Annotated in this window: 21 protein-coding genes and 1 tRNA gene (2 of these 22 only partly in view); 18 read left to right on the top strand and 4 right to left on the bottom strand. The window is 60.4% G+C overall.

The window, feature by feature from the left end; genetic code table 11:
• The 4 genes in view from DES53_RS12155 to tsaB are tightly spaced (at most 15 nt apart) and all read left to right on the top strand, a layout consistent with a single transcriptional unit that may run on beyond the window.
• A protein-coding gene (locus DES53_RS12155; RefSeq protein ID WP_113958526.1) for a CPBP family intramembrane glutamic endopeptidase crosses the window boundary here: on the top strand, positions 1-71 show its 3' end. 772 nt of this gene lie to the left of the window's left edge; the window shows 71 of its 843 coding nt (coding positions 773-843); its start codon lies beyond the left edge, outside the window; its stop codon occupies positions 69-71.
• 10 nt (positions 72-81) lie between these two features.
• Positions 82-984, top strand: a complete 903-nt coding sequence (locus tag DES53_RS12150; RefSeq protein WP_113958525.1) for a thiamine-phosphate kinase — start codon at positions 82-84, stop codon at positions 982-984.
• Positions 981-1,391, top strand: a complete 411-nt coding sequence (gene tsaE, locus DES53_RS12145; RefSeq protein ID WP_113958524.1) for a tRNA (adenosine(37)-N6)-threonylcarbamoyltransferase complex ATPase subunit type 1 TsaE — start codon at positions 981-983, stop codon at positions 1,389-1,391. The genes DES53_RS12150 and tsaE overlap by 4 nt, the downstream gene beginning before the upstream one ends.
• A gap of 15 nt (positions 1,392-1,406) precedes the next feature.
• Complete coding sequence (gene tsaB, locus DES53_RS12140) at positions 1,407-2,054, top strand: tRNA (adenosine(37)-N6)-threonylcarbamoyltransferase complex dimerization subunit type 1 TsaB (RefSeq protein WP_113958523.1); 648 nt, start codon at positions 1,407-1,409, stop codon at positions 2,052-2,054.
• 177 nt (positions 2,055-2,231) lie between these two features.
• Here the strand turns inward: tsaB and DES53_RS12135 are convergent, their stop codons facing one another.
• Complete coding sequence (locus DES53_RS12135; protein ID WP_113958522.1) at positions 2,232-2,789, bottom strand: hypothetical protein; 558 nt, start codon at positions 2,787-2,789, stop codon at positions 2,232-2,234.
• Positions 2,790-2,810: 21 nt separating this feature from the next.
• Positions 2,811-3,725, bottom strand: coding sequence for a nucleotidyltransferase family protein (locus DES53_RS12130; RefSeq protein WP_113958521.1), 915 nt, complete (start codon positions 3,723-3,725; stop codon positions 2,811-2,813).
• A 128-nt stretch (positions 3,726-3,853) separates the two neighbouring features.
• Here DES53_RS12130 and thiE point away from each other — a divergent pair, with 128 nt between their 5' ends.
• Positions 3,854-4,498 carry a thiamine phosphate synthase gene (gene thiE / locus DES53_RS12125; RefSeq protein WP_113958520.1) on the top strand — a complete coding sequence of 215 codons (645 nt, stop codon included), beginning with the start codon at positions 3,854-3,856 and terminating at the stop codon, positions 4,496-4,498.
• Between the two features lie 38 nt (positions 4,499-4,536).
• Here thiE and DES53_RS12120 read toward each other — a convergent pair whose 3' ends face one another.
• The gene (locus DES53_RS12120) at positions 4,537-5,610 is read right to left on the bottom strand and encodes a phage holin family protein (protein ID WP_113958519.1); all 1,074 of its coding nucleotides are present in this window, start codon (positions 5,608-5,610) and stop codon (positions 4,537-4,539) included.
• A gap of 25 nt (positions 5,611-5,635) precedes the next feature.
• Positions 5,636-6,877, bottom strand: coding sequence for an OmpA family protein (locus DES53_RS12115; RefSeq protein WP_113958518.1), 1,242 nt, complete (start codon positions 6,875-6,877; stop codon positions 5,636-5,638).
• A 252-nt stretch (positions 6,878-7,129) separates the two neighbouring features.
• On the opposite strand from DES53_RS12115, the gene DES53_RS12110 reads away from it, so the two are divergent.
• The 13 genes from DES53_RS12110 to DES53_RS12040 all read left to right on the top strand — a co-directional run.
• Positions 7,130-8,050, top strand: coding sequence for a PfkB family carbohydrate kinase (locus DES53_RS12110; protein ID WP_113958517.1), 921 nt, complete (start codon positions 7,130-7,132; stop codon positions 8,048-8,050).
• Positions 8,051-8,066: 16 nt separating this feature from the next.
• On the top strand, positions 8,067-9,773 hold the full coding sequence (locus DES53_RS12105) for an ABC transporter ATP-binding protein (RefSeq protein ID WP_113958516.1): 1,707 nt from the start codon (positions 8,067-8,069) through the stop codon (positions 9,771-9,773).
• Between the two features lie 118 nt (positions 9,774-9,891).
• On the top strand, positions 9,892-11,349 hold the full coding sequence (gene purN, locus DES53_RS33480; RefSeq protein ID WP_245958151.1) for a phosphoribosylglycinamide formyltransferase: 1,458 nt from the start codon (positions 9,892-9,894) through the stop codon (positions 11,347-11,349).
• A gap of 189 nt (positions 11,350-11,538) precedes the next feature.
• Entirely contained in the window at positions 11,539-13,545 is a 2,007-nt protein-coding gene (locus DES53_RS12085; protein ID WP_113958515.1) for an ATP-dependent helicase, read from the top strand.
• A 104-nt stretch (positions 13,546-13,649) separates the two neighbouring features.
• Positions 13,650-14,012, top strand: coding sequence for a HesB/IscA family protein (locus DES53_RS12080; RefSeq protein ID WP_113958514.1), 363 nt, complete (start codon positions 13,650-13,652; stop codon positions 14,010-14,012).
• A 93-nt stretch (positions 14,013-14,105) separates the two neighbouring features.
• Positions 14,106-14,180 (top strand) — tRNA-Lys (locus DES53_RS12075).
• Positions 14,181-14,428: 248 nt separating this feature from the next.
• Entirely contained in the window at positions 14,429-16,081 is a 1,653-nt protein-coding gene (locus tag DES53_RS12070; protein ID WP_170157051.1) for a beta-galactosidase, read from the top strand.
• A gap of 324 nt (positions 16,082-16,405) precedes the next feature.
• Positions 16,406-17,926: a TolC family protein gene (locus DES53_RS12065; RefSeq protein WP_170157050.1), complete on the top strand. Its 1,521-nt coding sequence runs from the start codon at positions 16,406-16,408 to the stop codon at positions 17,924-17,926.
• Positions 17,927-17,979: 53 nt separating this feature from the next.
• On the top strand, positions 17,980-18,759 hold the full coding sequence (locus DES53_RS12060; protein ID WP_170157049.1) for an efflux RND transporter periplasmic adaptor subunit: 780 nt from the start codon (positions 17,980-17,982) through the stop codon (positions 18,757-18,759).
• Positions 18,760-18,796: 37 nt separating this feature from the next.
• Complete coding sequence (locus DES53_RS12055; protein WP_113958510.1) at positions 18,797-20,620, top strand: GAF domain-containing protein; 1,824 nt, start codon at positions 18,797-18,799, stop codon at positions 20,618-20,620.
• Between the two features lie 20 nt (positions 20,621-20,640).
• Complete coding sequence (locus tag DES53_RS12050) at positions 20,641-22,788, top strand: peptidase M50 (protein WP_113958509.1); 2,148 nt, start codon at positions 20,641-20,643, stop codon at positions 22,786-22,788.
• Positions 22,789-22,837: 49 nt separating this feature from the next.
• Positions 22,838-24,859 (top strand): preprotein translocase subunit SecA, encoded by a 2,022-nt coding sequence (locus tag DES53_RS12045; RefSeq protein ID WP_113958508.1) that lies wholly within the window; start codon positions 22,838-22,840, stop codon positions 24,857-24,859.
• A gap of 124 nt (positions 24,860-24,983) precedes the next feature.
• Positions 24,984-57,671, top strand: the 5' portion of a protein-coding gene (locus DES53_RS12040) for a hypothetical protein (protein WP_113958507.1). 249 nt of this gene lie beyond the right edge of the window; the window shows 32,688 of its 32,937 coding nt (coding positions 1-32,688); its start codon is at positions 24,984-24,986; the stop codon falls past the right edge of the window.

Below are 57,671 nucleotides of genomic sequence, written 5' to 3'. Positions count from 1 at the left end.
CCGTCTTCATGCACATGTTTTTTAATGCCTGGAACATTTTCCTGATGGCTGCGGCTGCTGCCTTTTCCTGAGATTCCAACCATGTCGACTGTTTCCGAGATTGGAGAGAACCGCCTGGTGCAACTGCTCACTGAGAAGTTGCCGGGGCGTGAGGACGTGGTGAAAGGCGTGGGTGACGATTGTGCTGTGGTACTACCCGCGCCGCGTGGGTGGCTTCAACTGCTGAAGACGGATTGTGTGGTGGAAGGTGTGCATTTCCTCCGTGAGCACGCTCCCGAGCAGGTGGGGTGGAAAGCCATGGCTCGTGTGGTGAGCGACATCGCCTCCATGGCCGGAGAGCCCCAGCATGCGCTCGTCACGCTGGTGCTCCCGCCCGACACGCAGGTGTCATGGGTGGAGCGGCTCTATGATGGTCTGCAGCGTTGCGCGAACCTCTTCAACATCGCTCTCGTGGGTGGAGAGACCTCGTCAGGAAATCAACTGGTGATCTCCGTGAGCCTCGCCGGGAGGGTGAAAACCACGCGCTGCGCCCGCCGTGACGGTGCGAGAGAAGGCGATGCCATCATGGTCACGGGAAAGCTCGGTGGTTCGCAAGGGGGGCACCATCTCACCTTCATCCCGCGTCTCTCGGAGGCTGACTGGCTGGCGGACAATGCCCGGCTGCATGCGATGATGGACATCAGTGATGGCCTCGCCAAGGACCTGCCGCGCATGGCGTTGGCCAGTGGGGTGGAGTTCGTGCTGGAGGAAAGTTCCCTCCCTGTGCATCTTGGTTGCACGCGTGAACAGGCATGGAGCGACGGGGAGGACTATGAGTTGCTGCTTGCCGTGCCGCTGAGAGCCGCCCGACGGCTTGAGAGCGCATGGAGCCGGAAGTTTCCTGAAACGCCGATGACCTGCATCGGCAGGTTTGTCCCGGTAGGTCACGGGGTGAAGCCCTCTTTTGCCGGGCATGGCTGGGATCATTTTGGACCGGCAAGATGACAGCGCGGCTCGCACAGGTGGAAGACACGGTGGCTTGGGGGCGAGAACTGGCATCGACCTTGAAATCCGGGGAAATCGTTGCGCTCGTGGGCAACCTCGGTGCCGGCAAGACGCATGCCACCAAGGGCATCGTGGCCGGGCTTGGGAGCGATGCGGAGGTGAGCAGCCCCACGTTTACCCTGGTGCATGAATACGAAGGCGGCAGGCTTCCGGCATTCCACTTCGATTTCTACAGGCTCGATGCCGCGCAGGAAGTGCTGAACATCGCGTGGGATGACTATCTGGATGGTGGTGGCGTGGTCATCGTGGAATGGGCCGACCGCTTTCCGGAACTGATCCCTGATGGGGCCCGGTGGTTTCATTTTGAAATCCTGCCTGACGGCGCGCGGCAGGTGGTGGAAAGGTGATGCTTGAGCCTTGCCATGCCTGACTGTGTTCTTGCCATCGAAACCTCCACCCCTCGCGGCAGCGTGGCGGTGGTGAAAGGTGACGCGACTGTGGTGTACGAGCACAGCTTCTCGTCCGAACGTTCGCACAACTCGCAGCTCTTTGAGCCCTTGCGGGAAGCACTGGAGAAGTGCGGAGACGACTTGCGCGCGATTGTCGTGGGGACTGGTCCGGCGTCTTATACCGGTGTGCGCATCGGCATTGCTGCGGCGCAAGGTGTGGCCATGTCTCGTGGCGTTCCGTTGATTGGGTTGCCTTCGGTGCTGGCACCGGAGGTGGATGGTGGGGTGGGTGACAGGTTTGTCGTGTGTGGCGATGCGCGGCGTGGGAAGTATTTCGTGGCGGAGGTGCGTGGTGATGAACTGGTGGGCGAAGTGGTCACCATGGATGCAGATGCTTTCCGCGAGAAGCATGCGGCACGAGGAATGGATACACCCTGGTACACCTATGATGGCAAGGTGCCGCTTGGGCTGGAGGATGTGATGTGTGTCATGCCCTCGGCGATTGGACTCGCGGAGATTGCTGCGGGGATGGTGGAGGATGAGATTGCCGAACTGGCGAAACGGGCGCTGGAGCCTGTCTATCTTGCGGAGGCGTATGTGACGCAGCCGAAAAGAAAGTAGTCCGCCGAGCCTTCGGCGGTCAGGGCGGCGGTGGGGGGGATGTGAGCCGACATCTTTGACGAATGCGGAAAGTAAGTGGCGGGTAGGAAAACCCGCCAGCCACTGTCCGGTCAGGAGACCCGACTTCCTGCAACTGACCGCCGAGGCTCGGCGGACTACTTTCTGCTTCGCCTCGCCTCACACTGCGTGCGAGGGCGCCTTCCAAAAGATCTCTTCGGAGGACTCCTCTACTTTCACAAAGAACGGTCCTCGCAGCGACTCGATAAATTTGTTGAGGCACTCGGGTGAATCTAGTTCCAAGCGAACATGGTGCATGTTGCCTTCTCGCTTTCTGGAAGCGCCGTGCACATAAGGCGCGCTGAGATAGTCCACAAAGCTGAAGGCGAAGTACGCGGCCTCATCCGACATCCATATCAGCTTCAGGAAGCACTCGAAACGCGATGAAGCACCCAGCTCTTCCTCCGCATCGCTTGTTTCTGCCTTAAGGCCGTCCCATCTGCCGTCATTGAAGCTGATGAGATAACTAGGACCAAAGACGTTCAACTCCTTCATCCGCTCCCTGAGTTGGTCACCGAAATCCGGTGCCGCATCATCCATGCGGGAGAGCACCCCAAAGAGCGCGAGCGCGCTCATGTTGTTCGCACACTCGCGGATAAGGCTATCCGTATCGATGTCATACACCACGCCGTCCCGGTAGAGAACGCGCATGAGCTTCTCTACCGTGGGGCTGGGCATGGTGTGGCAATCGTTGACGTCTTAACCCCACAGAGGCGCAGGGTATTCTCCGGCGTCCGTGAGTTTCTTGATGCTGGCGACGACGATTTCCTTGTCCTCGGGATAGGTCACGCCGAACCAGGAGCTGGAGGTCTGCAGCACTTCCACTTCCGCGGTGCCCTGCTTGATGAAGAGGTCCACTTCCTTGGGCACGTAGCACTCGGACTTCTGGCTGGTGCCATCCTTCTTGAGGAAGTTTACAAACGCCTCGCGAAGCTGCGGGAAGACATCCGGGGTGAAGCCCCAGAAGTTCATGCTCACGAGTTCGTGCCCGGTGAGTTCGATGTGGTTGTCCGGGTCTTCCTCGTTGCGGGCGCCGGAGGGAGTCTTCACGATCTTGGTCATCTCCGTCACGGAGGTGAGTTTGCCTTCGTGGCTGGTGCACACGCCGCGGGCCACGCTGCCGTGCTCGGAGAGGGTATTCTTGAGTTGGAAGCCAACGAGCGAGTAGCGCTTGCGTCCATCCACGGGATGAAGCGTGGGCAGGTTTGCGGCGAGCTTGGCAAAGGCGTCACGACCATAGAAGTCGTCCGCATTGATCATGGCGAAGGGTTCCTTCACCTGCGCTTCGGCGGCGAGCACGGCATGCGTGGTGCCCCAGGGTTTCACGCGGCCCTCAGGGACGCTGAATCCTTCCGGTAGGTCCGTGATGGACTGGAAGGCGTACTCCACCGGCACGCGCTTGTCGAAGCGGCTGCCAACCTTCGTCTTGAACTCCTCTTCAAAATCGCGGCGGATGACGAAGACCACCTTGCCGAAGCCCGCGCGCACGGCGTCGAACACGGAATAGTCCAGCACGGTTTCGCCGTTGGGACCCATGGGGTCGAGCTGCTTGAGACCGCCATAGCGACTGCCCATGCCGGCAGCGAGGATGAGGAGGGTGGGTTTCGTGGACATTGGAACGTGGACTAAACGTGAGAACGCAAAATGCGGTCGTGAGACTCCGCACACAGGGCATGCCGGTCAACAGGAAACCTCGCAAGAGCGTTGACCACTGGCCGTGTCCCGTGGAAGCGTTGCCCCCTATGCGTCGCATCGAGGACTGTCACCTGTATGGCATCGTGGATCTGGGGTATGTCGAGCCCCGAAAGGTGCCGGAAATGACCCATGCCCTCGTCGAGGGGGGGGTGGACGTGCTGCAGCTTCGCGCCAAGAAGCTCATTGCCGGAGAGGTGGAGCGCCTTGCGCGGGAAATGCTGCCCATCACCCGCCTGGCAGGCGTGCCGCTGGTGATCAACGATCACCCGGCTGTGGCCGCCAGCGTGGGCAGCGAAGGCATTCATGTGGGACAGGATGATCTCAGCGTGGCGGAGACTCGTGCGTTGGTGGGGTCGGCTTGCTTTGTGGGGAAGTCCACGCATAGCGTGGCGCAGGCCCGCGCTGCGATGGACGAGGGCGCTGACTACATCGGCTTCGGACCGCTCTATGCCACTGGCACGAAGCCCGACTACGTGCCCATTGGCCTGGAGAACATCAAGGAAGTGTACTCCTTTGCCACCTGCCCGGCGTTTTGCATCGGTGGCGTGAATTGGGAGCGTCTTCCGGAGATACTCGCCGCAGGAGCGCAACGCGTGGTGGTGGTGTCCGCGTTCCTTTGCGCTCCCGATGTGCGCGCCGCGGTGCGTCAGGTGAAGCAGGCTCTGGAGGCCAGTCGAACGGTGGGTGGGTAGATCTTTTTTCCGCGTGAGCGCTGGCATCGCTACGATGCTCACGCATCTGTCTCGGCAGCGGGCACGAAGGGAAGCGGCTCCATGTCGAGTGGTGGCAGGGGAGGATGCGGTGGAGCTTCCACGCGGCTGCGAATCAGCGATGTCAGGGCACTCCGTTGGGAAATGCCGCTGCCATCAGGTGTGGGGGTCCCTGAGGATTGAGTCCAGAGCGTAAATGCCTGGCCGCGTGGAGAGGCAGGGCGTTCATCCGGGAAAGTCACGATGACACGTCGCTCAGCCGGCCGTGGGTAGCTTGCCACACTGCGCACTGCAGTGGCCGTGGCTGCGATCAGGGCATCGCGAGAGGGAGGCAAAGCAGACAAGGCAGCCGGCGCCGGTTCTGATTCCGGCTCAGGGAGTGGAAGCGTAAGGGGCGGGACGAAGTCGGTGCACGTCCACAGGGTGAAGGCTGCACTGGGCGGCCAAGCGAGACGAACATGCGCGGGCTGGAAATCGTCCGTGGTCCACAAGGTAAAAGCAGAGCTGGGCGGAAAGAGCTGCGGCGCGGTGGGAGCTGGTGTGGGTTCCCAGCCCTCCTCTGTCCACAGCGAGAATGCCTGGCTCGGGGGAAAGACGAGAGGCGGGACATCGAGCTCCCGTTCTGGAGGGGTAGGGAAGAGCAAGGGGGCCGTGAATCCGGTGTCTTCCGGTGCGGGCGATTCCGCAGGAGTATTGGACAGGACCTCGGCGATGCACACCACCTTCGGAGTGGCAGGCTCGGTCCAGATGGTGAAGGCGCGGCTGGCGGGTGGCGCTGAGGTCTCACCCGGCTCCTCCGCAGGTGGTAGGTCAGGTTCTGAAAGCTCCAACGTAGAAGCGTTGCCCTGAGTGCGGGGCGACTGCCCGGCGATGCGCCGCTTGAGCTGTGCGGCCTCATTCTTCAGGGACTCGATGGTGGCTTCAGCAACCCGATAGCGCCGCTTGTAACCCCGCCACAGCAGGCCTCCGAACCAGAGACCCAGGATGAAGAACACCAGCCCCACGATGCTGATGAAGAGACCGCTGGTGACGAAGAAATAAGTCGTCGCGTCCAGGCTTTGGAGCAGTTCGGAAAGGGATGAGTTGGAGCCCATGATTGGCGGCGGTTGCTGGCAGACTTCACTTCACCAGCAGCTCGACTCGAGCCACGGGTTCTTCGGCAGAGGAAACGGGTTCAAAGACACCTGCCTCCAGACAGGCGGCGGGTACGCCACGCGATACCAATTCGCTGACGATGGACTCCGCGCGACTCCGCGCAGCATCAGCAGTCTCATTTGCCAGCGGTGCTGCACCGGCAATGACACGCACCTCAGCACCCGCATCCCGAATCGTGGCGGCTGCGTCATCGAGCATGGCCGCCTGGGTAGGGGCGGCCGTGACGGCGCCGTTCTCAAACTGAATCACCGCTTTCGAGAGCGACTTCTGTACACCCTTCACCTTGTCCGCGGCTAGGCGCGACTGCGGTTTGTACGAAGGGAAGTGATACAGGGAGGGGAACACCTGAAAGCCGGCGATGATGGTGATCCGCTCCGGGAAGCGATTGAGCGACGTCATCCAGCGGTCACGCATGGAAGGCGTGGCATAGCCACGAATGAGCAGTTCTTGTCCCCTGGCTTCGATGCTCTGCGCGCCGGGAGACGTGAGGAAGACGGAGAGCAAGGGGGGTAGCGCTTCCTCATCGGCAAAGGCGGCTGCAGTGACGTACGGCCCCGCGCGGAGTTCACTGAAGTCCAGAGGCGTGGTGCCACCGCCCAAGGGCACTGCCAGCACGATGGCCTGCCGAAGTTTCATCGTCGGCAGATCGCCGCTGATTCGAAAGGTATCATTCCCCCGCGTGACCTTCAGGCTGGCTTTGGCCCGGAGAACGCCCTGAAGCTGGGTCAGCAGAGCGGGCAGTTCCTGTGCAGAGGAGATGGATTGCGGAATCACGTGCGGGAGGACCTGCACACCCGAGTCCTCGACTTCCAAGCCGGGCCTCAGCTCCTGAATCCAGGAACTGATCTCAGCGAGCTCTGCGGTGCGGTGCAGCCAGCCGGTCAAGGTGAGCCGTGACCCGGCGAGCGTGCCAGTGATCCCGGGGCGGATTTGGAGGTGATTGTCTTCTTCCCGACAGCGCAGGCCCGGGACGGCGTCTACAGCCGCTCGTGCCTCCTCCCGTTGCGATGGCTGATCCACGGTCCCGCGCAGGGAGACGTCGACATAGTTGAGCTCCGCTTTCACTCCGGAGAACGCAGGCCTGGAGAGCGCTGCCGCCACCTGAGTGGCAAGCTTTGGCTGCAGACGGTCCAGGAACTCCTGCCGGAACAGGAGGGCGAGCACTGGAAGCGCAAGGAGCAGGATGATGGTGTAGAGAAACCTCATGCCGGGACGCGGTCTGAATAATTACGTAGCCAAACGGCCGGAATTCAAGGGCGGGGAGGTCCAAAGTGTTTTTGAGCTTCGGGCGGAAGTGGACCGTTCCCTGAGGTCGGCTGAACCTGAGCTGCTTCGCTCTGGCCAAAGCCTGCAATCTGGGCATCCCTGTCTGGACTCACTTTCAGTTGCAGAGACGGTGGATGGGGTGAAACACTCCCGCCCCTCCCATCCGGGAACCGAATCCAGAACCTTTACTCCATGTCCCTACTCATTTCCGGCTCCATTGGCATCGACAACATCAAGACCCCCACCGCCTCTGAAGACGGCCTGCTGGGTGGCTCCGCCGCATATGCTGCGCTGGCGGCCGGCCTGTTTGTGAAGCCGGTGCACCTGGTGGGCATTGTGGGCGCGGACTTCCCGAAGGCTCACCTCGACATGCTGACCGGCAAGGGCATCGAGCTCGGCAGTGTGGAGCGCAGCGCCGGCGAGAGCTTCACCTGGAGCGGCGAGTACCATGCGGACATGAACACCCGCGACACCTTGAAGGTGGGCATCAACGTGCTGGAACACTGGCAGCCCAAGCTTTCCGCAGAGGCAGCCGGAGTGAAGTTTGCCATGCTGGGGAACATGAGCCCGGACAACCAGCTGCAGACGCTGGAGCAGTGCAAGGCAGTGGAGTTCGTCGCGGCAGACACGATGGACCTTTGGATCAACATCGCCAATGATCGCCTGCATGACGTGATGAAGAAGCTCGACCTCCTGGTTATCAACGACGGCGAGGCGAAGCAATTCACCGGCACCTCCAACTTGATCGAGGCCGGACGCCGCCTGCAGCAAAAGGGGCCCAAGTATGTGGTCGTGAAGCGTGGTGAGCACGGCAGCTTCCTCTTCGGCAATGGTCCGGAGGAGTTTTTCGCCTGCTCGGCCTATCCGTTGAGCAGCGTGTTTGATCCGACGGGCGCCGGCGACAGCTTCCTCGGCGGCATGATCGGCTGGCTCGCCTCGCAGAGCAAGAGCAAGCCCACCTTTGAGGAACTCAAGGTCGCCGTGGCCCACGGCAGCGTGGTGGCCAGCTTCACTTGTGAGGCCTTCAGCACCCAGCGCCTGGAGCGCGTGGATGGAGCCGACGTGAAAAAGAGACTCGAAGAATTGAAGGCCTATACCGCGTTCGCGGCGTAACACTTTGTTACGCTGAATGAAGGTCATCCTCCGTGTCTTTGGCTACGTCCGCCGGTATCCCGGCATGGCGATGGCGCAGCTTACCTGCGCGATCCTGGGCACGGTGTTGGTGCTGGTGTTTCCGAATCTCGCGCAGCGCATCGTGGATGGCCAGGTGCCGCGCGAGCACATCGGCACGGCGATTCTGATCGGTCTGGGTGCGTTCTTCGCCCAGGACTTTCTGAACGCGATGCGCATCCAGCTCAACAACACCTTCGAGCAGCTCGTCATCTACGATCTGCGGAGTGAGATGTACGAGCGCCTGCAGCGCCTGCCACTGCGCTGGTTCGACAACCGGCCCACCGGCGACATCATGACGACGGTGAGTGAGGACATTCCCGCGGTGGAACGTGTGCTCATCGATGGCATTGAGCAGGGAGTCATCGCCATTCTGCAGATTGCCATCGTGGCGGTGTACATGTTCAACGTGAACACCACCCTTGCGTGGGCCACGTGCGCACCGGTGCCGTTCATCGCCTTCGGAGCACTCGCCTACACGCTGACCTCCAAAGAGCGGGCTCGCAAGGTGCGCAAAGCCAGCAGTGCCATGAACTCGCTGCTGCACGACAACGTGGCGGGCATGCGGCAGATCAAGGCCTATGCCATGGAGAAGGAGGAGCACACTCGCTTCAACCTGGCGAGTGATGCCCTGCGCCGGGCCACCCTCCACATCATGCGGGTGTGGTCCGTGTACCGGCCAACCATGAACTTCATGACGAACCTGGGCTACATCCTCGTGGTCTGGGTGGGTGCGACTGCGCTGTACCGTGGTGAAATCTCCGCCGGCGAGATCCTCTCCTTCATCATCCTGTTGCGGATGTTCTATGAACCTATCGGGCAAATCCACTCGCTGAACCAGCTCTTTGTGGGTGGACGAAGTGCGGGCGAGCGGGTGTTCGACATCCTGGATGCGGAGGAGGAAAAGGACAATGACACCGGCCGGAAGCTCGACAGCATTGAGGGCCACATCGTCTATGACCGGGTGCACTTCAGCTATGGGAGTGTGCCCACCGTGAATGAGGTGTCTCTGGAGGCGCAGCCGGGCCAGACCATTGCCTTGGTGGGTCCTACGGGCGCTGGGAAAAGCACGCTTATCAACCTGCTCACCCGTTTTTATGAGTACGACTCCGGCTGCATCTACCTGGACGGCGTGCCGGTGCGGGACCTGAACAAGGCCTGGCTCCGGGCAAACACCGGCTACGTCACGCAGGAGAGCTTCCTGTTTAACGGCACGGTGCGGGAGAATCTGCTCATTGGACGCCGTGAGGCCACTGACGAGGAACTCTGGACGGCGCTGGAGAACGCGAACGCCAGACACTTCGTGGAAGCCCTGCCGGACGGTCTGGGCACCAAGGTGGGTGAGCGCGGTATCAAGCTCAGTGTGGGGGAAAAACAACGCGTGTCCATTGCCCGCGCCCTGTTGCGGAATCCCAGGATTCTGCTGCTGGATGAGGCCACCGCCAGCGTGGATACCGAGACCGAACGGCAGATCCAGCAGGCGCTGGATGCCCTGATGAAGAACCGCACCAGCTTCGTGATTGCCCACCGTCTGAGCACGGTACGGCACGCCGACCGCATCTACGTACTGGAGAAGGGGACGGTCGTGGAGCACGGCACGCACGACGAACTCATGGCAAAAAACGGTTTGTATGCCGGCCTGTGCCGGACGAGTTTGATGGCCTAGGCGGACGCGGGATCTGCGATACCTGAGGAATATTTTTGTTGCCACGGGGCTCCGTCTCCGTTCGCTTAGTGAGTCAGCCCATTTCGGGAAATCCCGCGCTTCCATTTTCATCAGCCCCATGTCCCAAGATTCCTGGATCACCACCGCGGAAGCCGTCCGCGACTTTCGAGATCAGCTCGATGCGGAGGGAAGGAAACTGGTCTTCACCAACGGATGCTTCGATCTCCTGCATGCCGGTCATGTGCGCTACCTGAGGCAGGCTCGCGCATTGGGGGATGGCCTGGTGGTGGCGCTGAATTCTGACGCCTCGGTACGTGCGTTGAAGGGGGAGGCACGGCCGATCAACCACCAGGAAGATCGCGCGGAAATCCTCATGGCTCTCCAGAGCGTGAATGGCGTGGTGATCTTTGATGATCCCCGCGTGACGAAGCTCATCGAGATCATTCGCCCGCATGTGTATGCCAAGGGTGGAGACTATACCCTGGAGACGCTCGACGCCGGTGAGCGCGAAGCTCTCATCAAGGCAGGATCCACCATCTGCCTGCTGCCGCTTGTGCCGGGTAGATCCACCACGAACACCATCGGGCGCATGCGTGCCGGTGAGGATGCTCCTGTGCCTGCTCCTCCCAAAAACACACCGCCCGTGGCTGCCGCTGCGGATGATGCGCCTGTTCCCGTTTCAGTTCCGCTTCCAGCGGCTGCATCCGTTCCTGCCCCCGAGCTTGAGCCAACGGCTCCCGAGCCCGCGGCAGCCGCTGTCGCCGTTTTGCAGGAGCCCGGAAAGGTCGTCACACAGAGCATTCCGCTTCCACTTTCTGAAATCAGGAAGACGAATACCCAGAGCATTCCGCCGGTGGAGCCGCGCAAGCCTGCCACGGTGACGCAGGGCATTCCCAGAGTCATCACGACTACCATTGCACCTCGGGAGGAGACGCTCTCCATCCAATCCCGGGCGACGGGCGCGGTGCCTCTCTCGCCGAGAGTTTTGCCCCTCCGCATTGGCGTGTTGGGGAGTGGTCAGGGAACCAACTTCGAGGCCATCCAGCGTGCCATTGATGACGGCCGCCTGAATGCGGAAATCGCCGTGGTGATTTCGGATGTGGAGGGCTCACGTCTTCTCGCCAAGGCGCGTGAGTCAGGCCTGTCTCGTGTGTTTGTAGATCCCGGTCCGAATGCCAGGGTGCTTCCGATCGAGGCGCAGGAGGAAATCTACGAGCAGCTCAAGGCACACGAGGTGCAGGTGGTGGTCCTCACCGGCTTCATGCGGGTGATTAAAGATCCACTTCTCTCCGGGTACAAGGATCGCATCGTGAACATCCATCCTTCATTGCTTCCCAAGTTCAAAGGCAAGGCTGCCTGGGTGCAGGCGTTGGAAGAAGGGGAAGTGGAAACCGGCTGCACCGTGCATCTCGTAAATGCAGAAGTGGATGGTGGAAGAGTCCTGGCGCAGGCCAAGGTGCCGATCCACATCGGTGATACGGCGGACGATGTCTTCTACCGCATCCAGGCAGAAGAACATCTGCTGCTGCCGGAAGTGCTGAACAACTGGCGCGAGAGCGGGCTGCCGGTGGGTTGAGTGTCCACGGGATGGCGGAGGACAGGAATGCTGGAAGGGTGGGCTGGTGAGCCCATTCCTCGCGGTGAACATGATGCGTTGTTCACAGGGATTCCGGTGAATTACTTTCTTGAGGCAATCACTTGTTTTGAAGCGTCGATCAGCGTATGAGCACGCCCGTTTTCCGGGACTGTGGATCGCTGAATTTCGATGTCGTTTTCCTTCGCTCTTCTCAACCTCCAGCAACGTGATGCTGTCCAGACCATTCATGGTCCCGTCTTGATTCTCGCCGGGGCTGGCACCGGCAAAACGCGTGTGATTACCATGCGCATCGCCAACATGGTGGACCAGGGCATTTCGCCTGAGAACATCGTGTCCGTGACCTTCACGAACAAGGCCGCGAGTGAAATGCGAGAGCGCATCACCGAAATCCTCGGCAAGGAAAAGGCGAAGAAGCTGACGCTGGGCACATTCCATGCCTTCTGCATGCGCTTGCTCCGGCAGCACGCTGAAGCCCTGGGTTACAAGAACAATTTCACCATCTACAGCCAGGGTGAACAGATCAGCCTGGTGAAGAAGATTCTCGCGCGCCTGCTGGTGAAGGAGGAGAACTACGACCCCAGCATGGCGCTCAGCCGCATCAGCAAGGCGAAGAATGCCGGTGAGAGCCTGGGTGATCCCATGCAGACGGTGGATGGCGCCTTGCAGCAGCTCTATACCGACGAGTTGCGTGCGATGAACGCGATGGACTTCGATGACCTTCTGCTCAATGGCGTGAAGCTGCTGGAGGATCATCCGGAAGTGCGCGAGGCCGTGCAGGGCAAACTGCGCTACGTGATGGTGGATGAATTCCAGGACACCAACACGCTGCAGATGCGTCTCCTGCGTGCGCTGGTGCCGCCTCCCCACAACATCTGCGTGGTGGGTGATGATGACCAGAGTATCTACGGATGGCGTGGCGCGGATATCACCAACATCAACGAGTACGAGTCCTTCTTCCCTGATCCGAAGATCATCAAGCTGGAGGAGAACTACCGCAGTACCACGCCCATTCTGCACACGGCAAACAGCCTCATTCGCAACAACGTAGGGCGTCGCGACAAGTCCCTCTGGAGCCGCAATGCCGGCCAGGATCCCGTTCGTCTCGTGGTGACGGAAGATGAAAAGGAAGAAGCCGCGCTCATTGCTGATGAGATGACGGACGCGCAGACCAAGGGTGAGAAGTGGGATGACATGGCGGTGCTCTTCCGCACGAATGAGCAGAGCCGCGTGCTGGAAGGTGAATTCCGCAAACGCAAGATTCCCTACCGCATCATCGGTGCCCGCAGCTTCTTTGATCGTCGTGAGGTGAAGGATATTCTGGCCTACCTCACGGTGCTGGCGAATCCGGACGATGACGTGAGCTTGCAGCGCATTCTAAATACGCCCACGCGCGGCATCGGTGCTGCTACGGCGGAGTTGGCTCGCGAGCATTCCATCAAGAAGCGGACGAGTGTCTTCGCCGCGCTGAAGGATCCGGAGTTTTTGGAGAACATCTCGCAGCGCCTGCAGGTGGTGATCAATGGCTTCGTCGAGACCATGGAAAGCTTCCGCGGCCAGGCCCACCAACCGCTGCAACCGCTGCAACCGCTGGCGGAAAAGTTTATCGCGGAGATCCGGTACATGGAGTACCTGGAGAAGCAGGCAAAGACGCCGGAAGATTTTGAGACGTGGAAGAACGGTGTGAAGATGCTCATGCAGTCACTCACCGGCTATGACGAGCGCGCGAAGGGCGAAGGTCTGCAGGGGTTCCTCGATGAGACGAGCCTCAACGACGATCGTGAGGAGAAGGAGGACATCACCAAGAAAACGGGTGTGTGCTTGATCACCCTGCACGCCTCCAAGGGGCTGGAGTTCCCCTATGTGTGGCTCCCCGGCATGGAGGAGGGCATCCTTCCACACAAGCGGTCCATTGATGAGAATCGCAAGGACGAGGAGCGCCGCCTCTTCTACGTGGGCATCACCCGTGCCATGCGCAAGCTGACCATCAGCCACTGCCGTTACCGTGTGAAGTGGGGCCAGAAGCAGACCTGCATGGCCAGCAGCTTCCTTCAGGAACTGGATCGCCAGTACGTGGAGGAGTTCGACCACGCCGCTTACATGAATGAGGATCTGGACAAGGACGACGCCACCGATTTCATGGCTGCGATGCGTCGGCAATTGATGAGCGAGGCGTAGGGGTATATGGTTGAGCTTCGAGTTCGTGATTCTTAGTTCCTGGTTGCCATTTTTGCATCTTGGGACAGGGGGGATAGGGCTTGAGATTCCAGAACCGTTTTTGAATGAGTGAACCCACCTACAAGCTGGGCAATGAGAAGCTGATCAAAGTGCTTCCCGGCGCCTCGAACCGCCTCCTGGGCCTGCTGAAGAAGCAGGGCCGGGCCGAGCATGGCGCATTGCGTATTGCCGTGGTGGGAGGGGGCTGCTCGGGGCTCCAGTACAAGATGGATCTCGTGGATGGCCCGGCCAACCGGGACATCATGGTCGTCTCCAACGAAGTTCGCGTGGTCATTGATCCCAAGAGCGCCCTGTTCGTCTCCGGCAGCGAACTGGACTACAGCGACGATCTCCAGAGCGAGGGTTTCAAGGTGAAGAATCCGAACGCCATTGTGACGTGCTCTTGTGGGGAAAGCTTCGCCGCGTAAGACGGAGAAGAAAAAGAGCCCAGAAAGTGAAATTCTGGTCTCATTCAGCTTGCATTTTTGGCAGGTTCAGGCAGGTTCTCAACCCTCGCACATGGGTTTGTAGCTCAGTGGTAGAGCAGGAGACTCTTAATCTCTTGGTCGTGGGTTCGACCCCCACCGAACCCACCATGTTTTTCAGCGATGCCAAGAAGGCCGCTGACTGTTGCGAAGGCTGAGGTCAACTCGGCTGGCTTGTGATCACGAGCCTTGAGCTCCACAGAGCGGAGCAGCAGAGTTGCATTGCCGGCACCGGCTTCGCTATGCTTCGTGAAAACGGAACCGCGATGATTCTTTCCTCCTGCTTTCTCCGTGGCGCATTGGCTGCTATCCTTGTCATTAACTCGGCGCCCGGAGCACTTTTGTGCGCAGAAGAGGCATTGGACCCCACCGCCCTCGGTCCCTTTGGCATTGGGAGCTGCCACATCAACAATCGCTCGGTGCAGGACGCGGAGCGGTGGGTGCCGCAGATGCAGGCGATTGGGTTGAAGTACTACCGGGCACTGCCCACGGGGTGGTCGCAGGTGGAACCGGAGGAGGGAAGGTGGGATTGGAAGGCTCTGGATGCCCAGCTACAGTATCTCAACGAGCATGGCTTCGTGGTGGGTGGGCTGCTCAACGGCGGCGTGAAGTGGAACACGCTGGACAAACCTGGCACCCTGCCAGTCAACAATCTGCCGGCGTGGTCAAGATATGTTGCCGCGCTCGTGGGGCATTCGAAGGAACGCGTGAAGCGTTGGGAGGTGTGGAATGAGCCGCCAAATGGCACCGGTCGCGACCAAACGCCGGCGGACTACGCAAAGCTCGTGGTGGCCACTTACAAGGCGGCAAAGTCGGCGGACTCCGAGAGCTTGATTGGCATCGCCGCGAAATCAGTGCACGTGAACTACCTCGATCAAGCCATCCAGGCGGGAGCAAAGGATCACTTCGACTACATCACTCTGCATCCCTATGAAGTGCTGAATGGCATCGCGGACAATGCCGGTACCGAAGCCGTCTTCATGAACATCGTGCCCACGGTGCGCAAGATGCTTGCTGTCCGGAACCCGGAGAAGATGCATGTACCCATCGTATTCACGGAGCTGGGATGTGATGTGAAGAAAGGCGCGGACGTGCAGGCCCACGCTTTGGTGAAAGCGTACACCATGGGCATCGCGCAAGGGGTGGCGTGCATCCAGTGGTTCGAGGGCATGGATGGAGACAGTGGCCCGTTGGGACTGCTGGATCGCAAAGGTGTCGAGCGTCCCTCCTACACAGCCATGGGGCAGATGATCCGTCATCTTGGCCAGCATCCGGAGTACCTTGGCTGGGTGATCTACCAGGAGAAACACTATGGCTTCGTGTTTCAGGGGGCGAAGGGTACGGTGCTGGTGACTTGGGCCCGCCAGGCAAACGCGGCGGACCTTCAGTTTGGCAAGGAACTGGAGGTGGTGGATCCGCTGACGGGCCAAATCACGCGTGCGGACAAGCTCAGCTTGTCTGTGGCACCTGTGCTCGTGCTGGATGTACCGGAGGCGACTCTCAAAGAAGCACGAGAAAGCAAGGGGAAGCCGCTCCCCTGGGGCGGTGACTACGCCGAAGCCCGGTCCGTATCCATCACCATGGATGGTGAGGGGCGGCCTATCGAAAAGGGATTGCATACCTTCTCGGGAGAATCCGTCGCCGGGGCGGTTGTGGCCTACGGCGGCTCGGCGCGTGCCGGCAATGTTCCCGGAGGAAACATCTTCATCGTCGATCCGCAGTTCTTGTCCTACACCACCACGCCCATTGAGATCACCGCGGTCGTGCGCCGCAATGAGGCGAATGACAACGCGGGATTCAAGCTCGTGTATGAGTCCACCCGTGGACTGAAAACTGCCAAGGCAGGTTGGTATACCGTTCCAGACAACAAGGAGTGGCACACCGTGCGCTGGAAGATCGACGATGCGCAGTTTGTGAACTACTGGGGCTACAACTTTGCCCTCGAGTCGGACGGCAACCAGTACAACAAATACTACCTCCAGTCCGTGACGGTCACCAAGGTGGCCAAGTGACGCGGGCACATCACTGAGAAACACGGATCTCTGGTAAAACAAAAAGGCGTACTTCACCAAAAGTGCGGGTGCATTTGCCTACCATTGCTTGATCCAGGTGACATTCTCACCTTTCAACCAAATTGCAGAGAAAACGTCCTCGACTTTTTGCACGAGGGCCTGCTAAGTAGAAGGACGGTTGACCGTTCTAGATAATCTGTACATATGAAACAGTCTTGTGTTTCAGTGAGGCCTTCTTTCTATCATTTCTCCATCCCGCACGCAGTAGTCGCTGTGGCAATTATGTTTGGTGTGGAAGTTCATGCTGAGCCTGCCGTCGAGCACATGACGCTGAAACAGGTGGTGGCATTGGCCTTGGAGAACAATCACGACATCGCCGTACAGAATCTGAACAAGGTCATTGAGCTGGAGCGCGCGAACATTGCCCGGGCGACATTCGATCCAAAGTTGGAGGGCGCCTATGCCTATCAGTTCATCGACACTCCGCAGAACGCGCAGGACTACGTGGCCACGGGTGGTGGTGCCGCCACGCCTGAGGTCATCGCTTCGCAGACGGGTCTCTCGACGCCATTCCTGACGGAGCCGTCGATTTTTGAGCAGCGCAATCACGTGGCAAAACTTGCCGTGGTGCAGAAGGTCCCGTGGGGCACCACCCTCGAACTGGGCAGCAGTCTTCGCGTGCTGGACAACACGCTGAATCGCAACATGCCGCCCGGGCTCTTCAATCCGGAGTACGAAACGTTTTCCGGTCTGACGTTGACCCAACCCCTTTTGAAGGACTTTGGCTCCACGGCGAACCTGGCCGAGTTGAGGATTGCCAAATCTAACATGCGCGTGGCGGATTTGGAGTGGCGCTCCCGGACGGCTGCCACGGTAGGAAATGCCATGAAGCTCTACTACGATGTCATCTTTACGTACGAGAACATGGCGGTGCAACGTGACTCCATCGAACTGGCGCAGAAGCTGTACAGTGATAACAAGAAGCGGAGCGAGCAGGGTGTGATTCAGCCAAATGACGTACTCGCCGCGGAGGCCGCTGTGTATGAGCGCAAGGACGGAGCATTGCTCGCAGAGACCCAGTACATCGAGCGCCAGAATACTCTGCAGGTTCTTTTCAAGAAGGGTACGGATGCCGCGAAGAGCTTGAGAATCCGTCCTGCCGATCGACTGAAGGACTCGGTAGAAGTTTCCTCCCGCGAAGAGTTGCTGGGCAAGGCGTCTGCGGCCCGGTATGACATCCTCCAGGCGATGGAGATTGTGGACCAGCGCCGGCACCAGACCTTGCTTGCGGAAAATCAATCCCGTCCGCGCCTGGACCTCATCGCCAGCGCCGGGGTGCATGGTCTCGCTGGCGGCACCGGTCGATCCTATGACAGGGCGTTGGATGGACAAGGTCCAGAGTGGACGGTGGGCGTGACATTCTCCGTGCCGCTGGGCTTCAAGCGCAACCGTTCGCAGGCCCGCCTCGCGGCGCACCAGGAGACACAGGCGATTATTGATGTGGATCGGGTGAAGGCCCAAATCTCCCTGGAACTGGATACGGTGTTGAGCCGCATCGAAATGGATCGTCAACGTCTGGTCTCCGCTCGCAAGAGCCGCGAGGTCGCCTTCCAGACCATGGAGGGTGAAGTGAAGAAACTCGCCGAGGGCGTGTCCACGAGCTATCAGGTGCTGCAGTATCAGGAGGAGTATTCCCAGACTCGCAGCCGCGAACTGGCTGCCCTCGCGGACCTCAACAAGGATCAAGTGGATCTCTGGCTGGTGACGGGCCAGATGTTGGAGAAGCAGGGCATTGTCGTGGAAAGCGATGACAAAGAGGCGCGTGCCGTGCCGTCCCAGAAATAAGCCAGTCGAGTCCGTAACACATGCCTGAGATTCCCCTGCCAGTTCGCCCAATCATGCAGCGGCCACGGAGCCGGGGTGTGCTGGCGCTGCTGGTGGTCGCGACCTGTTGCATGGCGCCTTTCGGAGACGCAGCAGATGCGCCCGCACTCAGCGAGGGTGTCGTGAAACCCTTTCGTGCTGTGACCATCAGCGCTTCCATCCGCGAAATCATCCGCAAGATCCAGGTGGAAGAAGGGGACCGAATCAAGGAGGGGCAGCCTCTGGTCAATCTTCAATCGGAGAAGCAGCAGCTCGCCGTGGAACGGTACGAGCAGATGATCAGCAAGGCGCAGTTCGACTACAATGCAGCCAAGCGTCTCTTTGATCAAAATGTCTCGAGTCGCGATGATGCCCTCGCGAAAGAGGTGGAGCTGAAACGTCTCCAGGCAGAGCTGAGCATTGCGAAAGCGGAACTCGCGGAGCGCGAGATCCTCTCCCCGCTCACCGGCGTGGTCGTGCGGAAGTTCAAGGAGTCGGGCGAGTCCATCAGTGAGAACGACCCCATCCTGCAAGTGATGACCACGGATCAGGTGCTGCTTCTCTTCCACCTGGAGGCATCGCAACTTCCGGCCATCAGTCTGGGCCAGGAATTCGCTGTGCAGTTTCCCGAGATGCCAAACGTGAAGAGTTTGAAGGCGAAGGTCAATTTCATCGACCCTGAAGTCGATGCCCGCAGTGGGCTCTTCCGCGTGAGGTTGTTGCTGGATAACAAGGAGGGCACCATCCGTCCCGGCCTGCGAGTGCAGGCGGCGTTTCCCCCACCGCCGGGAAAGACGGCCCCGGCCCAGTCGTGACGGTGCTTGCCTTGGCGGTTGATTCTATCTGGCCTTCATGAAATCCGAACTCACGGAGACTGCTCCCACTTCCGGTTATGAATCCCTGGCGGAGTTTGCCGGTGAACCGGGGATTTTCTGGGGCCGTCTCTGTGAATACACCCGGTCGCGTCTGCAGGCGGAATCGATCTGCCTGCTGGTGGGTGGAGGAGCGGGAAGTGAATTTCGCGTGCTGGCCCAGTCGCCACCGGGTGCGGCCAAGCGCATCGCGCAGTCGGGATTGACCGGCGAATTGTGCAACGCCACGTCATCCGAGTTCAGTTCCCTCCCGGGATTGCTGGGACGGAAGTACCAGGCACTCGCGTTTCCCGCCCGCGAAGGACTGCCTCCGCTCTGGATGGTCGCCGAAATACAGGCGGACGAAGCTGAGGAATCGCTGAGAGAACTCGTCTCCAAGGAAGCACGGGCGCTGGCGGATCAATATCAGAGCCGGCGGCATGCACAGCGCAGTGAAGAGAAGCTGCTCAACCTTTCCCAGGTCATGGACTTGGGACTGGCGCTTGGCGAGAGCAACCATTTCCAGGAAGCGAGTCTGCGCTTGTGCAACGAACTCGCCGCACCCATGCGGGCCTCACGTGTGTCGCTGGCCTGGTTGGAAGGGCAGGATCTCAAGCTGTGTGCCACCAGCCATGGCGGACGCATTTCCGCCGGTTCGCAGGAAGCACTCGCACTCCAGCAGGTGATGGAGGAAGCTTCGGACCAGGACAATGAAGTGTGCTGGCCCGAGCTGTCAGGCACCTCTGTGGTGAGCCGGGAGCATCGGAAGTTCTCCACCGCACGCGAGGGCGTGTCGGTCACCTCAGTGCCGCTGCGTCATCAGCAGGAGGTGCGCGGTGTTGTGTGCCTGGAGCGTGCGGTCGAAGAAGGGGCGTGGGAACATGGAGAGCTGGAGCGCGTGCGCCTGCTCTCAGATCTGGTTGCGCCGCGATTGGAGAATCTGCATTCACGTACTGGCTGGATTGGCAAGCGCTCGTGGCGTGCATTGCGCCGCAAGGCGGCCGGCTGGCTTGGTCCGGACCACACGGGTATGAAGCTGGCGGTGGTATGCACCTGCGTGACCTTCCTCGCGCTCGCGTTGATCCGCGTGGACTACAAGGTCAAGGCGCCCTTCATCCTGAAGACGGATGCCGCCTCGTTGATTGCCGCGCCATTCCCCGGGTACATTGAAGAGGCCTCCTTTCATGTCGGCGACATGGTGAAGAAGGGTGATGTACTGGTGCGCCTCGACAAGAAGGAACTCCTGCTGGAAGAGGCGGACACGGTCGCCCTGCGTAACAAGAGTGAGCGCGAAGTCCGCAGCAACCAGGGCGAAGGCAAGTTGGCCCAGATGCTCGTGGCGCAATCAGAAATGCAGCAGGCCGACGCGAAGCTGGCTGTCATCCGCCGCAGGCTGCAGCTCACGGAAATCACCGCACCTTTTGATGGCGTGATTGTAGAGGGAGATCTTCGCGAGCGGCTTTCTTCTCCGGTGCAGAGCGGCGAGTTGCTGCTGAAGGTGGTGCAAATCAAAGACCTCTTCGGTCAACTCCAGGTGGATGAACGCGACATCTCCTACCTCTCTGCAGGTTTGGAGGGTGACCTCGCATTTGCCAGCCGGCCGGGAGAGCACTACTCGGTGAAGGTGGATCGCTTTGAACCGGTGGCTGAAGTGCGACCAGAAGGAACCGTGTTTGTGTTGCGTGCCCAGGTGCTCGGTGAACCCCAGGCGTGGTGGCGCCCGGGCATGAGTGGTCTGTGCAAGATCTCGACGGAGAAGCGATCCCTGCTCTGGATCGGTACTCACCGCCTGGTGGAGGCACTGCGTCTCTGGCTCTGGGTCTAGTTTGACGGATGTAGCCTCACATGAATCGTCCGCCCACTTTCGACGAATCCTGGCACCGCGTGGAGGATCGCCGCGTATGCCTGCGGCCGGGTGTGGAAATCTTTCCCCAGCGTTTTCGTGGGATGCGGTGGTACGTGGTGCAGGACTCGTTGGGGAATCGCTTTTTCCGCATCCGGCCGCCGGCCTACCGCTTCATCTGCGAGCTGGAGCGTTCGCGTACGGTGGGTGAAGCATGGGAGCGCAGCCTCAAGATCGCGCCGGAGGAGGCGCCAGGTCAGGGTGAGGTGGTGCAGCTTCTCTCACAACTTCATCAAGCCGGGCTGCTGCGTAGCGATCTGGAGGGGGATGTCGCCGCCTTGTTCGAGGCGCAACGGAAGGAGCAAAGCCGACAGGTCGCCACGCAGTGGGCGAATCTCTTTTTCCTCCGCATTCCGCTTATCAATCCGGACCGATTTCTCCAGCGCACCCTGCCTGCGGTGGGGTGGCTGATTGGCAAGGTGGGGTTGGTGCTTTGGAGCGCGCTGCTGGTGCTGGGAGTGAAGGCGATTGTGGAGAACTGGGGGCAGTTCCGTGCTGAGAGTGGAGGTCTGCTGGGCGCGTCGAATCTTCCCTGGTTGTATGCCTCCATCATCGTGATCAAGGGGCTCCACGAGTTTGGCCACGGATACTTCTGCCGGAAGTTTGGTGGCGAGGTGCCGCAGATGGGCATCATGCTGCTTCTCTTCAATCCGCTGCCCTATGTCGATGCGTCCTCGAGTTGGGCGTTTCGGGAGAAGGGCAAGCGGGCGCTGGTGGGGGCGGCGGGCATGATCGTGGAGGTTATCCTGGCTTCGCTGGCAGCGATCATCTGGGCGAATACCGGAGAAGGGTTGGTGCATGCTCTCGCCTATAACGTCATCATCATCGCGTCTGTCGGAACGCTGCTCTTCAACCTGAACCCGCTCTTGAGGTTCGATGGGTACCATATCCTTTCCGATCTCCTGGAGGTACCGAATCTCCAGGCTCGCGCCTCACGGACGACGCTGTATCTGGTGGAGCGTTATCTCTTCCGCGTGCCGAATGCGGTCAATCCGGCTGAGTCTCGTACAGAGACATTCTGGCTGGCCTTCTATTTTGTCGCGTCCTTTATCTACAGGATCCTGCTGTTGGCGGGCATCCTGTTGCTCGTTTCGAAATGGTTCTTCATCGTCGGTATCCTGCTGGCGATTGGCTTCTCGATCCTCTGGCTCGTGATGCCGGTCTTCAAGGCCATCCAGTACCTGCTGACCAGTCCGCGGTTGGAGGGCAGGCGCCAGTTGGCCGTGGGACTATGTGCCATTCTACTCGTCACCATTATCGGCGTCATCGCCTGGGTGCCGCTGCCTAGCCACTTTCGTGCGGACGGGGTCATTCGCTCGGATCCCTTTGCACGGGTCTATGCTGGTAGTGCCGGTGATTTGGTCGAGGTCATGGTCCCCTCGGGTACCATGGTCACCCAAGGGCAGCCCTTGGTGAAGATGGTCAGTTTTGATCTGGATCAGGAAATTGAACTGCTCCGGCTGGACCTCAAGCGGCTGCAAACGATGAAGCGCGAGGCACTGGAGGCTGACCCTGTTCGCAGGCTGAGCCTTGAGGAGTACCATCAGGCCCTGCTCGTCCGTCAGCACAAGCTCGCTGAGCAGAAGGAGTCTCTGCTGGTCCGGGCGCCGGTGGCAGGCAGGTGGATTTCGCCAGAGCTGGCCACTGTGCTGGGGGCGACACTGCAACGCGGCACCGAACTCGGCGTGGTGCAGGGTGAGGGAAAATTCTACATGGCTGCCGTGGTCCGTCAGGCAGAGGTCGCGCGCTTGTTTGGCGGAAACATCCGTGAAACGGGTGTGAAGGTCCGCGGCCAGGAGGAGAGGACGTTGGGAGTTTCGGACCTGCAAGCCATCCCAGCGGACCATCCCGCATCGAGGCAGGATCGGCAACGTCAGGGGGGGCAAGGTGCGGGCGGAGCAAATGGGGCCCCGGGCGCACTGAGCTCGGAGCCGTTTTTCGAAGTGCGTGCGTTTCTGGTTCCCCAGTCCGGCACGATCCTGGTGCATGGCCAGCAGGGAGTAGCCCGTCTGGATTTGCCGTGGGAGCCGCTCCTTTCCCAGTGGGTGCGGAGTCTGCGCCAGCTCTTCCAGCGCAACTACCGGGTGTGATTCACGATGGTGTGCTTTCCGCTTTCCTGTCCGCCCGACTTCCCCTGCCATGCCGACGCCCACCGACCGACAGCGCACCGTCCATGAGAGACGGCGCGCTCCGCGACCCCGGGGTCTGGACGCGGTGAGCCATCACATTCTGGGATGGTTTAAGCGGGCCCCCCGGCACCTGAAGAAGATCAAGGCGTCCGCGGAGCGCATGGACCAGCTTCGCCAGCAATATGCTGAACTGAAGGACGGCACCCTGAATGAACGGCTCGTGGAGATGCGCCAGCGCCGCAGGGCGAATCCATCGGACGTGGATGAGACTTTGGAAGAAGGGCTGGCTCTGCTGGCGGTGGTGGCACACCGGGAGCTGGGCCTGTCACCGTATGGGGTGCAACTCATGACCTCCGCCGCGCTGGCGCGTGGATTTTTGACCGAGGTGGAGACAGGGGAGGGGAAGACTCTCGCCCTAGCCCTGACGGCAGCCTACCAGGCTTGGACAGGGCGGCCCTGCCACGTGATCACCGCGAATGACTACCTCGCGGGCCGCGATGCCGAGCAGCTCGAGGCTTTCTATATCAGGGCGGGTCTGTCCGTGGGGCGCGTGCTTGGAGACACGACGGATCCTGATCGACGTCGCGCGTACGGTCGGGCCGTCACCTACACCACCGCCAAGGAGGCTGCGGCAGACTATCTTCGGGATCGGCTGCGGATGCAGGGGCTGGAGGAATCTGGAGCCCGATTGGCGCTGGCCCAGATGACCGGGGCCGGACGTGCCCCGCAGGGGGAGCCGGTGCAGCGCGGGCTGTATTTCGCCCTCATCGATGAGGCGGATAACGCTCTCATCGACGAGGCTGTCACTCCGCTCATCATCAGTCGTGCCCTTCCTGCCGGGCAGCTTGAGAATGCCTGTGCGGCGGCTTGGAAGGTTGCGGAGAGGATGGTTTCGGGGGTGGACTATGAGGTGAATCGGGTGCGCAAGGGCATCGAAATTGAGCTCGAGGAGTTGGAGAAGTTTGCCATGGAATATGAGGTCCCAGAGGCCCTCCTCTGGGCTAGTCCCTCCCGCCGTGCGGAGCTCTTGAGGCTGGCCTTGGAGGCCCGGGAGTTTTTCAAGAAGGACGTACAGTATGTGGTCGAGGAGGGGAAGGTCGTCATCGTGGATGAGGCCACTGGACGCCCCATGCCCATGCGCACCTGGCGCCAAGGACTGCATCAAATGATGGAGGCCAAGGAGGGCGTGCCCCTTTCGGGTGCGAGCGAAACCATGGCGCGAGTCTCCTTCCAGAGTTTCTTCTGCAAGTATGAAAACCTCGCCGGCGCATCGGGTACGGTGAAGGAGGTGGCGGCGGAGATCTGGCGCACTTATGGCCTGCCCACGCTCACCATTCCCCGCCACTTACCGTCCCAAAGGCAGAGCTTGGGCTGGCATTTCTACCCCAGTCGCGACGCCAAAAACCAAGCGATTGCGATTGAAACGAAGGCCCGGCATGCCCGGGGGCAGCCGATTTTGATTGGTCTGAGGAGCGTGGAAACCAGTGAGTCCTTGGCTGAGCATCTCGTTGGGGAGGGGCTGAATTGTCATATTCTCAATGCCCGGCGGCATAAGGAGGAGGCCATGACTGTCATGCAGGCGGGCCACCGCTCCCGCATCACCATCGCCACAAACATGGCCGGTCGAGGCACCGACATTCGACTGGAAGCAGGGGTGGCAGATCTTGGTGGACTCCATGTGATCGCTTCTGAGCCGCACGAGAGTGCGCGGGTGGATCGGCAGCTTTTTGGGCGTGCTGCCCGCCAGGGAGATCCCGGGTCCGTGCTCGCGATCTACAGTGGGGAAGACCCGCTTTTCGTGCGTTTTCTGCCGTCCGTTTTGCGGCGTTTCTGGGTTTGGACCATGGCCCGAAGGGGCGTCCCCGGAAGCTCCGGGATGGGTAGTTTCCTGGGAAAAGTCATGCTCCGTTGGGCCCAGTATCGTGCCCAATCTCTGGCTTCCAAAAGCCGCCGTCAGGTCATGCTGGCCGAGGCGGAAATCGGCAGAGGACTGGGATTTGCCAAGGGCGGCGCCCGCCAAAAGGCATCATGAAACTCCCTAGGTATTGCTTTATTTATCGAAATTCTCGAAAAACCGTTTGTGTTTAGTCTGTTCCAAAATTTAGTACTTTGGTTTATGTAGCCACGTTGTGGCCTCATGCCTCCTCTCCCGGTTCATGGAGCGCACCAAAAAATCACGCACGCCAACCTACGCCACTCGGCCCATGCGGCTGAAGGGGGAGTACGTGGGCGCGTATCTTTTGGAGATTCTGGAGCCTCGCATCCTGCTCTCTGCCGGTCCGGTAGACGCGGTGGTGCCGTTGACGGATGCACCCCAAACAGTGCAGGAGCAGCCCCAACAAGATCCCTACCAGCAGACCGAAATGGCGCTCTGGCAGGCACCCGAAACGGACTCGCAATCCTCGCAGGATTCCGCCGAAACGGACTACATGTTTGGTGATACCCAACCGCTGGAGGACCCCACGGAACCCCTCGAAACCGGGGTGTTGCCACAGCTCCCCGAGGCCCAAACGCCTGTGACCCTGCCTTCCGAAACGGAGACTCCCGTGACGGATTCGGCTGACGACCTCCACGAAGAGGACGAATTTTCTCTCAACCCTGAGAGCAACGAAGACGCCGAAACTCCCGCTCCTGCGGCTTCCGAAGAGGGTGCGGGCGGCGAAACGACGAGCATTTTTGAGGAGCAACCTGCTCCGATTTTGGGCGCGGATCTCGAGCAGCCCATCCTCCCCACGACGGTTGAAAATGACCCGACGGGCGGTGCCGAGCAGCAGCACGTTCTAGCTGACTCGAGCCAGGAGTCGACGCCCACAACTGCCCCGACTCCGGCGGATACAATTTCACAGGAAGGGACCACTGGAGACATCTCCAATCCCACCCCTGAGCAAATGGTCGAGACCCTGCATGCTGCCCACGGCCCTCCGGCTGGCGCCAATCTCCCCTCTGCTGTTCTTGACTCAAATTCAACGTATTCCGGCTATGCAGCTTACCTAACGGCTGACAATAGGCTCGGCATTTTCGTATCCGGAGACGTCGATCTCTGGAGTTTCCGCCCGGATTACCTCAAATCCCAAGGCGTTACAGGCCTGATTTTCCACGGCAGCGATGCCACGGATGACACCCTTACGATCGACATGACGCGCGGTGATGTGCCGCTCTCGGTCGAGTTTCATGGTGGGGTTGGCGGGTTCGATTCCCTAATCCTCAATGGAGCCACTGGTGGCAGTTACACCCCTGGCCAAGTTTACGGGGATGGAGTCATCCAGTCCGGTAACACCCAGGTCTCCTTCACCGGCCTTGAGCCCGTTTATGTGAATGGCGCCTCGGTCACGGGTACTACCCCCGGAGGATTAACTGTCGCAAATCCGAGTTTCACTTTTGTGACGCCGGGCGGAGTGGATGTCATCACGATCGACCGTGTCGGATCGGACGTCGGACCTGACCAGCTTCGCATCGCGGGCACGAGCGGTGGTGCCGCTTTCGAGTATATCGTCTTCAAGAATATCCAGACGGTCACCATCAACACCGGTACCAACGATGTCGCCGGATCCTGGAATGACCGGGTGACGATTGATGCCCCCCTGTCTGCCACCGGGCTACAGAATCTGATCATCAACACCGGCGCCGGTGATGACATCGTCGACCTCAAGAAACTGGCGGCGGACAATGGAGTGACGGTCACCCTCGATCTGGGAACCGGAACCAACACCGTCATCGGACCTGAACTCGGCGGTGCCTGGACGCTGACCGGAGTGGGAGCCGGCAATCTGAAGGTCACTCCTAGTGCGGCTGGTGTAGTGAATTTTACCAATGTTCAAAACATCACAACCGGGACTGGATCGGACAACTCATTCTTGTTCCGTGACGGTGCCCGCTTGGCTGGTACCCTCACCGGCAATCCTGAAAACGCCGACGCGGTCGTGGTGGAAGTGCAAGCAGTGGCTGGGCTCCAGTCGGTGGTCTTCAATGTCACTCCCGATACCTCAAATGGGTCGGTCACGGTCGGTGGGACGACGGTGGTCAACTATGTTGGCATCCGCAATCCGTCCAACCTCCAGATTCTCGGTACGACCAGTTCTGATACCATGCGCCTCAAGCGAGGCAGCGCGGCGGACACGGTGGTGCTGGAAAGCCCATCCACCTTTGGCGCCATCACCGTCCAGGGGCTGGCCGACTCCCTGACCATCCGGGGGGGGAATGGTAACGACGAACTCACCGTCGACCCCCAGCTCCTCAATGCGGACACGGGATTCCTCTTTGATGGCCAGGACGGCACCGACTCCCTGATCATGGCCGCGGGCACGGTGGTGGCGGGCCTCACGGATGGGACCAGCTACATCGTCATCCCGCACGCCACGGATTCGAAGAAGCTCCAGCTCGCCCTGACGTCCTCTCCCGCCACGCCGGTGGACCTCACCAATATTGCCAACGGCTCAGAGCACTACCTCCTGCTGGGTTCAGCCAAGTCGTTTGTCGTTCCTCCAGCCGGTCTCCTGGAAGACACCCTGGTCTTCGCCACGGCCCATGGATTCACCACCGGTCAGGCAGTCCTCTATAATAGCGGAGCCAACCGGAGCATCGGACCGCTGGTCAGTGGCGCGGTCTATTATGTAGTGGCCACGTCCGCGACTACCCTGCAACTCGCGCTGACCTATGAGTATGCGATGCGCGCCACGCCGGATACGGTCAGGCTGACCGACGGAGGCCTGAGCCTGCCGAGCACGACGCACACCCTGCAGCGTGCTCTTGTTTTCGATCCGGTCCTGGGTGTGGATCTGGCTGGCAACACCATCACTACCCGCGATGCTCACGGGATCACGTTGAGCGGCGGTCCGACTACAGTACAGTACCGTGCCGGTGCGAAATTCGATCTCGCTCAATATATAGCCTCCACGACTGACAGCGGCATCGTGAGCCGGGATGACATGGGCGTGCAGTACATCCGTGTGGAGTCGGTGGAGGACCGCTCCCAGGCAAATGAGCGGGTCGTTCGCCTGCCACAGGCCGACAACGTGGCGGTGGTGTCCAAGGCGAGCGGTAACATTCAGGTGACCAGTTCGAACTCCAAATTCACTACCGTCAGGGTGGTCGAACCGCTTAACTACCTCGGCATCGAACTGATTGGCGGTAGCAACACTGTCATCGTGCAGATGTTCACGCCCGATGGCGCTTTGGGCTTCACCATTGATGGAAGCCCCGCGGGCATTGCCGAGGTGCCGGATGTGGTGGGCATCCCGAACATCAATCGCCTGGAAGTGCAAACCACCATCGGTGCTGCCGCGCAGACCTTTGTCTTTAGCAAGGACGTCGTGGACAACACGAAGGGCAGCTTCACCTTCAATGGCACGACCTTCCTCTCCTATAGAGGGATCGAGGATGCCCCGCATTTGTATGTCAATGGTACCACCGGGGTGGATGCCATCACGATCACCACACCTTCCAGCAACATCCAAATCGCCACCTCGGGTCTTGGAACCGTTTCCGCCTCGATGGCCGGTGGGTCCCTCACGGTGGATGGCGCGGGCGGAAATGATACCTTTACTTTGAATGGTGGCGTCAACGTCACCACGCCGCTCATCCTTTTGGGCGGAGCCCAGACGGATACTCTCTCCATCAATGGGACCTACAGTGAGCTCACTTACGGCGGGTTCGAAACGGTGACAGACAGTGCCACGGTGGCCATCCGCACCTTCCTGGCAACGGACAACGATGACACCATCACCTTGCGTCCGGGTACTGGCCAGCGTCTGGAACTCGTGCTCGGTCCGCAGACCATCACCTTCAGTGAGCCAACCACACGCCTGCGCATCCTGGCCGGTGGTGGTACGGATGAGATTACGGTGGACCTCGCCGCTCGTGCAGGTGGCTCGAACAATGACTTCACCGCGGTGCTTGAGTTGGATGGGGGCTCCGGCACCGACTTGGTCACCGTCAGCGGGGGCAACTTCGCTTCCCTCCAGTTGAGCAACTTCGAGACGATTGAAGATTCCTCGACGACGGCATCGTACGTTCTCAAGGCTCCCAATGTCGACAATCAAATCCGCCTGTCCCGTGATACTCCCGGGAAGTTGAAGATTGAGAGCCTGAACGGCAGCTTCAGCACGATTGTCATCAACGACCCCACCGTCATCCTCTCCCTGTTTGGCGGAGACGGGGACGATACCTTCACTGTTGTGGGGACGCTGACAATGGCCGCGAGCCTTCTTATTGTAGGCGGCAAGGGACGCGACTCGATTTCGTTTAATGACGACCTGTATCTTCCGGGCAAAATCCTGACCGCCGATGCTGAAACCATCTCGGTCGCTGCGAACAAGACGATCTCCACGCGACAGGTGGTGAGCGACCATCTGAATGGCGCCTCCACGGGAGCATCGGGTGGCATCTTCTTCATTCCCACCACCACTGAGCCGGGCCGGCCCAACGGCCGGCGTGAGAATCATATCGAGACCATTACCATCAATACGGGAGCCCGTTTGCTGGCGCATGGGTCGACAAGCTTTGCTGCGGGAGACATCCAGCTCCGGGCCGGCACTCTTGGCTATGCGGACGACTGGACGATCAAGATCGTCAACGCCGAGGCGAAGGTGATCATCAACTCGGCGACCATCAAGGGCGGCAATGTGGTGATTGAGGCAGTGGCCCGCGCCACCCAACGCACCAGCTTCCTGCCGGAGAGTATGGAGAACATTCCTGCGCCGCTCGTAGGAACGCTGCTTGGAGGTGCACTCGGCCTGCCTGCGGCGGCCTCCGTCTCCACCGCCACGGCCACGGTGGAAATCAATGGCACCACCTCCATTGTCGCCGATGATCTCAAGGTGCTGGCTCGCGCGCACACGCAGGCTTCCGCGATGGTGTTCGTGGCGGGTCTGGGGGTGGTCTATCTCGAGTCCAGCCCGAAGGCGAACCTCACGGTGCAGAATGGCGTGACCATCACCACCAAGGGAGATGCGTCATTCACCACGGATTCCACCAGCCTCCTCACCGGCACTGCCGTGGTGCTGAAGCTCAGCCGGAGTGATGGGTTCCCGGTGAATGTGGCTCTGGCCATCGCTGACTCCAGCGCGGAATCCAAGACGCATCTGCAGAAGGGCTCGACCATCAATGCCGGTGGAAATGTCTCCGTGATCGCCGAGACCGTCTGGAACCACGCGCTTACCGCGACGGCTGGCTCCTTCCGCAACGGCGTAGTTGGCATCGCGGTCACGGTCTCCCTGTTCGACAGCAAGGCCGATGCCTGGGTGGATGGAACGGTGATCGCAAATGGCGACATCAAGGTAGCCGCCGAATCCCGTGTCTTCACCTTCTCCAAGGATGTCGATAAGTCCAAGGCCGCGGGAGGCTGGAACTCTGCAAACTATGGACGCAACCTGTTTGTCTCCAGCGGTGCCGCGGGCAGCGGTGGCATCGCGAATGCCATCATCAAGGGCGTGTGGGCAGTTTCCGCTCCCGTTCGTGCCATCCGCAACCTGTGGATTGCCAAGCTGAAGGCGTCCCTCGGCACGATGGACAAGACGAATGGCATCGCGGGATCCATCACCTATGGAGAGCAGACGCACACCACCTCGGCGCGCATCGGTGACTCCGCCACTTCCACGGCGACCGCAGGCGACCACGCGGTGGTGAAATCCATTGCCGGTAATATCCTTGTCAGCGCACATACCATCGACACCCCCCAGACCTCCGCCATCGCCGGTGTCGATTATTCGAATGCGCCGGATGAAGTGAAGAAGAAGGGCCTCGCCATCGGCATCACCGTCGCCGACCTGACTTACGATTCCCAGGCCTACATTGGCAAGTATGCCGAAGTGGATGCGGCCAAGGTGCTCTCCATTTATTCGAAAACCAGCCTGCCCTATGACATCAAGTGGGCAGATGTGGGGCAGAGCTCGGACAATGGGCCAGGACTGATTGGTCCTGTGATTGGGTCCATCGTCTCCAAGGTGAATCCGAACGGCGGCATTCAGAACGGATTCTTTACTTCGTGGGGACAGGCAAGTGCCATCTCGCAGGACATCGCCATTGCTGCTGGGATCAACTACTTCGAGATCAATCCCTCCGCCCACGCCTTCATTGATCAGTTTGCGAAGGTCAATCAACTGACTTCCATCGATGGCACCAATGCTGTCGTGCGTGGAGACCAGGAGGTGCTGGTGCAGGCGGTGTCCGAGGTGCAGACTGTCAACCTGGTTGGGAACATCAGCTACCTTGGTCTGCCATTCATTCCCGGCACCGCATTCTATGGGCTCAAGTCCGGCAATGCCATAGGCGCCGCGGTTCTCATCCTCAATTACAACACCACGACCACCGCGCAGATTCGCACGGGGGTGATGCTGAAGGCAAAGACTCTGTACGTGTCCGCCTCGAGCAGCTCTGGTGCGATCAACTTTGCGCAGTCCGGCGGCTCCGCGAGCAAGTTCGGTGGCGTGGGTGTGTCTGCGGTGATCACCGTCGACCATCTCACGGTGGCCAGCATCGACGATGGTGCGGTCATTACGGTGCTGAGCGGACCCACGACTCTTCGCGGAGCAAACGGAGTGGCCCTGACGGACAGCGGGAATCAACCCATTACCGTGGCAGAGTCTCTCAGTGTGCTCGCCTCGGATGACGTGCGCATCGTGAATATTGCTGGTGGCTTCCTCCGCTCCCAGAGCGTGGGTGTGGGCGCCTCCATACCGATTGCCATCGTCAATCGCACAACCAAGGCGTACATCGGCAACGACCCGGATGACGCGAGCGCCACCGATGACAGCGGGAACATCAATTCCGGTGGGTCGATTGCCGTGAAGGCGACCAGTTCGGGCTACAGCGCCAACGTTGGCATCGCAGGAACCTACAGCACGAGCACGCCGGTGGATCCGTCGGATCCGAATGCGAAATTCACGGGTGGCGCAGGCGAGTTCGGCATTGGTATTTCGGGTGACTTCACCATGAATGACTTCACGGACAACACCTATGCGTTTGTCCGCAAGGCAGTGATCTCCTCCGGTGCGGGGCTGTCCATCGTGGCCACCAATTCCACCCAGCTCATGGCATTGGCCGGTGCGGTGGCCATTTCCGCGAACGACCCGATGGCCAATGCTCCGGGTGCACTGGCGGGCTCGGTCGCGTACAACCTGGCTGACAATGAAACCAAGGCCTACATTGAAGCATCGAGCATCACCCTGTCTGGCAATCTGCTGGTGAAGGCAGAATTGCCCTCGCTGGAATTCGGCACGGGTGATGTCAAACCCACTTACATCGCGCTGGCCGCGGGTCTCGGCGTGGTCCTGGCCAACAACCTGTCCGGTACCAGTTTCAATGTCACCGGCTCGGTGGCCTACAATGACATCGAGAATGACACCCGGGCATTCGTGAAGGGATCGACGGTCACAACAACGGGTTCGGCCACGGTAACGGCGCTGAATGACTCCATGATCGTGGGTGTTGGCGGCACGCTTGGATACGGTGGCCGTGTTGGTATCGGAGCGGCTGTTGCCATCAATGAAGTCGCCGGTGTGACCGAGGCCTATCTCGAGGACACGGATCTCTCCGCGACCTCCCTGACGGTATCGTCTTCCACCGTGGGTGAGATCATCGCCGTCGCGGCTGCCGTGGCGTACAGCGGGGCGACCCCCAAGCCGCCGGGCGGCTTCCAGTTGGAGATTTCCGTTACCAGGAACACTATCGGAGTTGCCACACGCTCCTATATCTTGGGTAATAAGACGGTCGGCGGCTCAGTGACGGCTACCTCAGGAGACATTTCGCTTACGGTGAATGACACCTCCTCGATCTACTCGGGCTCGGGCGCGATAAGTATCACCAGTGGATCTTCTATTGCGGCGGGTGCGGCGTTTGCCTTCAACACCATCACCAATTCTTCCCGTTCGTCCATCAGCGGGTCCAAGGTCACGGCTTCCGCGGGCAAGGTGACGCTCAGCGCCAGTTCCCGTCCGGAGATCATCGGCATCGCCCTTGGCGTGGCGGCATCCACCGGCCAGCCGTTTTTCACTGGAGCAGGCTCCGTCGCGGCGAACGAGATCGTGACCTCGGTGGAAAGCTACATCGCCAGCTCCTCCACCGTCACTGCGAGCGGTAACATCTCCCTGCTGGCTGAGGACAAATCGGAGGTGGATGCCTTCACCGGTGGCTTCTCCATGTCGTCTTCGGGGCGCGGCGCTGCCGCCGCTTCCGTCAGCTACAATCGCGTCACCAACGGCCTCACGGCTTACATCGGTGGCTCAACCGTGACTTCCAGCGGTGGCCATGTGACGGTGAAGGCGGTGTCCACCCCGCTCATGATTGCCATCGGTGCGGCTGGAGCCGGCACCTCCGGAGGCACCTCCATCAACGGCGCGGGTGCCATCTCGGTGAACTCGATCGCGAATGCGGTGGATGCGCACATCTATAACTCCACGGTCACAGCGACGCTGGGGGATGTGATTGTGACCGCATCGGAGTCGGCCACCATGTATGTCGTGGCTTTGTCTGGCGGCATCGCCGGGGGCACGGGAGCAGGCATTGGAGCCACGATCGCCTACAATTATGTGGGAGGCACCATCCAGGATCAGATGGCAGGTGGCACCTCCCCGGATCCCAATGTCATCTCCTTCCTTGATGGCCCGGCCAGCATGCCGACGCCCTCAGCCGGAAATGCGGATACCACGCTCAAGAGCGCGGTCACCGCCTACATCGACTCTTCCACCGTGACTGCGGGTGGCCGTGTGCAGGTGCTCGCTGGGTATCAGGATCCTGCCACGCTGGATGATCTCGGCCCGCTGGAAGTGGAGAACATTGTCTTCGCACCCGGCTCGCAGGCCAGCTTCTTCTCGGACAGCATCCGGTTCAGCACGCCGCATGGCTTCACCACTGGTCAGGAAGTCGCCTACCAGCAGAGTGCCACTCCCATCAGCGGGCTTACGACGTACACGACCTACTTTGTCATCGTCCTTGATGCCAACACCATCATGCTGGCCACCTCCCTGGCCAATGCGCAGGCTGGTATCGCCATCCAGTTGGCGAACAAGGGCACAGGAGCGAACCACCGATTCTTCGCGGTGGATGCCAGCACCCGGGTTCAGTTCAACCCAGGGGATGTGACGGTTACGGAGACCAACAAGACCAACCTGGGCAAGGCGCATGGCTTCAACACCGGCGACTATGTGGTGTATCACAGTGGAGAGAATGCGGCGGACAACCTGACGGGCCTTGTGGATGGCAGGGTGTACTATGTCACCAAGATCGATGACAACGTCCTCAGGCTCTCCACCATCGCCAATCCGGCCACCTTCATCGTGGTGTCAGGCGGCGTGGGCACGGGACACAGCCTGACACGTCTGCAAACCACCTTCCTCGCAGTTGACTCAGCAGGCACTGCGATCACGGTCCACAACAACAATGCCAGCACCATCAACCTGGGCAGTGACCATGGACTCGAGACAGGTGATGCGGTCATCTATAAGAATGGTGGTGGCACGAGCATCGGGGGGCTGGTGGACGGCCAGACCTACTATGTCATCAAGGTTGGCACCGATCGCATTCGCCTGGCCGCAATTCGCGCGGATGCCCTGCTGACGACGCCGAAGTACGTCGAACTGCTCAACGCAGGCACGGGCTCGACGCACCGCTTCATTGTGAAACCGAGAGAAGTGGCGGCTAATGGTGAGTTGCTTCCGCTGCCGGTGCCGATTGGCGCGCAGATCGTGGCAGTCACCGTGGGAGGTGGTGGTGGCACGAAGGTGAGCGGATCGGGCTCTGTCGCACTGAGCTTCATCCGCATGAGCGTGGATGCTCACATCAAGGACATCACCGGCACAAAGTCGATCGTCGCAGGTGGAGGCATCAGTGTCCTTGCGGAAGACACCTCCCATATCGACATGGGCACCGGCGCCCTCTCGCTCAGCGGGACCGGCGGCACGGCCATTGGCGCCTCTGTCGGTGTGGCGGACATTCGCAACGTCATCAAGGCGGGCATCGAGAATGCCAAAGTGCAATCCCTCACGGGAGCCGTGACGGTGAGCGCGACAGAAAAGGCCCGCATCATCAATGTGGTGGCCGGCGGTGCGGGAGCCAGTGGAGCCAGCGGCATCGCGGCGGGCGGCTCCATCGCGGTGAACATCATCAAGAATGTCGTCGAGGCTTACATCAAGGCCGCCTCGGATGTGGAAGCCGATACCAGCGTCACGGTGTCGGCGTTTGACATGAGCTCGGCCGCCACCCTTGCCGGCTTTGTTTCCGTCAGCTTCGGCGGCAAGGGCGGTGTGGGTCTGTCCTTTGCGGTGAATGACATCGGCACCAGCATCAAGGCGTACATTGACAACTCGATGGTATTCGCAGGCACCGACCTGAGTGTGGAGGCGAAGTTTGCCAAGCCCTCCACCCTGCCTCCTGGGCTTGATGCGCAGATTTCTGCCATGGCCGTGAGCGGCGGTGGCGCTTCGGACATCGCGGGCGCCGGTTCCGTTTCGCTGAACTGGATCCACAACATCGTCGAGGCCCGCATCGCCAATATCGGCAACCTGAACCTCGTCACCACACGTTACAACGGCGTCGAAATTTTTGCGGGTGGCAAGCTCAGCGTGATGGCGAGTGATTCCTCCACCATCAACACCATCACGGGTTCCGTCGCAATTTCCGGTCTCGGAGCCACTGCGGTCTCGGGTGCGATTGGAGCCTCGGTGTCCTACACGTACATCGGGAACGACCCGTACAATGACACATCGACTCTTGGCAATGTGGTGCGCGCCGCCATTGAAAACATCACTGGCGTCATCACCACCGGCCAGACGGAAGTCACCGCCACCAGCAGTGCCAGCGTTCTGAATGTCAGCGTAGGTGGTGCCGCAGCGGGGAACTTTGCCCTTGGCGCATCGGTGGCCATCAATCGCATCCGCGTCACGACGGAGGCCTATATCAGCGGCTCCGGCACCGCTACGCTCAATGCCACCAGCGCCACGAGCCCTGCGGTCAAGGTCACCGCCACGAACGGCTCTTCCATCAGGGCCTTCTCCGGTGGATTCGGTTTGGCCATCAACTTGAAGAAACCGGCTGGCGCGGCCTTCGGCGTTTCGGTCTCAGACAACGGCATCAACTCCACCACCACCGCCTACATTGATGGCATGAGCGTGGTGGCGAATGGCGGCATCCATGTGGCGGCCACAAACACGGGCAACAGCATCTGGGCACTTGCTTTGGGAGCTTCAGTTGCTGTGTCGAGCCCGTCGGGCGGCACTTCCATCAGCGTGGCGGCGACGGGGGCCATCACGTTGAACACCATCAACGGCAATGTCACCGCCTCCATCAAGAACCGCCGTCGTGCCCTGGTGGGTGATGCAGCTCCCATTCGCAGCACTGGCGGCTCCATCGTCGTCAGCGGTAGTGACACTTCCGAAATCATCGCGCGGGCCGTAGGCGCCTCCGTCGCAGTTGCCACGGGTGGCAGCCTGTCAGGAAGTGTGGCCATCGGCGTCTCGATGGCGCGGAACAACATCAATAGCAATGTCACTGCGAACATCGTCAATGCGGATGTGAGTTCCTTCGGAGGCGCCTCCGTGACCGCCGTGGTGGATCGCTCGGTCACGGCGCTGTCCGTGGCGGCCTCGGTTTCGATTGCGGCCGGTTCCAGCACGGCAGTGGCGCTCAGCGGAGCGGGCGCGGAGTCCATCAACGTGCTGCTGGGCAATGCCAACGCCTACCTCGACAACAGCACCCTCAATACCGGTGGCAATGTCGCGCTTTCGGCCACGGACGACTCCGACATCGAGGCGCTGGTGATTGCGGTAGCGGGTGGGGCGATGTCCATCGGTGCGGCGGTATCGAAAAACTTCATCGGTTATGATTCGGACGGAGACCGTGTGGGCAACCAGGTGCGCGCCTACGGCCTGAACTCTTCCATCATCACGACAGGCAGCCTCACGGTGTCTGCTGTCGCGAATGCGGATATTGAGGCGCGGGTGGGTGCAGGCGCCATTGGCATCTCTGCGGGACCCGGCGGTGCGGCGGCTCTGAGCGGCTCTGGTGTGCACACGGAAAACAAGGTGGCACTGCTCGCACACGCCTTTGCAGATGGTGTGGCACAGACCTCGTCCTCGCTGGTGAATGGCATCAGTGCTTCCAGCATCGAGTACAAGGCGGAAGACACCTCCAAGATCTTCGCCGAGGCGGGCGCTGTCTCGATTGCCGCCGCCGTTGCCAACAAGGGCGCGGACGTCTCGATTGCCATCGGTGTGGCGCTGGCCCGCAACACCATCAGCAGCGAAGCGCTGGCCTACATCAAGAACGCCGGTGGCAACGGTGTGGTCACCACGAATTCCACCAATGGTGACCTCTGGATCCACGCGAAGAGCGATAATACCATCGATACGCTGGCGTTCGCCGCTTCGCTGGCGGCCTCCTTCGGCACGAACTCGGGTGGTCTTTCCGGCGCCGGTGCGGAGTCCACGAACGTCATCCTCACCAAGACCAACGCGTACATTCAGGACAGCGTCATTGTGGCGGCACGGAATGTGACCATTGAGGCCAGGAATGACTCGGACATTGATGCCGAGATCATTGCCGCCTCCCTTGCCATCGCAATCGGTGGCACCGGTGGTATTGGCGCCTCCATCGGCGCCGCACTCGCACGGAATCACCTGGGATATGAACTGAATGGCACGCGCAGCCCGGTTGAAGTGCAGGCCTATGTGCTGAACTCCAGCATCGACGCGCGCGGCGCCCTGACACAGACGGCGACCTCCACCCTCACGATTGACGCGATGGTGGGTTCCGGTTCTGCGGCAGTGGCGGGTGGCGGTACCGTCGGCGTTGGCCTCGGTGGTGCGGGCGCATCTTCGGTGAACAAGAGCGCGGCACTGGTCAAGGCCTACATAGATGGTGTAGGTACTACGGGCATTCGCGCCACGGCGGTGACGCTGACGGCCACGGATACTTCCAGCATCACCGCCAAAGTGGGCGCCGTGGCCATCGCAGGTGGCGTGGGCAAGGTGGGTGTGGCCATCGCGATTGGTGTCGGCCTCGCGGAGAACACGATTAGCAATGAAGTTGAAACGTATATCAAGAACGCTCCCGCCAGTGGCACGCTGCTTGGCGTGAGCACGGAGCCAGGCAAGTCTTCCCTGAATGCCTCCACTGCCCTGCGCGTGGGTGACCGCGTGAAGCTGGACCCGAACTACGCCGTTGGCACCTACACCTCTGCTGTGGATGGATTCGGCACGAAGAAGGTCACCCTTTCTGAAGGCCAGACGGTGAAGCTGGATGATAGCTATGCGGTCGCCAACTTCACTGCGACCACCACGGGAACGCCACCGGTCAACAACCGCACCGTCGCCTACGGCAACTTCGTCCTGGTGAATGGCACGGATGTGTACCGCTTCATCGCCTCGGGTGCAGTGTCGCAGAACTTCAATATCAATGCCGAAAACTACAGCAACACGGCGCGCTGGGCGAAGGTGGGCGGCACGGCTGGCTCCACTTATGTGTATATCGGCACCACGACGCTGACGAACTACGATCTCTCCAGGGTAGACTACGGTGACACGAGCAAGTGGAAGAAGATCGGCGGCACCGCTGGCGCCATCTACCAGTACATTGGCGCTGCTGGGTCCCGCGACCTCCGTCGTGAGAACTATGCGGACACCACACTCTGGACGCTGGTTCAGGCGGGAGGCATTACCCTCACCTCGACACAGAGCGCGACCATTGATGCCAAGTCCGTCGCGGCGAGTTTTGGCCTCGCCGCAGGTGCCCTCGCTGGCGTGGCCATCAGCGGTGCGGGAGCAGATGCGAAGAACGTCATCCTCACCAAGACCAGTGCTCACATTGATGACAGCACGGTGCTGAGCGCGGCGAATCTTACCCTCACCGCGGGAGACACCACCACTATCACCGCGAAGATCCAGTCGATTGCCGCGGCGCTGGGCGCTGGGATCGCAGGAGTGGGTGTGGCAGTTGGATCTTCGACAGCCACGAACCACATCGGACACTTTGCGGATGGCACCGAGCAGGCCGTGACGGTGACGGCCAGCATTATCGGTTCCCAGGCCACTGCTCGCGGCAGCATGAGCCTGTCCGCGACGGAGAACGCGACGATCACTGCGGAAGTGGAAAGCACCTCAGTGGCCCTCGCCGGTGGTGGCAGTGCCACTGCCGCCTCGGGAGCAGGCGTGGGTGTGTACAATAAGATCGCCGCGACGGTGAAGGCCTTCATCCAGCAGAGCCGCGGCACCGGCATCACCACCAATGCAGGTGGTGTGACACTCACCGCCACTGACACGTCAACCATCACTACAAAGGGTGGAGCCGCTGCAGTCGCCGCGGCCGTGGGCGCCAATGGGAATGCGATTTCCATCGGTGTGGCCATCAGCACCAGCACCATCAAGAATGTGGTGGAAGCCTATGTGCTCAACTCCACCATCACGACGACCACGGGTGGACTGACCATCACTGCCACGGAGACTGCCACGGCTACGACCACTTCTCAAGCAGCGGCGGTGGCAGCCTCCTACAGCACCGCTGGGCTCAGCCTTGCGGGTGGTGGTGCCGAGGCCAATTCCTACATCACGACCACCACCCGAGCCTACGTCGACAACAGCACGCTCAGCATTGATGGTGACCTGAACATTTCTGCCACGAACACTTCCAGCGCGAAGGCCGAAGTGCAGGCGACCTCGGTTGCCGTGGGCGGTATCGCGATTGCGGCCTCGGGCTCCGTGGCGACCGCCATGGTGAATCCACGCGTGGAAGCGTATGCCACCACCTCCTCGGTCACCGGCATCAATGCGAAGGCGATTGTCATCACGGCACAGGCCACGCCAAAGGCGGAAGCCATCGCAGCCAGCCTCACGATCAGCACGGGTGCTGCCGTGGGTGTATCCAAGGCGATTGCGACTGTCGCTCCCCAGGCGGGCACGAATGTTCCGACGGTGGCTGCCTATATTGGCGGTACGATCAACGCGAACAGCCTCACGGTGATCGCACTGCAGTCGCTGCCCGCTTCCGGTGATTCTGCCTACGCCACTGCCACCGGCTCCACGGGTGGTTTGCTCATTGGCGTGGATGCCACAGTGACCTCTTCCACGAGCACCAGCGTGGTCCGCAGCTACGTGATGGATGACAGCACGCTGACCATCCGTGACGGCACGCTCATTTCCGCTTCTGCCAATACGAAGCAGCGTGCTCTGTCCAGCAGTGTGGCGGGTGGCGGTCTGGTGGCCGTGGGGATCACCAAATCCACCGCCTCCTCCACAAGTACCACCAACAGCTACTTCGGAGACCGTGTGAAACTCACCGGCTCCACGCTCTCCATCAGCGCCTCCGGCAACGACAACAACTATGCGGAGACCACCGCCGGCGCCGGTGGTGTGGTGGGAGCGGCCGCTGCCGAGCCGACAACTCACAACACCAGCACGACTGCAGCCGGGATTGGCGAAGGTTCTTCCACAAGAAACATCGACCTGACCACCCGTGGCACAGGTCTGTTCACCCTGGTCGCCACGCATCAGGCCACCTTCAACACACGCGTCAAAACGGATGCTTATGGGTTCCTTTCCGGTTCCGGTGCGGATGCTGACAGCGACGTGACTTCCTCGGTGGATGCTTATGTGAAGACTGGCGCGAATATCAAGGCGCGCAGCATCGACATCAGCGCCACGAACCGCATCGACCGGCCTGATTCCGACGGTGACAACATCTATGGCACCACCGGTGGCATCGCGAGCGCTGCTGGGGCCACCAGTGACATTCACGTCAGCCTATCCACAGAGGTCGCCATTGCCGCAAATGCAAGGCTTGAGGTGGTGGGTATCATCTCGAATGAGCGCATCTTCAAGCTCCGGGCGTTTAACATCATCAATGCGGTGGATACCGTTGCGTTCCTCACCGCCGGGGCTTTGTCTGGTGCCGGAGCAGACGCTACCTTCGTGACGGACCTGATGGAGGCCATCGTTCGTATCGGCCCCGGTGCGGTGCTCCTCAGCCCTGGTGCGCTTGACCTTTCCGCCCGTGGCCAGGCGGATGTGAAGGTGACAGTGTCTGCGGATACCTTCGGCGCAGCCACGGTCGCTCTTGGTGAAACGCTGGTGCGCATCACTCCCCAGAACTCGATCATCATCGAGTCCGGCACTGCGGCCCTACCCACGCATCTGCGTGCCTATGGCAATCTCAACCTCAGCGCTGGACGTGGTTCGGAGCTGGACATCGTGAATGCGGCGGACGTCTACAAGATTGAAGCCCGCTGGGACGGCTTTGCTGGATCCGCCATCCCGATTTCGGATATTGATGCGAGCGCGTTCCTCTTCGCGCAGAACAAGATCACCATCAGCCTGAATTCGCTCCTGCAAACGGCGCGCCAGGCCGGTCTCTTCGCGGGCAAGGATGCCATCGCCACGATGGTGGGCAAGGCGAAGACGGTGAGCTGGGTGAGCGGCATTGCGGATGCCCTGGGGGGCAGCAGTGCCGAACAATATGCAGGGAACATCCTGGCCGAAGCCCAAGGCTTCGTGGAGATGAACGGCACCGTCGAGACTGGCATCACCCGTGATCAGTCGCTCGTGCTCAATACCTGGAGCACCAGCGCCGGTTCTCCCTCGATCACTGGATTCACCGCCAGCCCCGGCATTTCCTTCACTCCGGGAGTTCGTCAACTCGAGAGTAACTTGGTGCAGCAGCTTCGCGAGGCACGCATCATCCTGGCACAGTTCGGAGCCAAGAACGCTACGCTGAAGGCCTTCTACGAGGCGGAAATCAACAGGCTGCAGATTGAGCTCACGGCCAATGGTCAGAGGACCCTGGTCCGGGATCCGGTCACCGGTAACATGGTAGAGTTCTTCGCCACCCGTGAAGTGATGGTGGTGGTGGTGGATCCCATCTGGGCACAGGGTGGCCGCATTGAGGTGGATGCAGACCAGCTCTACGGCACCGGTACATTCCTCGCACCAAGTGATGTCACGGTCGAGATCATCAACAATACGCCCTTCTTCATCGAGCTGAAGGGCATCACCATTCCTTCCGTGGTGGTGGGCCTCTTCTACAATGGCAAGCTGATGACCAGCCAGGCGGATGTCAACGCGGTCAATGCCATCCAGGCGGGCATCGACAACAGTCTCAACCATGGCGGCGTGGATCTGCATGAAGTAGCGAGGACCGCCAGCTTCGCAGTGCCGCCACCGCCGACGGGGAGCAACACTCCGCAGATCATTGTCAGGAACACGCTGAACGTAAACTCTGTCTCGGCTCCTGGTGGTGGCACCTATCCGTGGCCAGGCATCACGGTGCTGGGTCCAGATGCGGGCGGCACAGGATTGTACAATGATCTGGGCAATGTCCTGCTCGAGACCCACACCAGCGGCACTGCCAGCATCAATATCTTCGGTGCCGTGCGCGCAAAGAATCTCACGGTCATCGCCGGTGGTGATGTCTACGTGAGTGGTCTTACAACTTACGCCATCGGTGGAGAGCCAGCCAGTCTGCTGGGACCTGCCACCTCCGGCACGTACAATGCAGGTGCAGCCACCGCACCGGGGGTGGTCCCTGCGGTCGAAGGATCCACACAGTGGAATCTCGCCTTCGCTTCCACGATTGGCGTGCTCTTCAACATCACGGATATCAAGAATTTCGACTACCTGCTGAATCGTCTCTCTGCGGGAGGGGACCTTATCTCCTACCTCCTGTGGAGCAAAATCGATACGGCGACCAAGCAAACGCTGCAGAATACCACCCTCAGCGACTACCAGCGTCAGGCCGCCCTGGTGGATGCGCTCAACGACATCGTGCTTGGGGCCGGCCTGTACAACCACAGCTTCTTCGGTCTCGTCCCGCTGCCCGCTGGCTGGTGGTTCGCTGGTCAGACGCTCTCGCAGGGTACCGTCAACTACGCGCTGGCCAACACCTCGGGGGTCAACCTCATCAAGGCAAACCACATGCTCATCCGGGAGTCGTTTGCCCCGGGCTTCAGGGATCTGGCGAACTACAACCTGTATGGTGATCGCATCCACATCGAAGCAGAGTACATCAACGTCAACGGCGTCATCCAGAGCGGTCGCGACACCTACAACCTCGTTCTCGATAACAGCCTGGCACTCGCCGAAGCGCAGGCCATGATGAATGCGGGCCAGGCAGGCCGCCTCTATCTCAACCGCACATCCTCCACCTATCCAGGTTTCTCGGTGTACTTCAATACCATCGAGGACCGCTTTGAAGTGGAAGAGCTCCGCGCCAGCGGCGGGCACGTGGAACTCTTCGGCAACGTCTTGAACACCGGTACGGGTGAAATCCGGATTCTCGGCGGCTACGCCACCATCACCATCACGAACAACACCTCCAAGGACATCCTGGTGAACCGCCTGGATGTCTCCCAGCGCGGCGCGGGAACGCTGGTGATCTACGACAAGGCAGGTGGCTCGCCATCCGCCGGGACGACGGATGGCCACACAGCCAACACGCCCTACACTTCCATCTACCAGTGGACCTCCACGGGCGTGAGCCTCTCCACCAATGGCTCCTCCAATCCCTCCCACCCAGGAACGACCACCCTGTTGGGCGGCTACAGTCACTTCTACAATCCAGCCTCAGGCTGGCGCTACGGATGGACCACCGAGGTCGACCAGAACCTCATCAAGAGAAAGCACGTGGAGTCAGGATCCTGGGGCGGATTCATCCCTGACGTCTTCGCCACTGAGAACATTGAGTGGGATTCCATTCAGGTGCAGGGAACTCCTCACTATGCGGGTAGCGGTCCCTACTATTACAAGTACGTTTCTGAAACGGCCGACCTGAGCGGAGCGACCAGCGCCACGGATCCGTACAACTACAAGCAGACCACGATCACCACGAGCGATACGGGGGTGCAGGAGGTGTATCACGATGACTACTGGACGTGGTATGGCAGCCACATCTACGTCAGCGACTATCAGCAGATCGTGGGGCAGTCCATCATGCACACGCATTCGATTGCTGCCGCCAAGAGCATCAACATCAGATTCATCGGCGGTCAGGAAGGCACCATCACCGTCAAGTCGGAGAACGGTGGAAGCGTTGAGATCAACGGTGCCGTGCTCAATCCCACGGGTGTCACCACCATTCACACCAATGGATCCATCACTGCCGTGGGTGGCGATGCCTCGGTGAGCGGCCGCCGGATTGATCTCAAGGCGGGCACGGGCATCGGCACACCGACCAGCCCGTTGAAGACCAACATTACAGATGTTGCCTTCCTGTATGTCAGCACTCAGGGCAGCAAGTACCTCAATACTCCTGAGTTCAACTTCCTGTCCTCGGCCGGATCGCAGGCGGTGATCAAGTACAGCACCGTTCGCCTTGCGAGCGATTTCATCGGTCAGGGCAGGGCAGGCAGCGTGTACCAGTATCTGGGTAACACAGCTACCATCAATCTCGCCAGCACCGACTACTTCAACAAGGCCCTCTGGTCTGAGGTGCTGCCCACCACCCAGGATGTGGTGCAGCATGGTGACAGGTACTATCGCTACCTTGGTGGCCCTGCTGAGGTGAACCTCGGCACCGCGAACTACGGTGACACCAGCAAGTGGGCGGAAGTGACGGCACGGCCAAGCTTGAAGGCCGTGACGCTGGATGGCGGCATCTACCTCAATGAGACTGTCGGCGATCTGCATGTGGATCAAATCACGGCCACCAACGGAGGCGCGGTGGTGCTCAAGGCCGAAGGCGCCATCAAAGTGGCCAGGCAGGACAGCAACACCTGGTATGGTGGTACTGTGACTGGCGGCAAGCTCAATATGACCGCGCTCGCTGGTGGCGTGGGCATGGACACCGCCCGCCCGATAGTCATCAACTCCGGTGTGCTCGCACCAGGGGCCACCGCGACCGACATCCTCGACGTCACCGTGAACGCGAAGGGCAATGTCTTCCTGCGTGAAAGCGCTGGCAACATGCTCATCAACCAGGTCATCACCACGGGCACGGTCTGGATCCGGGTGGACAATGGTTCGCTGATCGACGCGAACAGCACCCGCGTGCGTGATGAACGTTCCTACAATGCCCTGCGGGCCGGAGTATGGGGTTCACTGGCTCTGACGAACTACACGAAGGACATCAATGGCAACCTTGTCTACACCGGCGCTGCGGAGAACAAGATTCTCTCCATCATCAGTGCCTATGAAGCCGGCAAGCAGCAGGAATACCGCACCTTCTGGCAGTTCCATGCAAGCTACAACGTTGCTGCAGACAAGGTGCTCCTTACCGCGACAGAGCGGGCCTACTATGAGGCCTTCTATGCAGGCGAGGGGATGAATGCGACCGAGGTGCAGAATGCCATCGCAACGATCGAGAACGCCCGCACCGTGCAGTACAAGGTGCTGAAGGATCAGTTCACCACCTACTTCGGCGGCACGCTGCCCTCCAGCTTTAATCCGAGCTTTGTCTACGTGGCCACGACCGCGAAGAAGCAGGAAATCCGGGCGAGCATCAAGGTGTGGACGGAAGATGAGCTCACCCGCCTGGTGGGAGCAGGCCTGCTCAAGCCGGTGACCAGCACTCGTGCGGAAGATGAATCTCCGAACATCGTGGGCACGAATGTCACGCTGGAAATCGTCGGAGGACAGGCGGGCAGTACCACGGCACCGGTCACCATCCTTCTGGATGGTCATGTGTTCACCGCGAATGAGGTCGTAGCCATGGCGGCCGCGGAGCGCGCGGATGTCTCCTTCCTCGGTGGCGCGAAGATCAACGCTACGGTGAACTTCACTCCCACGAATGGTGGCAACAAGGCGACCATTCGCACTTCCAACGGCAGCGCCTGGGCGGGGCTCACCGCGGGCATGACCATCAAGGTCACCGGAGCCACGGGCAATACGACACCGGGGCTCTCCTACTACACCATCTTCTCCGTCAGTGGGGATACCATCACCCTGGTCGCCACCGATACGCTCATCGCCGAAAGCGGCCGTGCCGTCACCATCCTGCCCATCGTGCTCGACCCGCGCTTTGCCAAGCAGGGCACATCACAGCAGGTGGAGGTCACCTTCAGCTACAATGGTTACAATCAAGATGGCACCCGCAAGGCGGATACCATCACCCGGACTTCCGGCAGCTGGATCACAGATGGCTATGTGGTAGGCTCGCTGGTGCGCATTGCCGGCAGCTCGGCCAATGCCACGGGAGATGAGTACTTCAAGGTGGCTGCGGTGACGGCCTCGACGCTCACCCTGTCCGTGTATGACAAAGTGACGACGGAAGCCACTGCCGCCACGCTGGAGTTCACCCGCGGCAGCGTTCCCACGGTGACGGCGATCGTCATTGAGCAGAACGATGACGTGAACATCTACGCGACCGGTACCATCACCGCGACCGCGAGCAGCAATGTCTTCCTTGGTTCCGCGAAATACAATTTGTTGGATACCACAATGCGCATCGCGCAGGTCACGGCCGGTACCGCAGGGGCACCGGGCAGCGTGCGCATCAAGAGTGCGCTCGATATCATCAACGCCGGTGCACCCGGCGCGGCCAACATTGTCGGCGGCAATACCATCCTGGAGTCTGCGCTCGGCCCCATCGGCTCGTACACCACGCCCTTTTTCACCAATCTCTTCGCGGGTGGCACGTTGACAGCCCGCGCCTCGGGGGATGTGTATATCTCCGAGCATGTTTCTGGAAACACTGCCGGGAACATGGAGATTGAGAGTGTGTACTCCCAGGAGGGAACGGTGCACCTCGAGGCGGATGGCTCCATCATTGATGCCTTGAACAACAACTTCACCAAGGTGAAGGGCATGTTGGTTGAACTCAAGGCAGGCGCGGCCATCGGTGAGGCCGGTGTCTCTGGAGGGCCGGCGGATCACCTTGAGGTGGACGTGGCAGACTCCGGCACGCTCACGGCCGTGGCGGAGGGCAGCATCTGGATCGCTGAGACTGCGGGCAACATGAACCTGCGAGTCGTGCTCTCGAAGAATGGTGATGTCGACCTGAAGGCGCAACTTTCCATCCTGGATGCAGCAGACGTCGTGGATCCCACCGCGCCTGTCTTCTACAACCCTGCGAACCCGACCGGTGCCGGCGATGTGACCACTGGTCCACGTCTGAAGGCGAATGTCCTGGGCAACCACATCACGCTCACCGCGACCATCGGTTCCATTGGCGACCTGAACAATGATCTCGACGTCAACAGCGACTACAACAATGCCGGCGTGGTAGGACTGCTGACCTCCTCCAGCTCTGACAACACCTTCCTCATGGAGACCTCGGGAGATCTCTACCTGAGCGTGGTCACCGCTGGAACCGGCTCGACGGCATTCGTCACCAATGCGTTTGGCAGCATCTACAATGGTCTTGCCAGCGGAGACAATGCCGTGTCTGGCAGCCTGTGGCTCCTCGCGAGGGACCATATTGGCAGCGAGCTGCGTCCCATCACCACCCGCACGGGGAACATCAAGGGCAAGGCGACCACAGGCAGTCTCTTCATCCAGAATACTGGTGCCGTCACGGTGGGTGGTGTCACGGGCGGCGCGGCAGGTAGTGCGGCTGCGGGCTTTGAATCAGGCGGCTCTGTGGTCTTCAACAACCAGAGCCCGGTCACTATCAGTCAGGACATCATCGCAAAGGATCAAATCCTCATCCTCTCCAAGGATGGCAGCGACGCCACGGCGGACTTCGTGAGGATTCTCACGGGCATCAAGCTCATCACCACCGGCAGTGTGGGTTCCCCGCTCGTGAATCTCCTCTCTGGAGCCACGTACAAGGTCAAGGTGGTGGATGGCACCACCATCCGGTTGCTGGATGCGGGGGGCAGTGTGATTGACCTCAGCACACCCACGAACACCGCGCTGCTGCACTTCCTCACTGTCGCTACGGAGCATGGTATCGACCCCAAGCGTGTGACGTTCGATGGCACGAAGGTGAATGCCACAGCGAATACCATTGACGTAGGTGCTTCAAGCGGACTCGTGGATGGTGATGTGGTGGTGTACACTATCCAGGGTGCCATCACGGTGCTGGCTGGGGATGCGGTGGAGATCCAGCAGGGCGTGGAAATCACCGCCACTTCGGCCATCCATCTTGAGGCGGACTTCAACAAGGAAGAGGCTTCTGGTACTGCCAGCATCACGGCGGACAAGGCGAAGATCATTGCGGGCACCACCTTCACCGCGAAGGCGACCGGTAGCATCATCGTGAGTGGTGCCAGCACCATCACGGCGACATCGTCCTATGTGCAGTTGACCGCAGGGTCGGACTTCCAGCTTACGGGTGTATCGAAGTTCGTGGCAGGCTCTTCATTTACCGCCGCTGTGGGCGGCAATTTTGAGGTGAGCGGTGCCAGCAGTATCAAGACCGCCACCTTCATTCTGGCGGAGGTTGGTGGTGACATGGATGTCATCGGCAGTTCCACCCTTGAGGCGGGCACTTCCATCACTCTGCGGGCCACCCATGACATCTTCCTCTCCGCCGGCAGCAAGCTCATCGCGGGAACGACCATGGAGCTCAAGGGGAATCACGCAGCCCCCGGAGCTGGTTCACCAGTCGAGATTTTGATTGAGGGTTCCCTCTCTGCCGCTACCACCACGGACATCTACGGTGGCGCGGCGGCTGATACCATCACGCTGCGCCCTGAGGCGCTGGTGGGCCACTTCCGCATCTGGGGTGGCGCAGGGGATGACCTTATCACCTTGGATCGCCTGCCCTCGCTTGATGTGGCGCACAAGTTCCTGCCTGCGCAGACCGGACCTGGCTCACTGGCGAATGGCCATGAGAACCCGCAGTATCGCAACCGTGTGGATGTGGATGGTCAGGCGGGCACGGACCACTATGTGATCAACACGTCTGCCGCTGAGGATATTCTCATCCGCATTCATGACAGTGGGGCCGCAGATGACGGGGCGGATGTGCTCACCATCAATGGTACCGGTGCCGCGGACATCTTCCTGGTGCGTGCCGGCTTCGTGGCGGCGATGCAGGCCTGGCAGAATGTGTACCGCTGGAATGGCTCCCGCTGGGTGGTGCAGGAGGCTCCCTCGGGCACAGCTCTCCCGGCGGCTGGCGCCAGTGTGGGTGCGCTCTTCCGGCTCACTGCGGATCAGTCCGCGACGGTGTTTGCGGGTGTGTACCAGTGGAATGGCTCGGCTTGGATCAGCCAGACATTCAGCTCCGGCACCGTGCTGCCTGAGTTGGGCGCATCGACGGGTGCTCTCTTCGTGCTTACGCCTCCGGCGGGCGCGACCAGCCTCTTCGGGGACGAGTACGAGCGCATCAACTATGACTCCTCCATCAACGTGCTGCGCATCAATGGTGCGAACGGCGATGATCGTTTCTACGTGGATGACAACAGCGCACTGATGACGCTCGATGGCGGCAGCGGTCGCGACTTCTTCCAGTTTGGCCAGGTGTTTGGCGCCACCCGCGTGTCTCCGAATATGGTGGCTCCAGGCGACGAGATTGGCACCATCGAAACCACCGTGGGCTTCCTCAGCCGTGGCATCAGCTTCGCCAGCGTGGCCTACGGTGGTGATGGTGATGACATCTTCAATGTCTTCAGCAACAAGGCGACCCTCAAGCTCTACGGCGAGGACGGCAACGATTACTTCGTGGTACGCGCCTTCCTGCTGAAGGGCACCAACCACATCGCTTCCGGTGACACGGAAGTGAACGGCGGTGATGGCGATGACCTTGTGGAGTACAACATGAACGCGCCGGTGGGCATTGATGGCGGCGCGGGTACGAACACGCTGGTGGTCATCGGAACGGAAGCGGCAGACGTGTTCGTCATCACGAAGGACGGCGTGCTCGGCGCGGGTCTGAACGTGAGCTTCAAGTCGGTGCAGAAGGTGCAGGTGGACGGGATGGAGGGTGATGACCACTTCTATGTGCTCAGCACGCATCCAGATCTGGTCACCACACTGGTGGGTGGCGCGGGCAGTGACACTTTCTATGTGGCTGGGGATGTTACCACGCCGGTGGTGGCCGCTTCCACGGAAGGCCGCAGCAGTGTGATCAATCACAGCCTCTTCAGTGATGACCCTGATTTCGATGGCGTCTTTGCCTCGGGCATCCCGGCGAGCGTGGCTCAGGGCCCGACGGGTGTGGTCGTGGTGACCCAATCGAATGGCAGCACGATGGTGGGTGAGCTCGACTCCGGCATCTCGCTGACGGATAGTTATACGCTGAACATGGCGGCGAATGCGCCGTCCGATCCCACCGTGGTGTATCTCACAGTAGCGGCGGCACTGGCGAGTTCGAAGTTCCTGCCCAACGGCGGCTCGGTCCTCGTTTCTACCGATGGTGCGAACTTCTACTCCGAACTCGTGCTGGTGTTTGATTCCACGAAGACCGGCATCGACCCGAACGCCTGGAGCCGCACACAGACGATCTACATCAAGGCCGTGGATGACGCCGTGGCGGAAGGTGAGCAGACCATTTCCATCATCCATTCCGTCACCAGCAACAACGCAGCCTTCGATCGCAAGGATATCACGCCGGTGGATGTGCGCTTGATCGACAATGATGAGGCGGCCCTCATCGTCACGAAGAATTCGGACACACTGGAAATCATCGAAGGCGGCAACGGGGCGACCTATCTCATCTCGTTGACACGCAAGCCGAATGCTGGCGAGACGGTGACCGTCACGCTGAATAATCCGGATGGATTCCTCACCTTCGCGGCGGCCCTGCTGGCACAGGCAGGCCGCATCTCCGGCAACACGATCACCTTCAACGAATCCAACTGGAATGAGCCGTTCGAGGTTCGTGTGACGGCACAGGATGATGGTGACGCCCGTTTCTTGGTGGCCCGCATCGTCCACGGCATCTCCTCCTCCTCAGGAGCAGGAGTGTACGCCAACGCGGTGGATGAATCCCGCATCACGGTGGAAATCACGGACAAGAATACTGGCGGCATCATCGTCACGCCGGTGGATGCCTCGGGCAATCCGGATGGTGTCACCACGGTGACCGAGACCACGCCGGACTACTACACGATCAAGCTGACCAAGGCCCCAACCTCCGCGGTGACTGTGGTCATCCGCAGCGATGGCAACACGTTGATTTCCGCCTTTGATCCCTTGGATCCGCGTTTCGCCACCAATGTGGAGCTGGGCATCTCGCTCTTCACCCGTTTGGGAATCGGCTCCGACGACTTCCTGCTTTCCACCAATGGGACGGCTGCCCATGATCTCACCTTCTCCACGAAGAGTGGCTCCAGCTTCGGTGTGAACCTCGACGGAGCCGTGACGCTTGCAGATGTGGTGAACCGGATGAATACCGCTGCGGGCAACGCGGGCAAGGTGACGGTGACCTTCGATGCAGACACGCATCTGCTGACGATTCTGGATCACACCACCGGGCTTGGGGCATTCAGCATCCAGGATGCAGCAGGATCCCAGGCGGCAACGAAGCTGAAGGTGGCTGGCGTCGCCGCCGTGGGCAGCACGATCACCAGTGGCCAGCTCAATCAGAATGCGACGGTATCAACGGTGACCTTCGATGCCACGAACTGGGACGATGCCTTCATGGTGAAGCTCAGTGTGAACCCGAACGCACCAGCTGAGACCGGCGGCCAGTCCATCCACACCTTCCCGCCGCAGCCACACACCACGGTGAAGATTCAGGGACCGCTGCTGATCGAAGGCGATGCAATGCCTGGCCAGGATCGCTCCCTCAGCCCTGGCATCAAGCTGCCTACCGAAGCGGATGTGGCGCTGCCCACGCTAGATATCACCGAGTCCGGTGTGGTGGTGGATACCATCCATGTCTTCAACCATGGCAGCCAGTCTGCCGACACGGGCCGGTTGGGTAATCCGGTGAATGCCTCCGGCATCGCGGCAGAGTACGGCGCGTTGATGGCTGACATCATCGCGCGTCTGAATGAGTTCAAGAATCTATCCGGTTTGAACATGGGCTCCGGCCTCACACTCGACTACGGTCAGCCTGGTCAGCCGGATTTGCGTACCTTTGACGGTGGCATCACCTTCCACAATGTGGAGGTCACTGAGATCAACCTGGGCGACAAGAACGACACCTTCACCGTGGATGGCACGGCGCAGCGCCCTGGCTTCCGCAACATCACCATCCTGAACACCGGTGGTGGCGATGACAAGGTGACTGTGAACCTTGATGCCGCGACCAATGGTGACCTCGCGGTGAACCTTGGCGACGGAAACGACAAGTTCTACGGATCAACGTCCACGCACTCCCTGATGGTCTTCGGCGGCGCCGGCACGGACGAAATCGAAGGCGGCAGCAGTGATGACGCGATCTTCGGCGACCATGGCGTGATCGAGTACTTCAATGCCGCCGGCGCGCTGGTGACCCGCCTGGGCCTCAGCATTCTGGAACGCAGCACCGATCCATTCAGCATCTTCTACGTGCCCTTCTTCCAGACGGACGGTGGTATCAATCAGGCCCGCCGATTTGCGACGCGCCTCCCGGCCATCGGTGGCACGGACATCATTGATGGTGATGCGGGCAGGGATGTGATCTTTGGTGGAGCGGGCAAGGATACCATCACCGCGCAGGTCGGAGGGAAGATCATCTTTGGTGACCATGGTGAGGCGAACCTTGGCGGTACTGCGGCGGGGGCCACGAATGACGTCTTCTCCACGGATCCCGGACTGGGCGATGACGATGAAATCATCGGTGGTGCGGATGGCGTAGGCAATATCATCATTGGTGGTGCGGGCGATGACGAGATCTCCGGTGGTACCGGCGATGACGTCATCTTGGGGGACAACGGTGTGGTGGAACGCAACAATGCCTCCGTGGTGACCCGCGTGTACACCATCGAGCCTACGATAGGCGGTGAGGACACCATTGAGGGCGGCTCTGGATTCGATATCATCATGGGTGGCGCCAAGGGTGACACCATCAACGCCCCCCTCGGCGGCAAGGTCATCCTGGGCGACAGCGGGGTGGCGAATATCGCCGCAGACCCGAGACTTGTGGGGGATGTGGGTGACATCTACAGCACGGACTACGACCTGGGTGACGTGGATATCATCACCGGCGGCGCGGATGGCAGGGGCAATATCATCATCGGTGGCGCCGGTGGGGACGTGATCAACGGAGGCACCGGTGACGACGTGATTCTGGGGGACAACGGCTACATTGCGCGCAACGCGGTCGGTATTGTCACTTCCATCAGGACCGTGGCACCGCACATTGGCGGCTCGGACATCATCGATGTGGGTGGCGGCGACAATATTGTCCTCGGTGGAGCAGGCACGGACTTCATCAACGTGAACAAGGTCACCCTCCTGCCCACCGGAACGGCAGATGGTGATGATGTGGTACTCGGTGACCATGGTGAGGCCACCTTTGATCCTGTGACGGCCATGCTTCTGTACATTACCACCACAGACCCCGTCACGATTGCGAACCTGATCACTGATCCCAAGGGCGCCGCGGACTACATCTTCGTGGGCAATGGCAGCAACACGGTGCTGGGTGGCGATGGTGCCGACGCGATCACCGGTGGAAACAACCGGGATGTCATCGTGGGTGACCACGGCAATGCCACATTCAATTCGGAAGGAGTCCTGACGAAGGTCACCACTTCAGACCACACGGTTGGTGGCGATGATGTCATCAAGACTGGCGACGGTGACAACACGGTTCTAGGCGGGATTGGGGCGGACAACATCACGGGGGGCAATGACCGCGATGTGGTGGTGGGCGACAATGGCAGCGCAGAGTTCTACGACAGCGGTGCCTTGAAGAAGATCACGACGCTCGACCCGACCATTGGAGATGTGGACACCATCTCTGTGGGCAATGGCAGCAACACGATCATCGGCGGCCTGGGTGGCGACTCCATCATTGGTGGTGATGATCGCGATGTGGTCATTGGCGACAACGGAAACGCCTCGTTCGACAGCAGCGGCGTGCTGCTCGCCATCCAGACCTCGGATGCGGCTGTGGTGCTCACGGGCACCCCAACTTATCTGGCGACTGTCTACGATGACAACATCCAGGCGGGCAAGGGGCCTGACACGGTGCTGGGCGGCAATGGCAAGGACAATATCATTGCGGGTGGTGACAACGCCGACGACGTGGTGCTCGGTGACAATGGTATTGCCAAGTTTGACAGCGTCGGCGGTATCAGCATCCTCCGTGAAATCGAAAGCACCGATCCCGCTATCGGCGGAGACGACATCATTGTGGCGGGCGATGGCGGCAACACGGTCTTTGGTGGTTTTGGCAAGGATGACATCACCGGTGGCAATGACAGCGATGTGGTGGTGGGCGACAATGGCAAGGCGTTGTTCAATGCGGCAGGCATCCTGGTGAGCATCACCACGACGAATCCAACCATCGGTGATGTGGACACCATCAAGGTGGGCAATGGGAGCAATACGGTGCTGGCGGGCCTGGGAGGAGACTTCATCACTGGTGGTGATCATCGTGACGTGATTGTGGGTGACAATGGCAGCGCCACCTTTGACGACGGCGGAGTGCTGCTCGCCATTCGCACGACGGATGCTGAGGTGGTGCTCACTGGCAGTGCCAGCTACCTGGCGACTGTCTATAACGACGACATCCAGGCGGGCATGGGACCGGATACGGTGCTGGGCGGCAACGGCAAGGATAACATCATCGCCGGAGGTGACGCTGCGGCGGATGTGGTGCTGGGTGACAATGGATTTGCCGAGTTCGACAGCACGGGCGGTATCAGCATTTTGCGCAAGATTCAGAGCACAGACCCCTCGATCGGAGACGATGACGTGATCGTAGTGGGCGATGGAAGCAACACCGTCTTCGGTGGCTTCGGCAAGGACAAAATCACCGGCGGCAATGACAGCGACGTGGTCTTGGGGGACAACGGCTACGCTGAATTCAATGCCGCCGGTGTCCTTATTTACATCACCACCACCAGTCCGGAGATTGGTGACGTGGACACCATCAAGGTGGGCAACGGCAGCAACACGGTGCTGGCTGGCCAGGGTGGAGACTTCATCACGGGTGGTGATGACCGCGACGTGATTGTGGGTGACAATGGCAATGCCACCTTTGACGCGAATGGGGTGCTCCTGAAGATCCAGACCTCGGATGCTGTAGTGGACGGATGCTATGCGGATGACATCCAGGCGGGCAAGGGCGTCGACACCGTGCTGGGTGGCAACGGCAAGGACAACATCATCGCTGGTGGCGATGCCGCCTCGGACGTGGTGCTGGGTGACAATGGGGTGGCCGAATTCGACAGCACGGGCGGCATCAGCATCCTGCGCAAGATTGAAAGCACCGATCCTTCCATCGGTGACGATGACGTCATCGTGGTGGGTGATGGAGACAACACCGTCATTGCCGGGGTGGGTAAAGATGATGTGACCGGTGGCGAGGATCGCGATGTGATTGTGGGAGACAATGGGAAGGCCCTCTTCAATGCCGCCGGCATCCTGGTCTACATCACCACGACCTCACCCACCATCGGTGGTGACGATGACATCAAGTCCGGCAATGGTGACAACACGGTGCTGGGTGGCGTGGGTGCTGACGAAATCACTGGTGGCAATGACCGTGACGTGGTGGTGGGTGACAATGGCAATGCCACCTTCAATGACCTTGGCATCCTGACGTTCATCACCACCACGGAGCCGACGATCGGTGGCGTGGACATCATCAAGTCCCTGAATGGTGACAATATCGTGCTCGGCGGTGTGGCAGGTGACGAGATCACTGGGGGCAACGACCGTGATGTGGTGGTGGGTGACAACGGCAACGCCACGTTCAACGACCTTGGCATCCTGATATACATCACGACCACCGAGCCGACCATTGGTGGCGTGGATATCATCAAGTCCCTGAATGGTGACAATATCGTCCTCGGTGGTATGGCCGGCGATCAGATCACCGGGGGCAATGATCGCGACGTGGTGGTGGGCGATAGTGGCAATGCGACCTTCAATGATGCTGGCATCCTGACCTTCATCACCACCTCAGATCCCTGCATTGGTGGAGATGATGTCATCCTTGTGGCCCACGGAGACAATATCGTGATGGGCGGCGCCGGTGCAGACGTGGTGACCGGTGGTGATGACCGTGATGTGGTGGTGGGTGACCACGGAAATGCCACCTTCAATGACTTGGGAGACCTGGTCTTCATCACGACCAGGGATGCGTTCTGCGGCGGCGATGACGTCATTGTCGTGGGCGACGGCAACAACACTGTGCTGGGTGGTTCTGGCTCGGATGACATCACCAGTGGTGAAGGAAACGATGTCATCCTGGGAGACAACGGTGAAGCGACCTTCGATCCGGTCACGGGCCTCCTCATCCACATCGTGACGAAGGATTCGGGTGTCGGCGACGATGACCTCATCAAGACTGGCAATGGCAATAATACCGTGATTGGCGGAGCCGGTGCGGATGAAGTCCTGGCTGGTGAAGGTGATGACGTGATTCTGGGAGATGAAGGCCAGGCCTATTTCACGGATGGTGTGATTACGATGGCAGAGACGCTCTTCAGTGGTGTGGGCGCAGGCGACTTCATTGATGCGGGCAATGGCCGCAACGTCGTCATTGGCGGTGTGGGCTCCGACTTCGTCACGACGGGCAATGGTGTGGACACGGTCTTGGGTGACGAAGGTGGCGCGGTCTTCGTCCATGGAGTGGCCGTCAGTGTCACCACATTGTTCAGCGGGGTGGGCACCGGCGACATCATCCACCTCGGTGAAGGCCACAACTTTGCCATGGGTGGTGCTGGTGATGACCAGATCAGCGCCGGAGCCGGCAATGATGTTGTCCTTGGCGACGAAGGCTATGCCCTCTTTGACAATGGCCACATCTTCCTGGCCGAAAGCCTCAATCCGTTTGTGGGCGGCAATGACTGGATCAACCTCGGCCATGGTGACAACACCGCTCTGGGCGGTGTGGGCAGTGACTACATTGTCAGTGGAGTGGGCAACAGTGTCCTCCTCGGAGACAACGGGCGCGTCAACTGGACCACCTTTGCAGGATATCCCATCCTGAACTTCGTAACGACTCTGGCGCCAGGAGTGGGCGGCAATGACACGATCATCGGCGGTTCCGGAGCCTACATGATGATGGGTGGCGCGGGGGCCGATCATCTCACGACGGCAGGCAATCCGCATTCCTCAGTCATTCTCGGCGACAATGGTGAAGCCGATTATGACGGCAGCGGCCGACTCGATACGGTGCGCACCACCACCCCGAATACGGGTGGCGGCGATACCATCATCGGGGGCAACGGTGGCGATCTCCTCTTCGGCGGTGCAGGCGGTGACAGCATCCGTGGCGGCAGCGGTGGCAACTTCATCATGGGCGACAATGGCGCGGCCAATCTTGTGAGGGGTAACAACCGCAGTCTCGTGGTCTCTACCTTCATCAGTTCGGACTATGGCGCTGGAGGCACCGATTCCATCCGCGCGGGTACGGGCAGTGATGTGGTCTTCGGTGGCAAGGGTGGAGACTTCATCGATGGTGAATCAGGCAACGACGTACTCCTCGGTGACCAGGGTGCCTACTCCCGTGGCAGCAGCAATCCGGGCCATGTGACCTTGCTGGTGGAATCCAGCACTACCTTCGGCGGCAGCGACCGCATCCTCGGTGGCGGTGGCCAGGACCTGCTCTTTGGCCAGGCGGGAGATGACATTCTGGAAGGCGGCTCCAATCATGACTCCCTCTTCGGCGGTGATGGCAACGACAGACTCCTGGGCCAGGCAGGCAATGACATCCTCGTGGGCGGTCCGGGTGCGGACTTCCTGGATGGCGGCCCGGACCGTGACACTCTCTATGTGGATCTCTTCGACGTCTGGGTCGGCGGATTCCCTGAGGACATCATCGTGGGTGGCCCCGCGGAGACCACGGGCCTCATCATCGGACAGACCACCAATCTGCTGAGCCTCTTCGGTCTGATGCTGAATGACGGGGCGGCAGAGCGCTTTGAGCTTGCCGCCGCT

The sequence above is a fragment of the Roseimicrobium gellanilyticum genome, assembly GCF_003315205.1.
GTDB classification, from domain to species: Bacteria; Verrucomicrobiota; Verrucomicrobiia; order Verrucomicrobiales; family Verrucomicrobiaceae; genus Roseimicrobium; species Roseimicrobium gellanilyticum.
Note: the sequence above shows the minus strand (reverse complement) of the source record. Positions and strands in the feature narration are given on the sequence as shown.

Bases quoted from the DNA above. Each gene is read 5' to 3' on its own strand.
- DES53_RS12150 (WP_113958525.1), top strand. From the start codon at position 82: ATGTCGACTGTTTCCGAGATTGGAGAGAACCGCCTGGTGCAACTGCTC.
- tsaE (WP_113958524.1), top strand. From the start codon at position 981: ATGACAGCGCGGCTCGCACAGGTGGAAGACACGGTGGCTTGGGGGCGA.
- tsaB (WP_113958523.1), top strand. From the start codon at position 1,407: ATGCCTGACTGTGTTCTTGCCATCGAAACCTCCACCCCTCGCGGCAGC.
- DES53_RS12135 (WP_113958522.1), bottom strand. From the start codon at position 2,789: ATGCCCAGCCCCACGGTAGAGAAGCTCATGCGCGTTCTCTACCGGGAC.
- DES53_RS12130 (WP_113958521.1), bottom strand. From the start codon at position 3,725: ATGTCCACGAAACCCACCCTCCTCATCCTCGCTGCCGGCATGGGCAGT.
- thiE (WP_113958520.1), top strand. From the start codon at position 3,854: ATGCGTCGCATCGAGGACTGTCACCTGTATGGCATCGTGGATCTGGGG.
- DES53_RS12120 (WP_113958519.1), bottom strand. From the start codon at position 5,610: ATGGGCTCCAACTCATCCCTTTCCGAACTGCTCCAAAGCCTGGACGCG.
- DES53_RS12115 (WP_113958518.1), bottom strand. From the start codon at position 6,877: ATGAGGTTTCTCTACACCATCATCCTGCTCCTTGCGCTTCCAGTGCTC.
- DES53_RS12110 (WP_113958517.1), top strand. From the start codon at position 7,130: ATGTCCCTACTCATTTCCGGCTCCATTGGCATCGACAACATCAAGACC.
- DES53_RS12105 (WP_113958516.1), top strand. From the start codon at position 8,067: ATGAAGGTCATCCTCCGTGTCTTTGGCTACGTCCGCCGGTATCCCGGC.
- purN (WP_245958151.1), top strand. From the start codon at position 9,892: ATGTCCCAAGATTCCTGGATCACCACCGCGGAAGCCGTCCGCGACTTT.
- DES53_RS12085 (WP_113958515.1), top strand. From the start codon at position 11,539: ATGTCGTTTTCCTTCGCTCTTCTCAACCTCCAGCAACGTGATGCTGTC.
- DES53_RS12080 (WP_113958514.1), top strand. From the start codon at position 13,650: ATGAGTGAACCCACCTACAAGCTGGGCAATGAGAAGCTGATCAAAGTG.
- DES53_RS12065 (WP_170157050.1), top strand. From the start codon at position 16,406: ATGACGCTGAAACAGGTGGTGGCATTGGCCTTGGAGAACAATCACGAC.
- DES53_RS12060 (WP_170157049.1), top strand. From the start codon at position 17,980: ATGCAGCGGCCACGGAGCCGGGGTGTGCTGGCGCTGCTGGTGGTCGCG.
- DES53_RS12055 (WP_113958510.1), top strand. From the start codon at position 18,797: ATGAAATCCGAACTCACGGAGACTGCTCCCACTTCCGGTTATGAATCC.
- DES53_RS12050 (WP_113958509.1), top strand. From the start codon at position 20,641: ATGAATCGTCCGCCCACTTTCGACGAATCCTGGCACCGCGTGGAGGAT.
- DES53_RS12045 (WP_113958508.1), top strand. From the start codon at position 22,838: ATGCCGACGCCCACCGACCGACAGCGCACCGTCCATGAGAGACGGCGC.